This window comes from Klebsiella sp. JB_Kp042 (genome assembly GCF_040065275.1).
Lineage (GTDB): Bacteria > Pseudomonadota > Gammaproteobacteria > Enterobacterales > Enterobacteriaceae > Klebsiella > Klebsiella quasipneumoniae.
In genome coordinates this window covers 1-44154 of sequence record NZ_JBEAJL010000022.1, presented here as the reverse complement: position 1 = coordinate 44154, position 44154 = coordinate 1, and the positions used below count along the sequence as shown (strand labels likewise).

Genomic DNA, 44154 nt, shown 5'->3' with positions numbered 1-44154 from the left:
CAGGTCCCCGCACAAAGTCAAAACCGCGGCCCCGGCAACTCAACGGGTGATGGTTAAAAAATTAAACAGGTGAAGGAGAATAATATGCGTTTAGCATCCCGATTTGGACTTACTCATTCCATTCGTCAGGAACGCCCACTGACTAACGATGAATTAGTCAAGGTTGTACCTTCTGTGTTTTCAGAAGAAAAGCATAATTCACGTAGTGATCGCTATACCTATATTCCAACCATTACACTGCTGGATAAATTACGTGAAGAAGGTTTCCAGCCATTTTTTGCCTGTCAGTCACGAGTAAGGGATGAGGATAAACGGGGGCATACTAAGCATATGGTAAGACTTCGCCGTGAAGGGGCCAATAAAGGAACAGAAGTACCCGAAATCATTCTTCTTAACTCGCATGATGGATCGTCCAGTTATCAAATGATCCCGGGTATGTTCCGTTTTGTATGCACAAATGGCCTTGTGTGCGGTACGTCGTTTGGTGAGATTCGTGTACCTCATAAAGGTGATATTGTTGGAAGGGTTATCGAAGGTGCTTACGAAGTTCTGGGAATTTTCGATAAAATAACTGAAGGCGTTGATGTCATGAAGTCTATTGCCTTAACCAAGGAAGAACAGCGTCTGTTTGGACAAGCTGCATTAACCTACCGATATGAAGATGAAAATAAATCTCCGGTCAGTATTGAACAGATAATTCATCCGCGCCGTTATGAAGATAAAAAAGATGACATCTGGACTACATATCAAAGGGTCCAGGAAAATCTGATTAAAGGCGGTTTGCCTGGCCGAACTGAAAAAGGGAAAAGAACAACAACCCGGCCAGTAAAAGCAATCGATGGTGATGTTAAACTCAATAAGGCATTGTGGTTAATTGCGGAGAAATTCCGCACTCTTAAAGGCTATTTATAAGCGCCGGGCAGCTGTCCGGCGTTTTGATGGTGGGAATACTTATGTTTGAATTTAAAGCTGTCTGTATCAGTATTTCACATATGGAAGAAGGTGATATCAGAGTTCTTCAGGTGCTTTCATCAACAACCAATTATCTAACTTGCGATAGTTACTTAGAGTGGATACATGATACACCTTATGGTTGTGTTATAAGGATGTATGATTTCAAACGCCATCTTCTGGCGCTAAAAAGAGGTGGGGTGTCAAAATTTTTACGCAAAAATCTTATACTAATGCACCGGGAGGGTGGGTATCTGCTTTTTCATTTTGATAGTGATGCCGATTATTATCCAGGTATAGATGCCGTAGATTTTTAAGAAATTCAAGCCTTCTTATATCAGAAGGCTTTTTAGTTCATGGCGATTTTCTGATCTTTAGAAGAAGTTCGTTTGCTTGCTTTGATAGCCGTGTAGTAGTAATGGATCTTCTTCGCATACTCGTAACGTCTTGCTGCCTGGCGCGGGGTCTTTTTGAAGCCTGCATTGTATGCCCCGACTGCATCCCACGAAACGCCCCACTTTTTAAACGCCTGAGCCAGATAATAGGCTCCGGTGTAGATGTTAAGACAAGCATCGCTAAGAAGATGATCCGGTTTTATTCCATATCGCGACAGTTCGTTGAAATGCTGCGAGTCAATTTGCATCAAGCCTGATCCATAACCCGTAACAGGATTACGCCCAATCGCATCAATTTTAAATCGTGATTCTTGCCATGATATAGCACGCAGGAGATCCGGATCAATTTTGTAATCCCTGCCAGCCATATCAAAGCAGTCTGCTGCCATTGATGACAATGGTATTAAAGACAGGATGATACCAAACGCTACTCCCTTCATGAATTCCCCTCCGTGCCAAATCCCGGAATAACCTTAACCCATCCAAGACCGAGACTCAACATATATGCACTCCTCACCACAAAATCACCACACCCCACGCAAAATTAAAATTTTGCAGATTTATTATTTAAACCATAGAGTTATGGTCAACTAAATTACACTATCTTTCATTATGTAATATAAATATGAATCGCAGATGAATCGCTAACGATTCACTTATAAATCGTGGGTGAATCAGTAACGAATCAACCCTTATGAAATCTAGCTTTATTGGCGAATTGACTCTAGATTCAATTCGTGGTGTGATTCGCCTTATGAATCGAGTTTCAAGGCGGTGAATCTAGATTCGAATCGCGAATTGAATCGTTGGTGAATCGTCTGAATTGGTTGGCTGTAAATAGTATCAAGATTTCTTTTTATATTAAGGGATGGATATGGCAAAGATACAGGCATATGTTAGCGATGAAGTTGCTGAAAAAATTAATGCCATTGTGGAGAAACGGAAAGCTGAGGGCGCCAGGGAGAAAGATGTTAGTTTTTCCAGTGTGTCTACGATGCTTGTCGAGTTAGGCTTGAGGGTTTATGAAGCGCAAATGGAAAGGAAAGAAAGCGGCTTTAATCAGATGGCTTTCAATAAGATTTTGCTTGAAACAGTTTTGAAGACACAATTTGCAACCAACAAAATTTTGGGAATTTCTTGTTTGAGTCCACATATCTCAGGTAACCAAAAATTTGAGTGGCGATTTATGATTGATAACATTCTGGAAGACACTAAAGAAGTGGTCGATACATTCTTTCCAGAATCAGAAGATGGTGACGAAGAGTAAACTACACAACATTAAGTTATCTAGATTATTAAACTAAAATATAAAAAATAAAAGCGGAATGATCTGCGTATTTTTAGTGACAGGGAAGTGGGTTACATTTATCATAGTTTGAGAGGCTCAGGTCTCACAAAATTTGAGAATCGCTGATGTGAAGGGTTGGCCCCCTTCACATCAGCTGCCCATAGAATCCTGTTGAGGAGGCTCCTATGTGTTCGATGGATCGTATTGAAAACACCAACTGTAGTCAATTGGATTTCTTTCGTGAAATGCAATTAACTGTCAACCTTTCTAGCCATCCTGCTTGTATAAGGCTCCGTGATGGATCCTTTTCCCATTTCAATCATTCTTTCGCTACAACTTTTCTGCACAATATTAACGTTAACATATGGTTTAACCGTTTGGAAATCTCCTCTTCTTTACGTCTGTCAGCTCTTGACGCAGAAGTTTACTCAGGCGATCGAAAAATGCTCGTTGAGGAAAATTTGCCCATTAATGGGAACCGATGGGATTTTATAATAGAACGGATGTCATTTGATGGAACAGAGTTCACTCTGTGGAAGTTCTGTCATCTTCAACGAGGCGGTTTTTTACTGTCTCCTGTTCGCTCAGGTTTTATAAAAAAACTCAACGAATTTAAAAATGCAGTCGGTTTTTTAACTGATGTTCAGATTGAGACTCTGGCTCTATATTCTTTTGGTGCCTCCCACAATCAGATTTCAGAGGTTTTAAATATAGCAATTGGAACATCGAAAAACAGGGTGAATCGTATTCTTGCTGCTTTACCAATCCGCACGAGAGAAGAGGTATTTTATTTTTTATTCGCCAGTGGAATGGCCTTTTCATTCTGTAAGGTTGTTACAGAATTAATTGGAAGTCGCGTTAATAAATTGTTAAATAAATAGTGACCTTTTGTCTATTGTGTTAAGGGGTTTTATTTGTGAGACTACTCCTATTGAAAAGTAGAGTGGAGGTGCAAGTGAGGCGAATGACTACTCGTCCGGCATTAGGTCCATGCGTTAGTTTCAAACTTGATGAAGATACGCATCTGAAATTGGTAAATGCCAAAGAGAGAAGCGGACGTAGTAAGGCTGGGGAGGTTGTGCTTAGGGTTAAGGATCACCTTTTACGCTATCCAGATTTTTATCCAACTGTAACATATAAGAGTGTGAGTTTTGGTCCTGTTGTTATGGCCCGCTTTGATGAGGATACAAACAAAAAACTGATTGCAGCTAAAAATAAAAGTAACAGAAGCAAGTCGCATGAAGTTTATCTTCGTCTCAAAGCACATCTGTTCGAATTTCCTGATTTTTATAGTTCTGAAGTCGAAGTGATAAGGAGGTCAGTATCTGAAACATAAGTAGTCCCGAAGGTATTACCATTTAAACATTATCTATTTAAAAGGAAATAAATATGAATGCTGTATTAAGTGTTCAGGGCTCTGCTGTCCCTGAAAAAACCAAACCGTCTTTTATGTCCCGCGTTTTCAATAAAAAGAAAGCCCTGAAAGCCGCTAAAGTTGTGCTGCCGGTTGCTGCTGTGGCGGCGTTCTTCCCGGATGCTGCGATGGCCACCACCACGGCAACCGACCTGATGAAGTCCGGGGATGCGACCGTTAAAGGCACGTTTGGTAAGCAATCCAGCGTCGTCAAATGGGTGGTTCTGGCAGAAGTTGTCGCCGGCGGCATCATGTACATGATGACCAAAAACGTGAAGTTCCTGTTTGGCTTCGCGATTATTTCCACCTTTATCACCATCGGTATGTCGGTCGCCGGTTACTGACAGGAAGCACGTGATGACGGGAGACGAATTAAAGCGATACCGTTTCCCGGAAACACTGACTAACCAGTCCCGCTGGTTTGGCTTATATCTCGATGAACTTATCCCGGCCGTGATTTGTCTCGGCTGGGGTTTCTGGACCAGCAAGTTCATTTTTGGTATGGCTGCAGCGGCACTGGTTTTCTGGGGTATCAAGAAACTGAAAAAAGGGCGGGGCAGTTCCTGGCTACGCGACCTGATTTACTGGTATCTGCCAACCTCCCTTCTTAAAGGTTTCTTTCATGATGTTCCGGACTCCTGTTTCCGGCAGTGGATTAAATAAATCAACGGGGAAATAACATATGGAACATGGTGCCAGACAAAATACCACTCGCGTTATCGCTGTGGGATTTATCAGTCTGGGGACACTCCTGACCCTCAGTCTTGCGACCAATATTATCCAGGGCATAAATAATTACCGTCTGCAGACGGAACAGAAAGTGGCGGTGACACCGATGTTATTCCGTGCCCCCTTTGCGGTGTCTCAGAACCAGGCTGACGCTTCTTATATTGAGCAGCTGGGCCTGTCCTTTGTTGCCCTGCGTCTGAATGTCACGCCGGAAACGGTTGATGCCCAGCATCAGCAGCTTCTCCGGTATGTATTACCCGCTGCGCAGAACAGCCTAAAGGTCCAGCTGGCTGAAGATGCGAAACGCATTAAAGACAATAACGTTAATGCCACCTTTTATATGACCTCGATCCGTGCGTGGCCGGCAGAGAACCGCGTGGATATCCGGGGTGAGCTGAAAACGTGGATTGGGGATTCCAAACCCTACAGTGAAATTAAAAGCTATGTCATTCAGTTCAGTCGTGTCGATGGTGTCAGCTGGCTGGCGCGTTTTGGAGAAATAAATAATGAAAAAAATTAACCCGTTATTTATTTCAGGTTGTCTGCTGTTGGTCGCCCCTGCGATGTCAGCGACCCTTAGCGGTACGCTGGCGCCGACAGTGGTTCCCCTGACCAATGGCGGTCAGGCAAATATTGCCGTGAGTAACACCGATCCGAATCTGTTCACAGTACCTGGAGATCGCATCACGGCGATAAACAGCCTGGACGGCGGCCTGACAAACCAGGAGCAGACCGACAGCGGCGGCGCCATTCTGGCGACCGTCAGTAAAAAACCATTCACCTTCATTGTGGAAACCGAACGCGGGCTGAACTTCTCCATTCGTGCCGTGCCCCGTGCGGGCTCAGGCCGGACAATTCAGCTGGTCAGCGAGCTGGCGGGTACCCCCGGTCCGGCAAAAGCCTGGGAAGAGTCGAATCCCTATGAATCGTTACTGGTTTCGCTGAATCGCGCCGTGCGTCAGGGCAGCGTACCCGATGAGTATCAGTCTGTCCCCGTCACTTCTGAAGTGCTGCAGGTGCCGGCTGGTCTGCGCGCCACTGCCGATCGGGTCTGGGTCGGTCATCACCTGAAAGTTGTCCGTTACAGTCTGGACAATGTCTCCCTGTCGGCCCGAATGGTGCGTGAAAGCGATTTCTGGCAGCCCGGAACACGTGCCGTCATGTTCAGTACCCCGGCGGGCCTGCTGACTGCCGGTGGTCGCATGCAGATCTGGGTCACGACGTCAGATGAAGGAGTGAAGCGCTGATGGCCAACTTCAACACGCTGATCAAACGTAAGCAATATATCTGGCTGGGACTCATTCTGGCGGGCGGCGCGGCAGCAGTCGGAGGCGGGCTGTATCTGTCAGATCTGAACATGAGCTCTGATGAGGAAGCCCCGACTCAGGGCGAACCCGCACCGGATATGACCGGGGTGGTCGACAGCAGCTTCAACAGTAAGGTGGAGCAGCACGCGACAACAGAAATGCAGGCGACTGCCGCTGATCTCAACAAGCGTTTTGACTCCCTGCAGGGGGAAGTGGACCTACTGAGTAAGGCGCGAACCGCTGACCAGATACGTATCGACAAACTCAGCAGTGACAATGAAGCCATGCAGAATCAGCTGAAGGCGCTGGGCGTGAAACCGGCTGTCTCTGGTGGCGAGCCCGCGCCGACTCCTCCGTCACCGCCACCCGGTCCGGAAGGGGAGCCGCAGCCAGCCAGTTATCCGCCGCAAACCGGCGCCGCGGTACCGCCTCCGACGGCATTCTATCCCGGGAATGGTATGACACCGCCGCCGCAGGTCAGCTACCAGTCTGTACCGGTACCAAACCAGATACAGCGTAAAACGTTCAGTTACGACAAAGGAAAAAAAACGAAGTCATTGCCGTACATTCCGTCGGGGAGCTTTGCAAAAAGCATGCTTATCGAGGGGGCAGATGCCAACGCGTCTGTTACCGGGAATGAATCAACTGTACCGATGCAGTTGCGTATCACCGGTCGCGTGGAAATGCCAAACAGCAAAACCTACGACCTGACAGGGTGTTTTGTGGGCCTTGAAGCCTGGGGCGATGTCTCCAGCGAACGCGCCATTGTCCGTACCCGCAATATCAGCTGTATCAAAGGTGATAAAACCATCGATCAGCCCATTAACGGCCACGTTTCCTTTATGGGGAAAAACGGGGTTAAGGGAGAGGTGGTGATGCGTAACGGAAAAATCCTCGGCTGGGCATGGGGGGCCGGTTTTGTTGACGGGATTGGTCAGGGCATGGAACGGGCTTCACAGCCGGCTGTTGGCCTGGGGGCAACCGCATCTGTTGGCGCCGGTGACGTTCTGAAAATGGGGGTCGGCGGTGGTGCATCTAAAGCTGCGCAGACGCTGAGCGAGTACTACATCAAAAGGGCCGAGCAGTATCACCCGGTCATTCCGATTGGTGCCGGCAACGAAGTTACCGTCGTGTTCCAGGATGGATTCCAGCTGAAAACGATTGAAGAACTGGAAGCGGAAAAGAACGGGCAACAGCAGGCTCAGAATCAGGAGGCGGAGCCGGCACCGCAGGCTGATGCACATCATCAGTCAGGCGGCGGTATGAACGGATTCAATACTGACGAGATGCTGAAGAAGCTGGGCAAACTTGATCCGCGTGAGTTCTCTCCGGGCGCAGCGCCGCAGGGGGAAAATAATGGCTAAGTCTCTCATTACTACTGTTCTGTCAGCACTGCGCTGGGCTCACTGGCTGGTTAAGTGTGCGGTGGTCTATCCGCTGGCCATGATGATGTTACTGGTTGTTCTGGTGTTCCGGACGGGACCGTACACGTTCGGCCAGACGCTGGTGAAAACCGTAGAGTCTGTGCAGCAGGAGGGATATGTCATTCAGGACTGCACGGGGCCGAAAGAACTTAATGGTGATGCGGTGAACGCTCCACTGCCTCCGGTTTTACAGGAAGACTGCACCACCGTCAGTACGGATGCGGCAGGGTATGCAGCATATATCGACCAGAGCTATACGCATAATATTCTCTGGCTCTGGCTCTGGCTGCTGATGGCGGTGGTGTTTACCGGGATGGCTGTGGTTTTCCGTAGGACTCCTGTCCGCAGGGGATTTCTCGGGTGAAGGATGTCAGGGGGGTACCTGCGTAATGAACAGGAAGCAGGAGAAAAGGAGCCTAACACTGTACCTCAATCTGCAAATTATTTAGACCCCAAACTTTATGAGGAGCTTGTAAGGGCTGCTAATAATCTTGCAGAAGCAGTATTCAGGAAGACTGACTGGAAATCGATTTTTAAAAAATAAACAGATTACGGGTGAATATATGAAGGAATTAATGCTGTTAATTCCTCTGGGCAGCGCTTTGCTCTTAACCGGGTGTGCGGGCACAGAGACCGAATTTCAATGTAATGCCACGACGTCGGATACCTGTATGACGATGGAGCAGGCAAATGAAAAAGCGAAGCTGAAAGAGGAACGCAGTGATGCAAAGCCGGCTGCGGCCGGGTTGCCACAACTGGCTGAGGGTAATTTCAGAACCACATCAGTTAATTCGTACCCATTGCCGCCACAGCCAAATTTAATGCGTCCCGGAGCAACGACAACTGCACCGACTAATACAGTAACGTCAGGATTGCTGACGAATAACAGGAAAGTCAGTATGCCGGTGTATCGGCCCGTGGCTGTAGCGCCAGCTGTTCGACCAGTGAGTGTATCAACTTTTACATCGCCGGTGACGGTTCCTGGTAATTATCCCCGGCCATTAAGAAAAGGGGAGGAGACAACGTCATTGTGGATAGCGCCGTATGTGGATGCAGATGATGTATATCACCAGCCAGCAACGGTTCTTTTTGTCGTGACACCATCGGCGTGGGGACAACCTCGCCTTAATTGATTCACAGCGCCATTACTGGCGCTGCAGGAAGTTCTCATTTCTGAATTAAAACGAGTGCCCTCTGCGTTGAAAGGGATGGGCGGTAGCGTGTGAAATGAACGTCGATAACGAAAAATGAAAGGATTTGAAAAATGACTGACTCAATGAAATATCTATGGCTGCTTTTACGCGAAGATTCGTCATATATTTTTATGTTGATGCTGATTGTTGGTTCTGCCGTAATCGTGTCTGCCTTTTTTCAGAGAGTAATCACATCCTGGTGGGGTAAAACCCTCAGTGTGATACTGTGTATGGTGAGTATGATTACTACAGCAACAGGAGTTCTTGATCCTGAGTCAACATATAAACAAATTATAAACAGGAAAGAAAATATCATCTATACGCTGAAAAACTGCAGAGTCTCCGCATTTGAAGCGCAGCAGGCAGGGTTTCTGGCTAAAGCAAAAGATGCCTGGTCTTGCCCGGATGGCGTAACACGGTATATGGATGTGAGATACAGGGATAAGGCAGAGATTAATAAACTCAGTACGGAAGGTAAGTAACGTTATGGATGAATTATTCAAATGGACGATGATGCTGGTATTTTTATTGGCAGGTTATAGCCTGCTGTTTTCTACTGACAGTAATACAGTGCCCGAAGCTCTTTCTCATCACTGGAAAAATGACTGCCGGTTGCTTGAGACCAATATTGATAAAGGGTTTTTCTCTCCTGCGCAAAATCGACTTCAGTGTGGTGATGTTATTGAAAATGTAAGCAAGTCTGATTATGACAGAGCGATGAGTGGCGATAAGCAAACAACTCTCGCAGAGGCAATGAAAGAAATATTCATTCGTTAATATATAAACAGAGGCAATAAAGTATGCATGCCTTTATTTTTCTGGTGCTGATGACGCCGAGTAGTGGTGGTGGAATTTGGGATATTACTCCTATGCCTAATACAGATGTCTGCATAAAAATGCTACGGGTACTCGAAGCACGTGGAGGCAGAGGTTACGGAAGTAATACAGGAGAGTGCATTGAAATTAAAACACGCGAGCCTTTGAACAGCGTGATGGAAACATTGAGTGAGGGTGGGTAAATGGCTGAGTCTCTGTTAATTTTTGATAGTGATGGTTATGTACGACTGTTTTTTGCAATGGCAATCATTATCTGTGGTTACGGCTATGTAATTATGGGTGTTTTTATAAGAGATGCGCTTGCCTATATTTTAATGTTGTTTGGGCTTACAGGTCTCAGTGCTTTATTTTCTTTCATGGTATTTATGGATAAAAACATGTGGGCCGGTTCTCCTGATTTGACGCTGTCAGTAATAACGGGATTTTTTACAGCCACAGTGATCTTTTATATGTTTTATGTCTTGATTTATTCCTTTGATCGGATGGGGCCGGTGAATAGTAAGACCGATGGTCAGTATTAACAATCTCACGTTATTTGAAAGTATGCAGCATAAGGAATAAGAAAGTGAAAGCGTACTATATACTTGGACATAACGTTGCATGGCTTAACGGTATATGCCTGATTCTTTTTTGTTATTGGTGTGGTCGGTGCGCTGGCAATGGTTGCCATCCCTGAAAAATTCAATCTTCGAGTTAACAGAGGCGATACATTCATATACTGTGCGCTTATAGCGGTGGTTGGGTTTTGCGGGATGTTCGTTATCTCCATTCACTCATTTTCGATGGATGAACTTGAAGCAGGTAGACACTGGAAAAACGACTGCAAGACACTTGAAGTAAACATACCGACAGGCGCTTTTACCAGCCCTGTTAATAAACTGGACTGTGATGGCATCATCATTAATGTGCCAGGTGAGCGGTATTATGCGTATATCCATCAGTGGGAATTATACCAGACGAATAAAAAATGAAAGTAAACGTCGCGAACGCGGTTAAACACATTGTTAACTGGGCCTTTCCACTCTTTTTTTGGGGTGGTCTGCTGTATCTTGTTTACGATGATTACAGAGATAACGGTACAGCGACTGAAGAACAGTTATTAATGATTTCTCATGAAATACCCTGTGCCGGTGAGGATTTTCGAACGGCACTCCGTAATAGCCCGGGACCATTAACCCTTCACGATGCGAAGAAAATTGCCGCTAAATGTAACGAGAAACATAAACAACTTAACGCACTGAACAATGTGAACAAATGATCAGGGGATGGATATGATGCTGTTTTTTAGAAAGTATGGGTTTTTGTTTATCCCTCCAGTCTACTGGCTCATCTATCTGGGAGCCAGGCTGACATACAATGGACTGGCAGGAGAGTTTTCTCCTGATTTCCTTCAGGGTATTCGACATGAAGGCCTCTATATTATCTGTAGTCTGTGTGTCTTTTATTTTTTCTGCCTGGAGGTGGAAATTAGTGATGGGGAGTTCTCAGCGAACCTTCTGTTCCTGATTGTTTTCTTTCATGTGGTTTTGTTATTTATCACTCTGCTTATTTGTTTGTGGCAAGGGGCGATGTTGTTGGATGCGATCTTTATGGGTCAGATTATTGCATCCATGTGTTTATTGTTTTTTATTCCAGTGCTTTCCATTATAAGAAGGAGTTTCTAGTGCGGCTGTGAATATTCTTCTTGCCATTTATTACCCTTGTTATTTTGAAATGCTCTTAAAGGAACGCCCGCATGAGTAATAACATCATCGATACTGTCACCCAGGCTGTGAATTCACTGGTGTCAGCACTGAAGCTGCCCGACGAATCCGCGAAAGCCAATGACACGCTGGGCAGCATGAATTTCCCCCAGTTCAGCCGTATTCTGCCCTATAAGGATTATGATTCCGCGACCGGTCTGTTTATTAATAACAAAACCGTCGGTTTTATGTTTGAGGCGCGTCCTTTACCCGGTGCGGATAAAAGTATCGTCGCCACACTGGAGCATTTACTGCGCAGCAAACTTCCCCGGGGCGTCCCGGTCAGTTTTCATCTGGTCTCCAGCAAACTGGTCGGCAATGATATCGACTATGGTCTGCGTGAATTCCGCTGGAGTGGTAAACAGGCTAAGAAGTTTAACGCCATTACCCAGGCCTACTACCTCCGGGCAGCGGAGACGAAGTTCCCCCTGCCTCCTGATCTGGATTTGCCACTGACGCTGCGTAACTACCGCGTGTACATCTCCTGCTGCGTACCCAGGAAGAAGAACTCCACCACGCAAATTGTCGAGATGGAGAACCAGATAAAAATCCTGCGGGCGTCACTGGGCGGTGCCTATATTCCGACGCGTATCCTTGATGCTGCCGGGCTGGTCGAACTGATGCGTGAGCTGATAAACCCGGACCCGCACGAAATGTACCGCGTACCGTATAAGCTGGACCCCTATCAGGATCTGAACTATCAGTGTGTCGATGACAGCTTTGATATGCAGGTCACCGCCGGTCATCTGAAAATTGGCCGCCTGGGGCGCGACGGGAAAGAGTGCGTGACCCGGGTGACGAGCTACCATCTGGAGAGTGATCCGGAAATGGCCTTCCTCTGGACCGCTGCGGACAACTACGCCAACCTGCTTAACCCGGAGCTCTCCATTTCCTGCCCCTTTGTCATCACGCTGACGCTGATGGTGGAGGACCAGGTGAAGACCCAGAACGAAGCCAACCTGAAGTTCATGGACGTGGAGAAGAAAAGCAAAACCTCCTACGCGAAGTACTTTCCGAACGTGATAAAGGAAATGCAGGAGTGGGGCGATATCCGCCAGCGACTGTCGACCAACCAGACCTCCCTGGTGTCCTATTTCTTTAATATCACCACGTACACCGCAGACAGCACAGAGGCCTCTCTCGCCGCTGAACAGCAGGTGCTCAACAGCTACCGTAAAGGCGGTTTCCAGCTTATCCCGGCCCGCTACCATCACCTGCGTAACTTTCTGGCCATGATGCCGTTCAAGTGTGGTGAGGGTCTGTTTAAAGAGCTGCAGGCGGCAGGCGTGGTTAAGCGGGCGGAGACGTTCCAGGTGGCTAACCTCCTGCCGATCGTCGCTGACAGCCCGCTGGCGCCGGCGGGACTCCTGGCGCCCACCTACCGAAACCAGCTGGCGTTCATCGACCTGTTCTACGAGGGAATGAACAATACCAATTTCAACATGGCGGTCTGCGGGACGTCCGGGGCGGGTAAAACCGGTCTGATTCAGCCCCTCATTCGCAGTGTGCTCGACTCCGGCGGGTTTGCCTGGGTGTTCGATATGGGCGATGGCTATAAGTCCCTGTGTGAAAACATGGGGGGCGTATATCTCGATGGCGATACCCTCAAGTTTAACCCATTCGCCAACGTGCTGGATGATGCTCACTTCGACATGTCAGCAGAACGTATACGCGATCAGATGTCGGTGATGGCCAGTCCGAACGGCAACCTCGATGAAGTCCATGAAGGCCTGCTTCTGCAGGCAGTTCAGGCGGCCTGGTTAAGCAAACGTAATCAGGCACGCGTTGATGACGTAGTGCAGTTTTTACAGGACGCGAAGGACAGCGATGAATATGCTGATTCCCCGACAATCCGGGGCCGTCTGGACGAGATGATAATCCTGCTCGATCAGTACACGGTGAATGGGATCTACGGGGACTATTTCAACTCAGATAAACCAACACTCCACGATGATGCCCGGATGGTGGTACTGGAACTCGGTGGCCTGGAGTCGAGGCCCTCTCTGCTTATCGCTGTGATGTTTTCATTGATTATTTACATCGAGAACAGGATGTATCAGTCACCGCGTGGCCTGAAAAAACTGAACGTCATCGATGAAGGATGGAAGCTCCTTGATTTCAAGAATGAAAAAGTGGGGCAGTTTATCGAGAAAGGCTACCGTACCGCGCGTCGACATACCGGCGCATACATCACCATCACGCAGAACATCGTCGACTTCGACTCCCCGACCGCCTCCAGCGCCGCACGTGCAGCGTGGGGGAACTCATCGTACAAGGCCATTCTGAAGCAGTCAGCGAAGGAATTTGCCAAGTATAACCAGCTGTACCCGGATCAGTTCAGCAAGCTGGAGAAAGACATGATTAACGGCTTCGGTTCGGCCAAAGAGCAGTGGTTCTCCTCTTTTATGCTGCAGGTGGAAGCGAACTGCTCCTGGCACCGCCTGTTCGTCGACCCGCTCAGCCGGGCGATGTACTCCTCCAAAGGCCCGGATTTTGAGTACATGCAAGCTCGCCGGCAGGAGGGGGTCGATATCCACGATGCGGTATACGGACTGGCGTGCCGCAACTTTAAAGACGAAATGGCTGAGCTTGAATCCCGAATACCGGTGAATGACATGGAGGATAAACAGTGATGAAAAACAACACCGAACAACCGGTCAGTACGACCTCTCATACCTTTCGCCGGATACCCGTCATCGTTGCTCTCGTGCTTTTCGCCCTGGCAACCAGCGCGTTTCTCTCGCGCGTGGTTCTGGAGTACTCCACGCCGCGGGTGGTGGCTTTTGATATGAAGAAGACGCTCGACAGCTTTATGGACCGTGTCAGTCAGAAGCAGCTGACAGAAGCGCAGTCAAAAGCGCTCTCTGACCGGTTTAACGACGCGCTGGAGAAGAGTCTGGCGGAGTATCAGCAGCAGCATCATGTGGTCATTCTGGTTTCACCTGCCGTGGTTCAGGGCGCGCCCGATGTGACCCGCAACATCCAGCACGACATTGCCCGCCGGATGAAAGGAGAACAGTAATGATACGACTGAAAGACTGTCTGCTCTCCGCCTGCCTGGTATCGCCGCTGACTCAGGCGGCTGATCTCGGTACCTGGGGGGATTTATGGCCCGTCCGGGAGCAGGACATGCTGCAGCTCATCACGCAGCGTCTGCAGTCACTGCAATCCTCTGGCCAGTGGGACCAGACGATGGATGCGTTTAAGCAGCGGGTTATCGAGAACAGTCAGCGGCCGGCACCGGTGGAGGGCATTAAGCGTGCGGAGAAATACGAGCAGCGCTGGTTTGATCCCAGCATCCGCCTGACCGAAGACCTGAAGGACAATGAGGGGCGGGTGTTTGCCCGCAAGGGCGATGTGGTGAACCCGCTTAAAACCGTACCGTTTGTCCAGACCCTGTACTTCATCAATGGAGACGATGCCGACCAGCTGGCCTGGATGAAGCGTCAGGTGCCGGAAACCCTGATGAGCAAAATTATCCTGGTGCGTGGCAGTATCCCGGACACCTCCGCAGCGCTGGACAGCCGGATCTATTTCGACCAGAACGGCGTACTGAGCAAGCGATTTGGCCTGACGGCGGTCCCGGCGCGGATCACGCCGGCGCCATCCGGTGAACGCCTGAATATTGAGACCTTCCCTGTAAAATAAGGATGTTTCTGTGAAAACCCTGACGCTTTTCCTGAGTGCCCTGATGTTGTGGGGGTACAGCCTCAGTGCGGCTGCTGATCCCTCCTGTGAGGGCCGGTTTGTTAACCCGATCACCGATGTGTGCTGGCGCTGCATATTTCCTTTATCACTCGGCAGCGTGCAGGTTGGTAAAGGCGATCTGCCTGATACCAGCAATCCGGGTAGTCCCCTGCAGCTGTGTCCGGCGCCGCCACCGATTTTTGTTCGCCCCGGCCTGGCCATCGGGTACTGGGAGCCGATGGCCATGACGGACGTCAGCCGTTCGCCTGGCTGTATGGTCAATCTGGGGGGCTTCAGTATCAATCTCGGCAAGACCGGTATGGGGACCGCGAGAAAGGACGACAAGCAGGTGAACGGCGCTTTTTATCACGTTCACTGGTACAAGTACCCGCTGACCTACTGGCTGAACATCATCACCTCCGCAGGCTGTCTGGAAGGCGGAGACATGGATATAGCCTATCTGTCCGAGATTGACCCGACCTGGGTGGACAGCAGCCTCACCACCATTCTGAATCCGGAAGCCATCCTGTTTGCCAACCCCATCGCACAGGGGGCGTGCGCGGCTGACGCTATGGCCAGCGCGTTTCATATGCCACTCGATATTCTGTTCTGGTGTGCCGGCTCTCAGGGTTCGATGTACCCGTTTAGCGGCTGGGTAAGCAACGAGTCCAGTCCGCTGCAGTCCTCGTTACTTGTCAGCGAGCGCATGGCGTACAAGCTTCACCGGCAGGGACAAATTATGGAGAGCATCGGGAAGGACAAGGCGGTCTGCTATGAGTATCCGTCCCCGATCATCCCCAAAGAGCGCTGGCGCTATCAGATGGTGAACATGTACCCGGACAGCGGCCAATGCCATCCCGTGGGGCGCAGCGTGATGCGCTGGGAGGCCGGTAAAAATCCACCCAACACCCGTAAGAACTATGGCTATCTGATGTGGCGTAAACGCAATTGTGTCTTTCTCTGACAGGAGTCTCTCATGAAATTAATGAATCTGTTTATGGTCATGCTTTTGCTGACCGGACGAGCAGTGTTGGCTGAAACCTCCTCTGTTACAGACAGAGAATGGCTGAAGCAGCAGGAGAACCTCAGCGAACAGCTGCGCCAGCATCCGGATAAACAGCTGCAGCAGGAGCTTGAGGCGCAAATCAACCGTAATCCTCTGCCCAAATCAGACCGCCAGTTTATCGATAATCTGGTCAGCCAGCAGAAAGCGGCGAATCAGGAAAAGCCAGCAGAAGGGGCGCTGTACTTTGTCTCCTTCTCGATACCTGAAGAGGGGCTGAAGCGGATGCTGCACGAAACCCGGCAGTACGGCATTCCGGCGACACTGCGTGGGCTCGTCAATAACGACATGAAGACCACCACTGACGCGGTGCTGCAGCTGGTGAAGGATGGCGTGACCGACGGAGTGCAGATCGACCCGACACTATATACGCAGTACAGCATCCGGAGTGTGCCGTCTCTGGTGGTACGGTGTCAGGCCGGGTATGACGTGGTACGCGGTAACATTCACGTCAAACAGGCGCTGGAGAAAGTGGCACAAACCGGTGACTGCGCACAGGTGGCCCGGCAGATGCTTGATGCGCCCTCGAATGCCGCCGGGAGCCAGCCATGAAAGATAAACCGTACTTCATGGCGTTACCGGAAATGGTGAGGGATGAGGGAGGGTGTAAATGAAGACGGTTATTTCCGTGCTGACCGCGCATTTTTTTGTCCTGAGCGCCTTCATCTGGCTGGCATCCCCCGCCTGCGCTGACAGTGGAAGTGACTATAAAGCCGGTTCGGATTTTGCGAAACAGGTGCAGGGCAATGGTCTGAACTCACTGAAAAATTTCAGTGGTGAGCAAAACCTGCCGGGGTATACCGACAACCCGGATCAGACAAAATACTACGGCGGCGTCACTGCCAGCGGAGACAGCTCTCTGAAAAGCGATTCAGCCCTGGAGTTCAGCCAGGGAGATACCGGCAAAACGATTACGGAGTCGTTCACGAACCGGCCACCGGATCAGATATCTCAGGATGCGCCGTTTATTCAGGCCGCAAAGGATACAGAATCCCGTGCCGACAGCATTGTCGGTGATACCGGACAGTCCTGTACCGCCCAGGTTGTGAACCGCAGCGAGTTCACAAACCATACCTGCGAACGTGATCTGCAGGTGGAAAATTTTTGCACACGGGAAGCGACCCTGAAGGATAACGCCACCACGCAGAAAGTTAACCGAACCTATCAGCAGGTGGTGACGCTGAATTATGCCCGGAGTACCCGGCAATGGAGTGGCAACCTGACGATCCCGACCAACGGTCGTCTGCTGAATGCCTCGGTGGATGGTGAGCCTCTGGTGATCCCCTGGATTGAAGAATGCGATTCCGAAGGGAAGGTGCGGGATAGCTGCAAGAGTGCAGTCAGTGAAAGCCTGACCCTCTTTGAACGAACGTTCCCCATAGATGTGATCAGCTGGCCACGTTCAGAATCGATGTGTTCAGGCGGTCAGAACACGCATTGTACGAAATATACCTATGACGGGAAGGGGAAGATTCATCAGTCGTTTGGTGTGGACAAAGCGGTTACTGCAGGGCAGAACTTTTCAGTAAGCAAAACATCACGGACCGTATCATCGGGTAGCCAGAAACCCGTACAGGTCACGGTCACCCTGGTGATGGAAGAAACCGAAACCGTCTACGCACCTGAAGTCGTCTGGGTTGAAAGCTGTCCGTTCAGTAAGGATGAAGGAAAAAAAACGGGGGAGGAATGTATCAGTCCGGGAGGAACGCGAACCATCACCCTCGGAGGCAGGGATTACTCGTTCACGGAAGCCTGCTGGAAATATAAGGATACCTGGCTCACGCAGCCGGCGGACAGCGGCTCCTGTGAAATCCTGATGAAAAATACGGCCTGTACTCTGTCATCCCGCCAGTGCGCCTTCTCCAGCGAGGAAGGCACGTGCCTGCATGAATATGCAACGTATTCCTGCGAAACCAGGACGAGTGGCAAGCAAATGATCTGCGGCGGTGATGTCTTCTGCCTTGATGGTGAATGTGACAAAGCCACGTCCGGGAAGAGCAATGACTTTGGGCAGGCGGTATCTGAGCTGGCGGCACTGGCAGCCGCGGGGAAGGACGTCGCGGCACTGAACGGGGTGGATGTCCGGGCCTTCACCGGAAAAGCGAAGTTCTGTAAGAAATTTGCTGCCGGCTTCAGTAACTGCTGCAAAGACAGCGGCTGGGGCCAGGATGTGGGGCTGGCACGCTGCAGCAGCGAGGAAAAGGCGCTGGCCAAAGCGAAAAAAGACAAGCTGACGGTCAGTATCGGGGAATTCTGCTCTAAAAAAGTTCTGGGTATTTGCCTGGAGAAAAAAAGGAGCTATTGCCAGTTCGACTCAAAACTGGCGCAGATCGTTCAGCAGCAGGGAAGAAACGGTCAGCTGCATATCGGTTTTGGCGGCGCCAGCAGTCCTGACTGTCGGGGCATTACCACCGCGGAACTCCAGGGGATTGATTTTAACAAGCTTGATTTCACCAACTTTATGGACGACCTGATGAAAAATCAAAAAATACCGGAAAACGATGTTCTCACCAATAAGACCAAGGAACGAATTAAGGAAATCATGAGTCAGCAATCCGCGCAATAAACCATGCTGACTAATAAAGAGACCGATAATCATGAAAATTAATTTTCACAAACAGCCTGCCATTGATTTTGTCCTGAGATTAACGCTGACAATAATCATTATTTCTCCGGTGATTTATTTCTCCTGGGATGCCGTCAAAGGGACGTCGGGGAATGATTATGTCGAGAGTGTGGTTTTTATTGTTGCGGTTGGTTTTTTCTGGTTCGTGAGCTATCTCTTTTTTAGTTCGCTTGCCGCGTTGTTACGGAAAAAGACGGAGGAAGAATGAAGACGGTGCGCAGGTTTAATAAGTTTAAAGATTGGTTCAGGTTAGCAGGGGTAATCCTTATTCCTGTTCTGTTGATAATTAACATGGCAACGTTATTAACGAGCGATGCTGGGTTCGTAATTGTTAGATCTTTATTGTTTATTTTTGTTCTCACGATTATAGCAAGACGATTACAGCCATAAAGACGGGCGTCACCGCTTTAATCAGCAAAACAGACAGGAGTGTTCATGGAAGAGAAAAAAGCCTACGGGCTGGTCATGGTTTTTGTCGGGGTGTTTGTCTTTTTCCTGGTCAACATTATGTCGTACAGCCTGTGGCGGGACAGACAGGTTAACGCATTTATGACCACCAACCGGGCCTGGGGGATCCAGTGCGACACTGTTTCTCAGGCCGCGTGGGTGGTCAGGGACGGGGAGCGGGTGGACCTTCAGATAAATCATCTGCCTCTGTACTGCAGCGGTTACCGCTTTGAAGCCCGTGATGATGCAGGAAAGATACAGCGCCAGCTCGATAAATACAGTGTCTATCAGCATCTGTCACGCCAGTCGCAATAATTCATAAAAGGGTATTTGCCATGCGAACAATACATGCCGCCATGCTGGCGGGATGCCTTTGCTGCGCCCTGATGCCGGCTTTCGCCAAAGACGCGGGCTGGCAGTGGTACAACGAGAAACTTAAGCCCCATGATGAGGAAAGGAAAGCCGCACCAGCGGCACCACCGCCGCAAATGGATATTCTGGAGAAACTCGCCACACTCCAGGCGGCCACCAAACGGTCGTTGTACGAAGCCATTCTGTATCCATCGTCTGAAAACTTCGTTAAGTATTTCCGGCTGCAGAACTACTGGACGCAGCAGGCAGGTTTGTTCTCGATGAGTGCGAAGAAAGCGATGCTGGAAAACCCCGAACTCGATTACAACCTGCAGCACAGCTACTACAACGGCACGGTAAAAAACCAGCTCGCTGCCGACTATGCCGAACAGCGACAGGCTATCTCCACCCTCGCACAGCACTACGGCGTGATGTTCTTCTACCGGGGCCGGGAAGCGATCGATGGCCAGCTGGTCCAGGTGATTAAAAATTTTCGCGAAACCTATGGCCTGAGCGTGATACCGGTGTCGGTTGACGGAGTGATTAACCCCATGCTGCCCGATAGCCGGACGGACCAGGGCCAGGCAGAGCAGCTTGGCGTGAAGTTCTTCCCCGCGATGATGCTGGTTAACCCGAAAAGTGGCCAGGTGAAGCCTCTCAGTTACGGCTTTATCAGTCAGGACGACCTGGCGAAACAGTTCCTCTATGTCTCCAGCGACTTTAAACCGAATTTCTAAGGAGTGTGTCATGCGAAATATTCGTTTTCCGGATTTAGATATCACCGGGATGTGGGTGCTGGCCGTGGGCGTGTTTTTCCACCTGATAGCCAGGCTTGTCAGAAAACAGCCTGAGCTGGCCGTCCAGGCCGGGGAAATCTTCGGGCTGGGTATGGTGGTGTTCGGGGGATACCGCATTCTAAACGCCCTGATTGCTGAAGCCGAAAAAGAGGAGAAAGCCTGTGAAAAACAGCCTGATGAACCTCGCTAAGACGCCGCTGGCGGCACTGGCGCTTTCCCTTGCACTGGCCGGGATGGCACATGCGGGAACGCTCGATGAGGTGAAGTCGCTCTGGGATCCGCGGGGTATCTCCGGTACTGAAACGGCCTCCCCGCAGAGCGACACTCCCCAGGCGGTGAGCGGGGCATCTCAGCCACGCTGGTTACGACTCAGCAACGGAAAGCAGGTGGACCTGCGCGACTGGAAAGTGGTGCTGTTCATGCAGGGACACTGTCCCTACTGTCATAAATTTGACCCGGTGCTGAAGCAGCTGGCCGGACAGTATGGCTTCTCCGTGTTCTCTTACACCATTGACGGACAGGGTGATGACGCGTTTCCGGAAGCGCTGCCGGCGCCTCCTGACGTGATGCAGACCTTTTTCCCCAATATCCCGGTGGCGACCCCGACTACGTTTCTGGTGAACGTAAACACGCTGGCAGCGTACCCGATCCTGCAGGGCGCCACGGATGCACAGGGCTTTATGGCCAGAGTGGATACGGTATTTCAGATGATGCATTAGCCTCTGTTATATCCGGTCTTAGCAAGTGATTAAGGAAAATAGCCATGAACAAATATATACGTTCGACGGGACTGTACGCGTTTTTATTTCCAGCAAGTTTAAAGGACTCCGGGCAGACAGCAGCCGAAAAAATTGAACAACTGAAGCCGGAATTTATCCACCGGGAAAGGCGTCTGGAAATCTATCTGGAATTATTCATTGTGTTTCTCACTGCAGGTGCTCTGCTGTTATGGATAATGAGATTTTTATTTAATATCTGCGTGGATGACTGGATAGCCAGCGGCGACCTGCGAGTAAAAGACCTGTGGAATATTATGATGTACGCCATCCCTTATGCGCTGATTGCTGTTGGGGGGGGGTTCTTTGTTGCCGGAGTGACATTAGCGATCCGCAATTTTTTCAGTTATCACCTGAAGACCCTTTTTATTCTGAGAAATGACAGAGTTAAAAAGAATGCTGTGCGTAATGGAGGACTGGATGCGAATTAAACTTCTGTCACTCTTCTGCGGTGCCGTGCTTGGCCTGTCATTTAGCGCCGCCGCCGACGTGAATGGCGATATGAACAACTTCTTCAATAAGCTGGGCTTTGCGTCCAATACCAGCCAGCCGCAGGTCTGGCAGGGACAGGCTGCGGGTTACGCCTCCGGCGGTTCGCTGTATGCCAGAACGCAGGTGAAAACGATCCAGCTGGTCAGCATGACGCTCCCTGATATTAATGCCGGCTGCGGAGGGATTGATGCCTATCTAGGGTCATTCAGCTATATCAACAGCGAGCAGCTGCAGAGGTTCGCAAAACAAATCATGAGCAACGCCGCGGGGTACTTTTTTGATCTCGCTTTGCAAACCACGGTACCGGAGATTAAAACCGCAAAGGACTTCCTTCAAAAGATGGCCACTGACATGAACAGCATGAACCTCAGTTCCTGCCAGGCTGCTCAAGGAATTGTGGGTGGCCTGTTTCCTCGTACCCAGGTCGCTCAACAAAAGGTCTGCCAGGACATTGCCGGTGAAAGCAATATCTTTTCGGACTGGGCCGCCTCGCGCCAGGGTTGTACGGTGGGCGGCAAGATGGACAGCGTCCAGGATAAGGCCAGCGATAAAGACAAAGAACGTGTGATGAAAAACATCAACATCATGTGGAATGCCTTATCGAAGAACCGGCTCTTCGACGGCAATAAGGAGCTGAAGGAATTCATCATGACGCTCACCGGTACGCTGATTTTCGGGGAGAACAGTGAAATCACGCCGCTGCCGGCACGCACCACTGACCAGGATCTGATTAGAGCCATGATGGAGGGCGGCACGGCTAAAATCTACCACTGCAATGATTCGGATAAGTGTCTTAAGGTCGTTGCTGATGCGACCGTGAGCATCACTTCCAATAAAGCGCTAAAAAGCCAGATTTCCGCTTTGTTAAGCAGTATCCAGAATAAAGCAGTGGCTGATGAAAAACTGACGGATCAGGAGAAAGGGTTTATCTCCAGCACCACCATTCCGGTATTCAAATACCTGGTCGATCCGCAGATGCTCGGGGTGTCTAACTCACTTATTTACCAGCTGACGGACTATATCGGCTACGACATCCTGCTGCAGTACATTCAGGAACTTATCCAGCAGGCCCGGGCGATGATTTCAACCGGTAATTATCCCCAGTCGACAATGGATATGATCATGGAAAACCTCAATCAGGCGAGTGTCCAGATTGCCGCTTTTCAGTCCCGTGTTCAGGTTCAGCAGGACGCCTTGCTTGTGGTTGACAGACAAATGAGTTACATGCGCCAGCAGGTCTCTGCCCGCATGATGACCCGCTACCAGAATAACTATCATTTTGGGGGGAATCTGTAATGCTTGAGATATATGCCATTGCTGGCGGCGACTGGTTACGGGGCAACCTGAACGCGATTGCGGCGTTTATGGGGACCAGCACATGGTCGACTATAGAAAAGATGTGTATCGCCATCTCGGTACTCATTGTGGCGGGGAACTGGGTAAAAAAACACAACGTAATGGACCTTATTGGCTGGGTCTTTTCCCTCACCCTGGTCTCTATGCTGGTTGTCATTCGTACCCCTGTGCAGATCATCGATTACAGTAACGTTGCGCAGGTCTATGAAGTCGATAATGTGCCTATTGGTCTGGCGATTCCGGCGTCGCTGACAACACGGGTAGGAAACGCGCTTATCCAGAGTTATGAGATGGTCTTCGCTCTGCCGGACAGTGTCACGTACAGTAAAACGGGGATGTTATTTGGCAGTAATCTGGTCGCGAAAAGTACGGATTTTTTGTCACAAAATCCTCAGATTACGACGCTGTTTTCCGATTACGTACAAAACTGTGTGATGGGCGATATTTTCCTCAATCATAAGTACTCTTTTGAGGAATTACTGAATTCACCTGATCCGTATACCCTGATTTTTGCAAACCCGAGTCCACTGCGTGGCGTGTTTGACAAAAACAACCAGTTCCAGACATGCGAGGAGGCCTCACGGGATCTGAAATCGGCTCTCGCGCTGGATACTCAGACAGGCGGTAAAACCTGGAACTACTATGTTCGTCAGTTGTTTGGCGGCAAACCTAATCCCGATCTGCTTTTCAGCCAGATGATTGGCGACAGCTACAATTACTTCTACAGCTCGGGACAGAGCGCCGGGCAGATTATCCGCCAGAACGTCACGATGAACGCCCTGCGCAGTGGGATCCAGAGTTATGCGGCCCGCAGCGGGGACACCGCCAGTCTGGTCAATATGGCTAACACATCATCCCTTGAAAAGCAGCGGCTGGCACAGGCCACAATGGGGCACCAGGCGCTTCGCACACTTCCGCTGATGCAGACCGTTATCATGGGGATAATGATTGGGATGTTCCCGATCATGGTGATGGCCGCCATGTTTAATATGATGACGCTGCAGGTGCTAAAGGGGTATGTGTTTGCGCTTATCTGGCTGCAGACGTGGCCATTACTGTTCGCCATCCTGAACAGCGCAATGGCCTACTATGCGAAGCAAAATGGCGTCCCAGTCGTTCTCTCTGAGTTGTCGCAGGTTCAGCTCAAAAACTCGGATATTGCGACCACCGCGGGCTATATTGCCGTGATGATACCGCCTTTGTCGTGGGGGATCGTGAAGAGCATGGGAGCAGCCTTCTCCAGTGCCTACAGCCATTTTTCTTCATCGGGTCTCAGTGCAACATCGCAGGCTGCCTCCGGCGTGGTGGACGGCAATTACTCGTTTGCCAACATGCAGATGGAGAACGTCAGCGGCTACAGCTGGGGTACCAACAGCACAACCAGTTTCGGACAGATGTCGCGGCAGCTGGCGAATGGAGGCATGAGCACGCAGACGCGGGATGGCTCGATGGTCTGGGACAGTGGTGGTGCAATGTCAAAACTGCCGGTGGATATCAACGTCGGTCGTCAGATAGCCAGTGCGCAGCAACAGATGGCCCGTGAGTCTGATGTCCAGGCCGAAAGTGCGCTGCATGGCTATAACAGCAGCGTGACAAGTGCCTGGAATAGTCTGCAGCAATTTGGCACCAATAAAGGGAACAGTGCATCAACAACGACCGGGGCCGATACTACCGAGTCTTCGCAGGATTCGATGGCCAGAAGCAAGATGATGAATGCTGTAGATTCGTATGCTAAAGCTAACCATATTAGCCGTGATGAAGCATTCGGCCAGCTTATGGACAAGTCAGTGAGAGGTGATGTTTCTGGCGAGGCTTATGTAGGAGCCAGAGGTGGTGTTGGATTCGAGCTCTTTGGTAATGGCGGTAAAGCTGAATTCGGTGGGAGGATGTCGGCGAGAGGGACAGCAAGTTCTGGATCTCAAGACAATACTACTGAGTCAGGACGCCAATCTAATGCTGACAATCATGATACCAGCAGTCAGGCAGTTAAAGACTTCAGAGAGTCTTCTGATTACTTCATCAACCAGAAATCAAGCCAGTCTGGAAACATCACTGATAACAATGCATCTTCTCGGGTTGATCAATTTTCCGCCTCTTTGGCCAGTGCGAAAAATAGCTATGACCAGTACACGACGAGCAAAACACGTAGCCATGAGTATAGTGAGATGGCCTCACGAACAGAAAGCATGAGCGGCCAGATGAACGAAAACCTGACTCAACAATTTGCTAATTTCGTACAGAAAAATGCCCCACAAAATGCTGAAGCTATTCTTACTGACACGTCTTCACCTGAAATCGCTGCCCAAAGGGAGCAACTGGCTCGTGAATTTGTGAAACAACAGGTTGAACCTAAAGTTGATGAGGCGTACCAGGAGGGCAGAAGAAACATTGGCGCAAATATGCCATCAGTTTCTGAAGGTAAAGGAAGCGGTACAGTATATGCGGACTACAACTCTCACGGTGATAGTATCGATGAGATGACCAAAAATGCAGGTATCAAAAATGATGTTCACCAATCGGTTGAACACATGGTTAGCGAAAACCAGCAAGCTCATAAGGATAGGCAAGATAGCATACATAAGCAGGAGGATGATGTTCAGAATGAACACACTCGTCTGGAAAACCACCATAATTTGGAAGGAAATAAATTTGAGAAAGAATACAATGACAAAAAGGCTGAACAGAGAGCACTTCCTGGAGCGGATACAAGAGACGAACTCCTAGCTAAGGCCCAGGAATTTGAGCGGAAGCATAAGCCCTAACTAAGGGGGGAGGAAAGTAAAATATGAAAATGATTGCTTTGCTACTTATTCAGGGTATATCGTGCCTATTAGCAGGATGGCGAGTATCAGAGACTATTTTTATAGTTGTAGCATCCGCGATGTGGTTGTTGGTGTTCAAATATGTTTTCATTAAAGTTGGTGCGAAAACAAAACGCCCAGTGCCTGATGTTAATAATCTTTATCTTGTTCTGACCGGAGTCTGTTGTATTGTTAATCCCATTGCCTGTTTGATAAGTATTGTTTTATACCCACTTTGGATTATGAATAAAGCACTAAAGTTTGCATCTGTGAAATTTAGTAATGATAATGAAAGTGCATTCGAAAATGGGATCGGCAGGAATTATGTCGGGAGAACACAATCATTGACAACCTTACCATACAAGGAAATGCTCTCCGAGCGGGAGTTTATGAGTTATCAGCTTGAGCATTGTTCTGACGGTTCAGTCAACCTCGACCAACCTAATAGTACATGTAGCAGTGCTATGGGGCCATATGGAAATGAGATATCTATAAATACCCATGATATTAATCCTGCGAGTGGGCTTCCTATGATTGAAAATGTAGACGTTGCAGGAAACGTGTATGGTATAGATCGGAATCATTAACAAATGATTAAGTCAATTTGACCACTAAAACTCAGCAGCGAGAGTGGCTGGTTTTAAAAAATGCCCCCCTCAAATTTGGCCTATCAATTATGGTGGTTAGTTGGTAGGCTAAAAATACATATACGAAATTATTAGTGCATTAATTTTAATAAATTTCCACTCAAATAAAAAGTTGGATATAGTAACTGCGCATTCTGGATGCAGAAATGGAATGTGTATGTCTCATAATGATTATGGCACAAGAAATTTGTATGCAATTAAATAAATTGATGACTGTTATGGTTGTCAGCTCTGCGCTGGCGTTGTCTGGATGTAGTGCAATGGGAACCGCTATTAAAAAGAGAAATCTGGAAGTAAAAACCCAGATGAGCGAAACAATCTGGCTGGAACCTTCAAATAATAAGACGGTTTATCTGCAAATCAAAAATACCTCTGATAAGGATATGAGTGGCCTGCAGGCAAAAATTGCCAGCGCCGTCACTTCAAAGGGATATCAGGTCGTCAGTAACCCGGATACGGCGGGCTACTGGATCCAGGCGAACGTGCTCAAGGCCGATAAAATGGACCTTCGTGAGTCTCAGGGCTGGTTAAGCCGGGGTTATGAAGGCGCAGTGACTGGCGCCGCGCTTGGGGCAGGGATTACCGCTTACAACTCCAGTTCTGCAGGGGCGACTCTGGGTGTAGGACTTGCAGCCGGTCTGGTTGGTATGGCTGCTGACGCGATGGTGGAAGATGTGAACTACACCATGATCACCGATGTTCAGATCGCGGAAAGAACCAAAACTCAGGTTCAGACTGATAACGTGGCCGTATTACGTCAGGGAACATCCGGCGCAAAAGTGCAGACAAGTACTGAAACGGGTAATCAGCACAAATACCAGACTCGCGTCGTCTCTAACGCTAATAAAGTTAACCTCAAGTTCCCTGAAGCCCAGCCTGTTCTTGAAGACCAGCTGGCAAAATCGATCGCTAATATTCTGTAAGCTTTCTATTCCACGGCCCGGTCCCCGGGCCATACTGGGATCCCCTTTCTGGTGTGTCATAATTAATTCGTCAAATAATCTATGAATTCCAGATCTGAACGGTGAACAGTTGCGCAATTTATTTGTGCATCTGTGAGGCGTTGCCGCCTTCGGCGGAATCTTTTCGTCTTTATTTGAATAGAGGTTATTTATGGCAATATCTGAACCTGTCAGGTCTCTTGAAACACATAAACTGATGCCTGGCGATATTTATCCACACCCTGCTATGGGGGAGGCTTATTCCCTGCAACCCCGTGAGGTCTGTTTTCGCTGATTAATTTGTCCTTCCGACCCTAATAATTTACTGACGGATTAGTGCCATGAGTTTCAATGCCAAAGATATGACGCAGGGCGGTCAGATCGCCAATATGCGCTTTCGCATGTTTGGTCAGATTGCCAATATTATTTTCTACGTGCTGTTTATTTTATTCTGGGTACTGTGCGGGCTGATGCTGATGTATAGGCTTAGCTGGCAAACCTTTGTGAACGGCTGCGTATACTGGTGGTGTACGACGCTGGGTCCGATGCGCGATATTATTCGTTCCCAGCCGGTATACACCATTCAGTATTACGGTCAGTCGCTGGAATATACCTCAGAACAAATCCTGGCCGATAAATATACTATCTGGTGCGGAGAGCAGCTGTGGACCAGTTTCGTCTTTGCTGCCGTGGTTTCTCTTGTTATCTGTATCGTGACGTTCTTCATCGCCAGCTGGGTGCTGGGCCGCCAGGGGAAACAGCAGAGTGAGGATGAGAATACCGGCGGGCGCCAGCTTTCCGATAAGCCCAAAGAAGTGGCCCGCCAGATGAAGCGTGATGGTATGGCCTCTGATATTAAAATTGGCGATCTGCCTATTCTTAAAAACTCCGAAATTCAGAACTTCTGCCTCCACGGTACCGTGGGTTCCGGTAAATCCGAAGTTATACGCCGGCTACTGAACTACGTGCGTGCCCGGGGCGATATGGCCATCATTTACGATCGCTCCTGTGAGTTCGTCAAAAGCTATTACGACCCGTCACTGGATAAAATCCTCAACCCGCTGGACTCGCGCTGTGCAGCCTGGGATTTGTGGAAAGAGTGCCTGACGCTGCCGGACTTCGACAACATCTCCAACACCCTTATCCCGATGGGTACCAAAGAAGATCCGTTCTGGCAGGGCTCCGGTCGCACTATCTTTGCCGAAGGCGCGTATCTGATGCGCGAAGACGACGATCGGAGCTACGAGAAGCTGGTCGATACCATGCTGTCCATTAAGATCGACAAGCTGCGCGCCTATCTGCAGAACACGCCGGCAGCGAACCTGGTTGAAGAGAAAATTGAGAAAACCGCCATCTCCATTCGAGCTGTGCTGACCAACTACGTCAAGGCTATTCGCTACCTGCAGGGCATTGAGAAGAACGGAGAGCCGTTCACTATCCGGGACTGGATGCGCGGCGTCCGTGAGGGCCGACCCAATGGCTGGCTGTTTATCTCCTCCAATGCTGACACCCATGCCTCCCTGAAGCCGGTTATCTCGATGTGGCTGTCGATTGCCATCCGCGGCCTCCTGGCGATGGGCGAGAACCGTAACCGGCGTGTGTGGATCTTCGCTGACGAACTTCCCACGCTGCACAAGCTGCCGGACCTGGTCGAAATCCTCCCGGAGGCGCGTAAATTTGGTGGTTGTTATGTGTTCGGTATTCAGTCTTATGCCCAGCTGGAAGACATCTATGGCGTTAAGCCTGCCGCCACGCTCTTTGACGTGATGAACACCCGGGCCTTCTTCCGCTCCCCGAGTAAAGAGATTGCGGAGTTTGCTGCCGGTGAAATTGGTGAGAAGGAAATCCTCAAGGCCAGCGAGCAGTACTCCTACGGTGCTGACCCGGTGCGTGATGGGGTATCGACCGGGAAAGAAAAAGAGCGGGAAACGCTGGTCAGTTACTCCGATATTCAGACGCTGCCGGACCTGTCCTGCTATGTCACGCTGCCCGGGCCGTATCCGGCCGTGAAGCTGGCCCTCAAATACAAGCCGCGTCCGAAAATTGCCGAGGGATTTATTCCGCGCACTCTCGATGCGCGGGTGGATGCACGGCTCAGTGCGCTGCTTGAAGCGCGGGAAGCTGAAGGCAGTCTTGCCAGGGCGCTTTTCACGCCGGATGCCCCGGCATCCGGGCCAGATGATGCCGGCAGTCACGCCGGTGAGCGACCAGAGCTGGCCAGTCAGCCAGCGCCAGCAGAAGTGACAGTATCTCCGGCACCAGTAAAAGCGCCGGCGACAACGACGATGCCGGCAGCGGAACCCTCCGCCAGGACAGCTGAGCCTCCCGTCCTGCGGGTCACGACCGTACCGTTGATTAAACCAAAAGCAGCCGCAGCGGCCGCTGCTGCCGCAACAGCATCCTCTGCCGGTACCCCTGCTGCAGCTGCAGGCGGGACAGAACAGGAACTGGCGCAGCAGTCCGCAGAACAGGGGCAGGACATGCTGCCGGCCGGTATGAACGAGGACGGTGTGATTGAAGACATGCAGGCGTATGACGCCTGGGCTGATGAGCAAACGCAGCGGGATATGCAGCGGCGTGAAGAGGTCAATATCAACCACAGCCACCGCCACGATGAGCAGGATGATGTCGAGATTGGGGGGAACTTCTGATGATGTCGATTGGCTCCGTTAAATCGGCCGATAAAGCCGCGGATTACTATACCAACAAAGATAATTACTACGTCATCGGGAGCATGGACGAACGCTGGCAGGGTAAGGGGGCTGAGGCGCTGGGGATCGACGGGAAAGCCGTGGATAAGGCGCTGTTTACGGAACTGCTGAAAGGGAAGCTGCCGGATGGCAGCGACCTGACCCGGATACAGGATGGCGCCAACAAGCACCGGCCCGGTTATGACCTGACCTTCTCGGCCCCCAAAAGCGTGTCGGTCATGGCGATGCTGGGCGGCGATAAGCGCCTTATCGATGCCCACAACCAGGCGGTAACCGAAGCGGTGCGGCAACTGGAGACGCTGGCCGCGACCCGGGTCATGACGGACGGTAAAAGCGAAACGGTGCTGACCGGAAATCTGATTGTGGCGAAATTCAACCACGACACGAACCGTAACCAGGAACCTCAGATACACACCCATGCCGTCGTCATTAACGCCACGCAGAACGGGGACAAATGGCAGTCTCTCGGCACAGATAAGATTGGAAAAACAGGCTTTATCGAGAACGTGTACGCGAACCAGATAGCGTTCGGGAAACTTTACCGGGAGGCGTTCAAACCCCTGGTTGAGAAGCTTGGCTATGAGACGGAAGTCGTGGGAAAACACGGGATGTGGGAGATGAAAGGGGTCCCTGTGGAACCCTTTTCCACCCGGACTCAGGAGGTCAGGGAGGCCGCCGGACCCGATGCCTCCCTGAAGTCCCGGGATGTGGCCGCGCTCGATACCCGAAAGTCGAAAGAAGCCATCGATCCGGCAGAGAAGATGGTGGAGTGGATGAACACGCTGAAGGAGACCGGGTTTGACATCCGGGGGTATCGTGAGGCCGCCGATTCGCGAGCCGCAGAGCTGGCCCGTGCACCTGCCGCGCCGGTGAACACTGACGGTCCGGATATCACGGATGTGGTGACGAAAGCGATTGCCGGTCTCAGCGACCGCAAGGTGCAGTTCACGTATGCCGACCTGCTGGCACGCACGGTCGGCCAGCTGGAGGCGAAGGACGGTGTGTTTGAGCTGGCGAGAAAGGGCATCGATGCCGCCATTGAACGGGAGCAGCTTATCCCTCTCGATCGCGAGAAAGGCCTGTTCACCTCAAACATCCACGTTCTCGATGAACTCGCCGTCAAAGCCCTGAGTCAGGAGGTGCAGCGCCAGAATCATGTCTCCGTCACGCCCGATGCGTCTGTGGTGCGCCAGGTCCCTTTCAGCGATGCCGTCAGCGTGCTGGCGCAGGATCGCCCGGTCATGGGTATCGTTTCCGGTCAGGGCGGTGCAGCCGGCCAGCGGGAGCGGGTGGCCGAGTTAACCCTGATGGCCCGGGAGCAGGGGCGTGACGTCCATATCCTGGCGGCCGATAACCGCTCACGTGATTTTCTCGCCGGGGATGTGCGTCTGGCCGGGGAAACGGTGACCGGTAAATCCGCTCTGCAGGACGGGACGGCGTTTATTCCGGGCGGAACACTCATCGTGGATCAGGCGGAGAAGCTGAGCCTGAAGGAAACGATTTCCCTGCTCGATGGCGCGATGCGCCATAACGTGCAGGTCCTGCTCTCCGACAGCGGGAAGCGCAGCGGGACCGGCAGCGCGCTGACCGTACTGAAGGACAGCGGCGTGAATACGTATCGCTGGCAGGGTGGCCATCAGACCACAGCCGACATCATCAGTGAACCGGATAAAGGCGCACGCTACAGCCGGCTGGCACAGGAGTTTGCCGTCAGCGTGCGTGAAGGGCTGGAAAGCGTGGCGCAAATCAGCGGGACGCGTGAACAGAGCGTACTCAACGGCCTTATCCGTGACTCCCTCAGAAATGAGGGAGTGCTGGGTGAGAAAGACACGACCATTACAGCCCTGACGCCGGTATGGCTGGACAGCAAAAGCCGGGGCGTGCGGGATTATTACCGGGAGGGGATGGTGATGGAAAGCTGGGATCCGGAGACCCGGACGCACGATCGCTTTGTCATTGACCGGGTGACCGCGAGCAGCAATATGCTGACCCTGAAAGACCGGGAAGGGGGCCGTCTGGATCTGAAGGTTTCCGCGGTCGACAGCCAGTGGACGCTGTTCCGGGCAGATACACTGCCGGTGGCCGAGGGGGAACGTCTGGCGGTGCTCGGGAAGATACCGGACACACGCCTGAAGGGCGGGGAAAGCATCACGGTGATGAAAGTGGAGGACGGGCAACTGACGGTACAGCGTCCGGGGCAGAAAACCACGCAGACCCTGGCCGTGGGCGCGGGCGTGTTTGACGGTATTAAAATCGGCCACGGCTGGGTGGAAAGTCCCGGCAGGTCGGTTAGCGAGACGGCAACGGTCTTTGCGTCGGTGACGCAGCGTGAGCTGGATAACGCCACCCTCAACCAGCTGGCGCAGAGCGGAAGTCATCTCCGTCTGTACTCAGCGCAGGATGCGGCTCGCACGACGGAGAAGCTGTCGCGGCATACCGCCTTCAGCGTGGTCTCAGAGCAGCTGAAGACCCGATCCGGCGAGACGGACCTGGATGCGGCCATTGCGCAGCAGAAGGCCGGACTGCGTACCCCGGCAGAACAGGCCATTCACCTAGCCATCCCGCTGCTTGAAAGTGAGAAACTGACCTTCTCCCGGCCCCAGCTGCTGGCGACGGCGCTGGAAACCGGGGGCGGGAAGGTTCCGATGGCGGACATCGACACGACCATTCAGGCACAAATCAGGTCGGGGCAGTTGCTGAATGTACCGGTGGCGCACGGCTACGGCAATGACCTGCTGATTTCCCGTCAGACCTGGGACGCAGAAAAAAGCATCCTGACCCACGTGCTGGAAGGTAAAGACGCGGTGGCCCCCCTGATGGACCGTGTGCCGGCCAGTCTGATGACGGACCTGACCGCCGGACAGCGGGCGGCGACCCGGATGATTCTGGAAAGCACGGATCGGTTCACGGTGGTTCAGGGGTATGCCGGGGTGGGGAAAACCACCCAGTTCCGGGCCGTCATGAGTGCCATCAGTCTGCTGCCGGAAGAGACCCGTCCGCGCGTCATCGGTCTGGCGCCGACGCATCGCGCGGTCGGGGAAATGCAGAGTGCCGGCGTGGATGCGCGCACGACGGCGTCGTTCCTCCACGACACGCAGTTGCTGCAGCGCAATGGCCAGACACCCGATTTCAGCAACACCCTGTTCCTGCTCGACGAGAGCTCAATGGTGGGGCTGGCCGATATGGCAAAAGCCCACTCCCTCATCGTCGCTGGCGGTGGACGGGCGGTGTCCAGTGGGGATAACGACCAGCTGCAGCCCATCGCGCCGGGCCAGCCGTTCAGGCTGATGCAGCAGCGCAGCGCCGCCGACATTGCCATCATGAAAGAGATTGTGCGCCAGGTGCCTGAGCTGCGACCGGCGGTCTACAGCCTGATTGAGCGGGATGTGCACCGCGCCCTGACCACCATTGAGCAGGTCACGCCGGAGCAGGTGCCGAGAAAAGAAGGCGCCTGGGCGCCGGGCAGTTCTGTGGTGGAATTCACGCCGGCGCAGGAAAAGGCGATACAAAAGGCGCTGAGCGAGGGGAAAACCCTGCCGGCAGGTCAGCCCGCGACGCTCTACGAGGCGCTGGTGAAGGACTATACCGGACGGACCCCGGAGGCACAGTCGCAGACGCTGGTGATCACCCACCTGAACAAGGACAGGCGGGCGCTGAACAGTCTGATCCATGGCGCACGGCGGGAGAACGGGGAAACCGGCAAAGAGGAAATCACCCTGCCGGTGCTGGTCACGAGTAACATCCGTGACGGTGAACTGCGCAAATTGTCGACCTGGACGGCTCACAAGGAGGCGGTGGCGCTGGTTGATAACGTATACCACCGTATCAGCAAGGTGGATAAGGATAATCAGATGATCACCCTGACAGACAGTGAAGGAAAGGAGCGATATATCTCACCCCGGGAGGCATCGGCAGAAGGCGTCACGCTCTATCGTCAGGAAAAGATCACCGTGTCTCAGGGGGACCGAATGCGCTTCAGCAAAAGTGACCTGGAGCGCGGCTATGTGGCCAACAGTATCTGGGAGGTGCAGTCTGTTGCGGGTGACAGTGTCACGCTGTCTGATGGCAAAACCACCCGCACGCTGACCCCGAAGGCGGATCAGGCGCAGCAGCATATCGACCTCGCCTACGCCATCACGGCTCACGGCGCCCAGGGGGCCAGCGAACCGTATGCCATCGCGCTGGAAGGGGTGGCCGGTGGTCGGGAACAGATGGCCAGCTTTGAGTCTGCCTATGTGGCTTTATCCCGCATGAAACAGCATGTGCAGGTTTACACCGACAGCCGTGAGGGCTGGATAAAGGCCATCAAGCATTCACCTGAGAAAGCGACGGCGCACGATATTCTTGAACCCCGTAACGACCGGGCGGTGAAAAGCGCCGATCTGCTGTTCGGGCGGGCAAGACTACTGGATGAAACCGCCGCTGGCCGGGCAGCCCTGCAGCAGTCCGGTCTGGCACAGGGAAATTCACCGGGAAAATTCATTTCTCCGGGGAAAAAGTACCCTCAGCCGCATGTGGCGCTGCCGGCATTCGATAAGAACGGGAAAGCCGCCGGTATCTGGCTCAGCCCGCTGACCGATCGGGACGGACGGCTGGAGGCCATCGGCGGAGAGGGACGAATTATGGGCAATGACGCCGCCCGGTTCGTGGCGCTGCAGAACAGCCGCAATGGTGAAAGCCTGCTGGCCGGGAATATGGGGGAGGGCGTCAGAATGGCCCGCGACAATCCCGATACCGGGGTGGTGGTGCGGCTGGCCGGTGATGACCGCCCCTGGAACCCCGGGGCCATGACCGGCGGGCGGGTATGGGCTGAACCGGCGCCGGTGGCTCCGGTACCGCAGGCCGGGGCTGACATTATCCTCCCGCCAGAGGTTCTGGCGCAGCGGGCGGCAGAAGAACAGCAGCGCCGCGAAATGGAAAAACAGGCGGAACAGACTGCCCGGGAAGTGGCCGGGGAGGCGCGTAAAGCCGGCGAGCCGGTGGACCGGGTGAAAGAGGTTATCGGGGACGTCATCCGTGGACTCGAGCGTGACCGGCCGGGCCCGGAGAAAACGACGCTACCGGATGATCCTCAGTTCCGGCGCCAGGAGGCGGCGATTCAGCAGGTGGCCTCAGAAAGTCTGCAGCGTGAGCGTCTGCAGGCTGTGGAGCGGGACATGGTTCGTGACCTGAACCGCGAGAAAACCCTCGGGGGCGACTGACGCGCCTGCGGCTTGTCTGCTCCGGCAGCCTCCCCGATTAAAATCGGGCAGTCTGCCGGAGCGCTAAAAGGAAAAAAACATGAGAGCACAACACACATTTCCAGGTGCGACAGACCGCTGGCTTCATCGCCTGCTAACCTGGACACCGGGACAAACGGATATGATTAAAACGGTCGCACTGGTACTGATGGTGACTGACCACACCGGCTTACTGCTGGCCGGAAACAATGAAGTGATGCGCCTGCTGGGACGGGGCTGTTTTCCACTGTTCGGTCTGGCATGGGGAATGAATCTGGCCCGGCACGCGGAAATACGCCAGTCGCAGCTGAACAGCCTGTGGGGCTGGGCGCTGGTTGCCCAGGTGTCGTTTATGCTCATCGGGTACCCGTGGTATACCGGGAATATTCTGTTTGCCTTTGCCGTCACCGGCCAGGTCCTGCGGTGGGTCAGCCAGCCGTCCTGGTCTTACACCCTCCCGGCGGCTGGACTGCTGGTCGCCTGGATACCCCTGTCGACCGCCAGCTACGGCATGGCCGGAGTGGGTATGCTCACCGCCAGCTGGCTGCTTTGCCGCGCACAGCATGCACCGGAACGGCTGGGATACGGGGTGCTGTGGGCCCTCATGGTGTTGCTGATGAATATGCATAACGTGAGTGAATCGGCGGCCGGGCTGGCGATTGCGCTGCTGACGCTGATCGTGTGTTCATCTGCCGGAGAACATGTGAAACGCTTCTGGCCGCGGCATTTCTTTGTGATGTTCTATGCAGTGCACCTGGCGGTACTGGGTATTGTCATCTCGATGTAAAAAAAAACCGGACACAGGTCCGGGGGGCGGGCACATTGCCCGTAAACGTGACAAGGGGATATCATCGTTGTGTCCACTGCATTGTGAGGTGAAACGATGATACCGTTAGCGTATCGTATACCTCAGACCTGTAGCTTTTATTGATATGGCCCCTTATGAGTGAAGAAAAACGCCCTGTACTGAGCCTGAAACGAAAACCGGCGGAGAACAGTACGGCACCCGCGGAGGCGACACCTGTCCCTGGTGTGGTGCGCCGTAAGAAGGTCGTGGTGGTTTCGTCCCCGCCGGCCTGGAAGGCAAAGAAAGAGAAACTTGAGAAGGTTAAACAAGCGGCCGAAGCCGCCGCGCGTAACGCGGCGCCGGCGCCGGTTAAAGCAGTAAAGACGCCACCTCCGGTGCGTTATCTTCGCCTGCTGCCGCCGGAACAGGCCATTATGACCCTGAAGGCGTTCTGGCCACAGCTGTTCGACGGAAACGCGCCACGTCTGCTGGCGACGGGCATGCGCGAACAGCTGTTTGCGGATATCGTGAACCGTGACCTGCCGCTGTCGCATAAACAGGTGATTAAGTGCCTGAAGAGTCTGACCCGGTCTGCGGGCTATCTGTCCCGGATGAAGGTGGGGGCCTCCCGCTATGATCTGCAGGGGAATGCCGTCGCGACCGTCACTGCAGAGGAAGCGCAGTACGCCAGCGAGCGCATGATGAAAGAACTCCTGCGAACTGAGCGTATGCGGAGCCAGTCAGCTGGCTGAATACAATCGAGGAGAGGAAATGGATTTTGAAGCGCGGAAACAAAAAGCGCTGGCGATAATGTCCAGCCGTAAGATGTGGAAAAGCAATTATGCACCGCTTCTGATACGACTGTTGTGGCGGCTGGGGATAAACATTCCCCCGCTGCCGTTTGCTCCGTTCTGGCAGGTTTTTGTCGTAATGACAGGCTATTTCTCCCTTGGATACGGGCTGTGGATGTACTGGACGGTGTGGCGGGCCCAGGGGATGCCTCTCCTGTTCGCCTGCGAAATCAGTCTTATCGCGGGCGTGTTATTTGGCCTGACGATGGCACTTTTTCATCTGTGGCGGCGAAAGGTGAATAAATTACCTGACTGGAAAGATCTGTAATGAAATAAATATATGCTGTCAGGTTGTGAATATTCCTGGCCTGACAGCCCCCTCGTTTTCTTAAAACATTTACCCTGTATGGTGTGGTTATTATACGTGACTACGTCCGTTCTGGTATTACTCCAGTCCGGAAGGGGCTGTTGTGTTTCTTATTGTCGTATATAGCCAGAACAAATATATTCAAACGAAAGAGAGGTAAAGGGGGAAAGGCATTGTGGCTGAGGCATGTGTGTTGCCCGGGTATGGGCAGACGCGAAGAATGACAAGCCATTCGGTGCCGTGAATGGCTGCTTCGGGACTGCCACGTCCCGGGGCGATGTGACGCTTATAAGTGCTCAATTTTCAATTTAAGTCATCCACTATCAGTATTTAACTGATTTCAATATTTTTATTACATCACGACGTGCGATTTATGAAATTCACAGACTTTCATTTCGTGCGTAAATCATCAAATAAAAAGGAATAATACTATGTTTAAATATTTTATTCTGCGCAAACAGCAGCAGTTGTTCTGTTATTTCTGCGGTATCGTGCTAGCGATGGTTCTTATGCTCCTGTTCCCTTCCGTTTTTCGGGGGAGTGGGTTTTATCTGCTTTTATCGTCTGTTGCGCTGTTCTGGGCAGGCCTTGCCCTATATACGCGTCACATCGACCGGATGAGAAAGCCAGAGGTCTCACCGCTGGTCAGTATTCGCGACGGTAATCAGGTGGTGGCCGAGGTGCCGCGACATGAAAAGGCCCGGCTGGAATGGGAAATCTTCCGGGACGATGAGGTGTTTCGCCAGCAAAGGTGGGAGCTTACAGGCCTGACCGGACGGGTTATCAGCCGGGGGCTGTTGTATACGCCGGCGGTGATGCTGGTCGGTATCGGTATTCTCGCCTGGGGTTCCCCACAGGATGCCATCCGCCTGATTAATGCTCTTCGTAATATGCCTGCTGCGGAACTGGTGCATCAGATTGGTTTTGTCCTGTGCCTCGTCCTGCAGATTGGCGTCATATCAGTTCTGATCGCTGATGTTGTAGCCGGGAGAGGACTGCCGAATGTATTTCGCCGCGCGTTGCTCGACAGGCTGCCGGCAGAGTTCTGCCTTATCAGAAGAGGGACAGAAAGATGAGGACGACGACAGGAAAACGCATCGGGAAAGAAAGGAACATCAGGGAATAAAATACATGGCAAAGATATTAATGATGGCGGGCAGTACCGTTGTTGTGCTGAGTTTGCTGGGGTTTCTGGTGCTGCTTCTGAAAGGACGCGCAGTAACGAAGACTTCCCCGGTTCTGATGTCACTCAAAGCCCTGGGTATTCGCCCCTCAGAGGCTGAGCAACGGTTGTGTCGCCAGCGGGTCTGGGTGGGTAATGAGACACTGATGACGCCACGGGAACAACATTTTTTCCGGGCATTACTCAGGCATACCAGCCGAAATCGCTGGCTGTTGTGTCCTCAGGTCCGGGTGGCAGATATTGCCACACTCTCTTCCCATATCCGGCCACGATCCCGGACCTGGTGGCAACTCTTCCGGATGGCATCACAGTGGCACTGCGATGTGGTCATCGTTGACATCCATACCTTCGCTATCGTCGGCGCAGTTGAACTGGATGATGCCTCACACCTGAAAAAACACCGTATCCGGCGCGATATTCTGCTGGAAGAGGTTCTGAGGCAGGCCGGTATTCCACTATTACGCGATCGGGATTCAGAGAGGCTGGTAAGAAGGGTCAGAGAGTTTCTGAAATACCGCGGAGCCGATGCTGCCGAAAAATCCATAACCGGTATGAATTCAACGACAGAGCATACTGAACGCAAGGAGAAAGAAAAATGATTATCGCCGCCGAAGTGAAACGTGATGAACAGGGGTACTGGACACATCCTGTGCTGGCACGCAGTGGTTGTGAAACTTCCGCAGAATTAAGCTACTGGCTCAGAACTCATAAACTTCAGTGCTTTGTGATGACAATGCGCGATGAAGCGCCTGAAGCTTTTGCTCCCGGATTTACGGATGAAGCCCCGGATGCCCGTGGCTGGATACCGGAACCACCGGATGATGATGATGGCTGGTTCCTGGGCTCTGTCCACGATACCGGCGACGGACCCGTCTGCTACTGGTTTCGGCATACCACAAAATCCTGACGCCTCCGCATGGCGTCGTTGTCCAACCCCGGGAACGGGGAAAAACCAGTTTCCCCCGCTCCCGGCGTTTCTTAAAACACCCGTTAAGGAAATACTGTGAAAAAAATTAACCGTACACTCCGCAAATGTTGTCTGTCGGGGCTGATCAGCCTGACTTTGTGTGCACCTGTTCCGGCCGTGTATGCCGCCAGCATCGAGGCGGGTTTTTCTCCAGAAGGTTCGGCGCTGCAGCTGGTACTGAATACGATCGTGACTGCGCAGCAAAGTATTCGCTTGATGGGCTACAGCTTCACTTCACCGGAAGTAACGCGAGCACTGATCCAGGCGAAACAGCGGGGTATCGATGTCAGAGTGTTACTTGACTGGAAAGCCAACAGCGCGAAAGGGAGTGCAGGTGTGGCGGCAATGAATCTGCTGGCCAATGCCGGTATTCCTGTACGAACCGTCAGCCAGTTTAAAATCATGCACGACAAGGTGATTATCACCGACGGCCGAAACGTGGAAACGGGGTCGTTCAACTATTCCCGCGCTGCGGCGAACAGCAACTCCGAAAATGCCCTGGTCATCCGGGATTACCCTGCGCTGGCTGATACCTATCTGAAGCACTGGCAGTCCCGGTGGGAGATGGGGAGGGACTGGTCGGTCTCCTATTAAGTTTTTCTTCTAAATCAACATTTCAATCTCCTGAAAGATACCGCTGCGCCAACAACGATATCTTTCATTTTGTAATTTAGTCTTCGCCGACCTACGGTTCCTGTAGTATCTTTGTTCAAGTATTCAGTCAGATGCTTGAGGAGGCAGAGATGTCACAGGTCGTAAACGTAATTACTTCCTCACAAAAACCTAAACGTCCATATCGGAAAGGAAACCCGGTATCAGCGAACGAACGCCAGAAGGCTTCTCTGGCGAGGCGTAGTAATACCCATAAATCCATACATGCGCTCATTCAGATTCCGTTAAAAGAGAAACTGGCTCAGTTTGCTGAGGAGGAAGGAATTACGCAGGCTCAAATGATTGAAAAACTGATTAAACTTGAAGCAGAGCGCCGTGGAAATGATGTGTAAAAATTCACATTCTTGATCCGGTTGGCTATGAGTGCTAGATTACTGATCGTTTAGACATTGCTGGTTGGCCACGCCTTAAAGTGGCAGGGAACTGGTTCTGCTGAGGTATAACCCCGGAATCAGAAAGCAAAAACCCCGATAATCCTCACTAAGTTTGGCGACTGGAGAAGATTACCGGGGCTCACTTAAAACTGCATAGAGATTGTTGCTCTATGCAGGGAGTATAGATTTATGCTCAGAAAAGTTCAAGACCTTCTGTGCTCACTCCTTCCGCGCAACATAAGCGCAGGAAGCGGTGACTGATCATAACCAACAAAGCTCACGCAAGTATGTTCAGGTAAACAATCCTGAACCTGTTTTCACGGTTCCCCAGGACTACACTCCCTGGCCTTTCTCGCTGAAACTTATGGTAAAAGCCAATGGTTTCACTGAAAGCTTCAGTTTCGATATCGCATCAGCGATGTCGCGTAGGGACGGAATACGAAAACGTAAACCCCCATTTTTGCGCCGCAGAGCGATGAATGCGTTGCTCATGGCAATGTGTTTTTATTACGATCCCCTGTCAAATAAAGTTCTGCGCTCACTCAGAGAGATTGCCCTGGAGTGCGGACTTGCAACTAAATCTCTTTCTGGCGAAGTGTCCATTACACGAGCAATCAGGGCACTGGAATCGCTGGAGAAAGATTTTGAATTTGTTGCCTGCTCATCGGATCGCTATTTAACTGCTGAGATTTTTTTCACCCCTAAGCTGTTCGAATTTCTTGGCGTATTTCCACTCTCTCTGAGCGAAGCCAGACTGAAGTGTCTGGCCGCCAAAAACAGCTGCAGGGAGAGTGCAGATGAGTAATGCGCACAATCCGCAACACTGGAGTCAGCTGGATACGGAAGAACAGATCCGTTTCTGGCAGGGGGTAGAGGACGGCCATGTGGCATCTTTTCTGGTTTCCCCGGAGAAGAAATCTACCCGTCGCCGGCGCGGCGAGCACTCCACAAAACCCAAATGTGAAAACCCGACCTGGTTTCGACCGGAGCATTACAAAAAACTGGGTGGCCAGCTGGGACACGCCTATAACCGTCTTGTTCAAAAAGATCGCACCACTGGTGAGGTGCGACTGCGTATGCACGTATCGCTTCATCCGCTGTACGTCAGGGAACGCCGTCGCGCTGGCCGCCGGTATGGCTTCCGGCCGGAAAAGCAACGTCTGCTGGATGCTATCTGGCCAGTGCTGATCAGCTTCTGTGATGCCGGCAAGCTGACGGTCGGTATGTGTATTTCTCGTCTGGCAAAAGAACTCAGCCAGAAAGACAGTCATGGAAAAGTTATTCCGGAAACAGAGGTAACAGTATCACGTCTGTCCCGGTTGATTGACGAACAGGTTCGTTTTGGTGTCCTGGCTGTATCTGAAGAAAATAGCTGGGACAGGGAATCCCGTACCTGGCTGCCTAAATACGTCTATATCACCGCGTTAGGGTTTCAGATGCTGGGAGTGGATCTGGAAAAACTTGATGCGGAACAACAAAAAAAGCTCCGGCAAAGCGAAGAGCGTCGTCGTCTTATCCAGGAGGGGATTCTGCGTGAAGATGAGGAGATCTCCCCCCGTGCAGCACGTGAGCGCTGGTACCGTCAAAAAACTCTCGATGCACTGAGGTTCCGTCGGCAGCGTGGAGCCGAACGTAAACGAGCTAACCGCCTGGCCAGATATTCTCGTGAGCGCCAGATTCACGAAATGTCGCTTCATATCCTGAAGACAATGCCGGCAGACGAGGCTTACTGGTGTACAACGGAGCGGCTGCAGCAGCTGGCCATTCAGAACCTGTATCAGCTGGAGCTGGCCCTGGCTCCGCCGTCCTGACGGATATCATTTAGCTATTTTTTCTATGCCCCTGCCCGGGGCTTTTGGCGTTTGTCCGGATTCATGAAATTGCCTGGTTTTTATCCATCTGACGTTCCGGCCGTCGGACCATCGCTGGTTTGAGCACGTATACCCTGTGACGTTCGCACCAGGTTTTCACTTATCCACAAAAAACCGCAAATGAATAAACAGGGAATTTAGCAAAAGGGAAACAGCAAACCTGCAAAACAGTCTTACCCCCCCTTTTTTAATCCCCTGCATTGCAAGCAGCAGGGAGATCTTTTGTCTTTGCCTGTTCTGTGAATAACTCAGTGAGGCCTTCGCTTACAGCGGCCGCAAGCGTCCGCGTCGCTCAGATAAAAGTAGCGCCCATCGCTTCGCGACGGGCCCCGACCGGATAACCACATTAGTTACAGCATTCAAAAGGAAATCCATCATAAAACCGGCGCCGGTTTGCCGGCCAGGTGCCCCTCCCCACCACTGAAAAGCGCCGCCGCCCCCGGCCGAAGGCCGGGAGTAGTGTCGCTTTTAATGATGGGTGTTGTAACTATTCTTCTTCATCGCTGTCGGTGGAGCTGCGGTCAGTTGTCTGGTACACGCTCGTAAGCGGCCCTGCGGCCCGCTAACGCGGAGATACGCCCCGACTGCGGCTATCGCCTTGTCGGGACCACTCCGACCGCGCACAAAAGCTCCTGAGTTATTTTTAGCGGGTATGGCTTAACAGGGTAAGGGATGGGATAGGCAGAACCTTTCAAAACGGTAACCGGCTTCGCCGGGCGACGGCGCCACTTACCGACGGAGCCTTGTTCAAATTCATCTGGCGCCTCCATGCCGCAAAGCGGCATTCAGAAGACAGGCTGCGCACTGCTCGCGTCGCCTCCGAACGGAAATACCGTGGTTTTCACCGATCTTGCCAGCTACCCCAAGCAAAACGGACTTGCCAAAGCATTGAGGGAAATTGGCCGTATAGAACGAAAGCTGTTTATGCTCGACTGGTTCCGCGATCCGGCACTTCGTCGGCGGGTACAGGCTGGATTGAATAAAGGGGAGGCCCGTAACGCACTGGCGTGTGCGGTATTCCTGCACCGACTGGGGGAAATCAGGGACCGCAAACCGGAAAATCAGAGCTATCGCGCCAGCGGACTGACGGCAGCTATCTCGCTGTGGAACACCGTCTATATGGAAAGAACGATCGATGCCCTGAAGCGTAAAGGAGTGAAGAGCAACGAGCAACTGCTGTCGCATTTGTCGCCGTTAGGCTGGGAGCACATCAATATGACAGGCGATTATATCTGGATAAGCAACCGGCTTCCGGTAAGTTTCGTCGGCTGAGGCCAGCTAAAGTCGAAAGGTCAAAAAATAGCCTTAGCGTACAATAATTTTCGATATCCAAACTGCCCCCAGAGAAACGGAGTGGGTTTCACCAATGAATTCGCAGCCTACGATGATCGTTTTATCCCGAGTCTGAGGAAACTGGCTGATGCGGCAAAAAGCGGGGGGGCGCTGGCAATCCTGCAACTGTTTCACGCCGGTAATAAAGCGGTTCCCGAACTCATCCCAGATGGAGAGCTCGTCAGCGCCAGTGCCCTGGCCGCTCCGGCTGGCCCTTTTAATCGCGGGGAACAAGCCAGCCGGGCGTTGGGTCATGACGAAATTTCTGGTGTGATCCATGACTTCGGCGAAGCCACTCGCCGCGCAATTGAGGCCGGTTTTGATGGTGTTGAATTGCACGGCGCGCATGGTTTTCTTATCCAGAACTTCTTCTCCCCCTGGTTTAACCAGCGTACTGACGAATGGGGTGGTTCATTAGCAAACCGGATGCGTTTTCCGCTGGAGGTCGTTCGGGAAGTCCGGCGGGTTATTGAAACTCATGCCAGGAAACCCTTTTTATTGCGTTACCGGGGCTTTGTTGAATAAATCGAACTTTTGCTGAGTTGAAGGATCAGATCACGTATCTTCCCGACAACGCAGACCGTTCCGTGGCAAAGCAAAAGTTCAAAATCACCAA

Annotated in this window: 48 protein-coding genes and 5 pseudogenes; 52 read left to right on the top strand and 1 reads right to left on the bottom strand. The window is 51.9% G+C overall.

The genetic code is table 11. From position 1 onward, the window contains the following. Positions 1-84 precede the first annotated feature (84 nt). Positions 85-912, top strand: a complete 828-nt coding sequence (locus ABLV54_RS07580; RefSeq protein WP_023307552.1) for a DUF932 domain-containing protein — start codon at positions 85-87, stop codon at positions 910-912. A gap of 26 nt (positions 913-938) precedes the next feature. Next, positions 939-1268 (top strand): DUF5983 family protein, encoded by a 330-nt coding sequence (locus ABLV54_RS07575; RefSeq protein WP_011977736.1) that lies wholly within the window; start codon positions 939-941, stop codon positions 1266-1268. Positions 1269-1300: 32 nt separating this feature from the next. On the opposite strand, the gene ABLV54_RS07570 is transcribed toward ABLV54_RS07575, so the two are convergent. After that, on the bottom strand, positions 1301-1786 hold the full coding sequence (locus ABLV54_RS07570) for a transglycosylase SLT domain-containing protein (RefSeq protein ID WP_001568108.1): 486 nt from the start codon (positions 1784-1786) through the stop codon (positions 1301-1303). 434 nt (positions 1787-2220) lie between these two features. Here ABLV54_RS07570 and traM point away from each other — a divergent pair, with 434 nt between their 5' ends. The 50 genes and pseudogenes from traM to ABLV54_RS07320 all read left to right on the top strand — a co-directional run. Further along, entirely contained in the window at positions 2221-2613 is a 393-nt protein-coding gene (gene traM / locus ABLV54_RS07565) for a conjugal transfer relaxosome DNA-binding protein TraM (protein WP_032436755.1), read from the top strand. Between the two features lie 206 nt (positions 2614-2819). Beyond that, positions 2820-3515: a transcriptional regulator TraJ family protein gene (locus ABLV54_RS07560; RefSeq protein ID WP_023307551.1), complete on the top strand. Its 696-nt coding sequence runs from the start codon at positions 2820-2822 to the stop codon at positions 3513-3515. 83 nt (positions 3516-3598) lie between these two features. Further along, positions 3599-3970, top strand: a complete 372-nt coding sequence (locus ABLV54_RS07555) for a TraY domain-containing protein (RefSeq protein ID WP_004208838.1) — start codon at positions 3599-3601, stop codon at positions 3968-3970. Positions 3971-4023: 53 nt separating this feature from the next. Then, positions 4024-4392 (top strand): type IV conjugative transfer system pilin TraA, encoded by a 369-nt coding sequence (gene traA / locus ABLV54_RS07550; RefSeq protein WP_023307550.1) that lies wholly within the window; start codon positions 4024-4026, stop codon positions 4390-4392. 13 nt (positions 4393-4405) lie between these two features. Beyond that, entirely contained in the window at positions 4406-4711 is a 306-nt protein-coding gene (gene traL / locus ABLV54_RS07545) for a type IV conjugative transfer system protein TraL (RefSeq protein WP_004178059.1), read from the top strand. A gap of 19 nt (positions 4712-4730) precedes the next feature. Continuing rightward, a complete protein-coding gene (traE, locus tag ABLV54_RS07540; protein ID WP_004152602.1) occupies positions 4731-5297 on the top strand; it encodes a type IV conjugative transfer system protein TraE in 567 nt (188 codons plus the stop codon). Next, a complete protein-coding gene (gene traK / locus ABLV54_RS07535; protein WP_004152497.1) occupies positions 5284-6024 on the top strand; it encodes a type-F conjugative transfer system secretin TraK in 741 nt (246 codons plus the stop codon). The genes traE and traK overlap by 14 nt, the downstream gene beginning before the upstream one ends. Next, a complete protein-coding gene (gene traB / locus ABLV54_RS07530) occupies positions 6024-7448 on the top strand; it encodes an F-type conjugal transfer pilus assembly protein TraB (protein WP_023307549.1) in 1425 nt (474 codons plus the stop codon). The genes traK and traB overlap by 1 nt, the downstream gene beginning before the upstream one ends. Further along, positions 7441-7860, top strand: a pseudogene (gene traP, locus ABLV54_RS07525) (conjugal transfer pilus-stabilizing protein TraP); the annotation flags it as partial. The gene traB and the pseudogene traP, both read left to right, overlap by 8 nt. Before the next feature lie 211 nt (positions 7861-8071). Then, positions 8072-8641 (top strand): type IV conjugative transfer system lipoprotein TraV, encoded by a 570-nt coding sequence (gene traV / locus ABLV54_RS07520; RefSeq protein ID WP_023307547.1) that lies wholly within the window; start codon positions 8072-8074, stop codon positions 8639-8641. A gap of 131 nt (positions 8642-8772) precedes the next feature. Then, entirely contained in the window at positions 8773-9183 is a 411-nt protein-coding gene (locus tag ABLV54_RS07515) for a hypothetical protein (RefSeq protein ID WP_023307546.1), read from the top strand. 4 nt (positions 9184-9187) lie between these two features. After that, positions 9188-9478, top strand: coding sequence for a hypothetical protein (locus ABLV54_RS07510; RefSeq protein WP_032423381.1), 291 nt, complete (start codon positions 9188-9190; stop codon positions 9476-9478). A gap of 23 nt (positions 9479-9501) precedes the next feature. Further along, positions 9502-9720 (top strand): hypothetical protein, encoded by a 219-nt coding sequence (locus ABLV54_RS07505; RefSeq protein WP_004171484.1) that lies wholly within the window; start codon positions 9502-9504, stop codon positions 9718-9720. Continuing rightward, on the top strand, positions 9721-10059 hold the full coding sequence (locus tag ABLV54_RS07500; RefSeq protein ID WP_032436750.1) for a hypothetical protein: 339 nt from the start codon (positions 9721-9723) through the stop codon (positions 10057-10059). A gap of 44 nt (positions 10060-10103) precedes the next feature. Continuing rightward, positions 10104-10509, top strand: a pseudogene (locus ABLV54_RS07495) (hypothetical protein). Then, entirely contained in the window at positions 10506-10796 is a 291-nt protein-coding gene (locus tag ABLV54_RS07490; RefSeq protein ID WP_023307542.1) for a hypothetical protein, read from the top strand. Before ABLV54_RS07495 ends, ABLV54_RS07490 begins: the two are co-directional and overlap by 4 nt. A 7-nt stretch (positions 10797-10803) precedes the next feature. Then, the gene (locus ABLV54_RS07485) at positions 10804-11202 is read left to right on the top strand and encodes a hypothetical protein (RefSeq protein ID WP_072158599.1); all 399 of its coding nucleotides are present in this window, start codon (positions 10804-10806) and stop codon (positions 11200-11202) included. A gap of 71 nt (positions 11203-11273) precedes the next feature. Beyond that, entirely contained in the window at positions 11274-13913 is a 2640-nt protein-coding gene (traC, locus tag ABLV54_RS07480) for a type IV secretion system protein TraC (protein ID WP_016528865.1), read from the top strand. After that, a complete protein-coding gene (trbI, locus tag ABLV54_RS07475; RefSeq protein ID WP_065953841.1) occupies positions 13913-14302 on the top strand; it encodes a type-F conjugative transfer system protein TrbI in 390 nt (129 codons plus the stop codon). The genes traC and trbI overlap by 1 nt, the downstream gene beginning before the upstream one ends. Continuing rightward, positions 14302-14928: a type-F conjugative transfer system protein TraW gene (gene traW, locus ABLV54_RS07470; RefSeq protein ID WP_023307538.1), complete on the top strand. Its 627-nt coding sequence runs from the start codon at positions 14302-14304 to the stop codon at positions 14926-14928. The genes trbI and traW overlap by 1 nt, the downstream gene beginning before the upstream one ends. Positions 14929-14971: 43 nt before the next feature. After that, entirely contained in the window at positions 14972-15931 is a 960-nt protein-coding gene (gene traU / locus ABLV54_RS07465; RefSeq protein ID WP_015065634.1) for a conjugal transfer pilus assembly protein TraU, read from the top strand. Positions 15932-15943: 12 nt separating this feature from the next. Next, a complete protein-coding gene (trbC, locus tag ABLV54_RS07460; RefSeq protein WP_015065635.1) occupies positions 15944-16582 on the top strand; it encodes a type-F conjugative transfer system pilin assembly protein TrbC in 639 nt (212 codons plus the stop codon). 58 nt (positions 16583-16640) lie between these two features. Further along, the gene (gene traN / locus ABLV54_RS07455) at positions 16641-18596 is read left to right on the top strand and encodes a type-F conjugative transfer system mating-pair stabilization protein TraN (RefSeq protein ID WP_023307537.1); all 1956 of its coding nucleotides are present in this window, start codon (positions 16641-16643) and stop codon (positions 18594-18596) included. 31 nt (positions 18597-18627) lie between these two features. Beyond that, positions 18628-18864, top strand: a complete 237-nt coding sequence (gene trbE / locus ABLV54_RS07450) for a conjugal transfer protein TrbE (protein ID WP_032436746.1) — start codon at positions 18628-18630, stop codon at positions 18862-18864. After that, positions 18861-19046 carry a hypothetical protein gene (locus tag ABLV54_RS07445; protein WP_032436745.1) on the top strand — a complete coding sequence of 62 codons (186 nt, stop codon included), beginning with the start codon at positions 18861-18863 and terminating at the stop codon, positions 19044-19046. The genes trbE and ABLV54_RS07445 overlap by 4 nt, the downstream gene beginning before the upstream one ends. Before the next feature lie 45 nt (positions 19047-19091). Continuing rightward, on the top strand, positions 19092-19418 hold the full coding sequence (locus ABLV54_RS07440; RefSeq protein ID WP_032436744.1) for a hypothetical protein: 327 nt from the start codon (positions 19092-19094) through the stop codon (positions 19416-19418). 20 nt (positions 19419-19438) lie between these two features. Then, positions 19439-20191 carry a type-F conjugative transfer system pilin assembly protein TraF gene (traF, locus tag ABLV54_RS07435; RefSeq protein WP_015065637.1) on the top strand — a complete coding sequence of 251 codons (753 nt, stop codon included), beginning with the start codon at positions 19439-19441 and terminating at the stop codon, positions 20189-20191. 10 nt (positions 20192-20201) lie between these two features. Beyond that, positions 20202-20441, top strand: coding sequence for a type-F conjugative transfer system pilin chaperone TraQ (traQ, locus tag ABLV54_RS07430; protein ID WP_004144400.1), 240 nt, complete (start codon positions 20202-20204; stop codon positions 20439-20441). Continuing rightward, the gene (trbB, locus tag ABLV54_RS07425; protein ID WP_004152678.1) at positions 20413-20970 is read left to right on the top strand and encodes a type-F conjugative transfer system pilin assembly thiol-disulfide isomerase TrbB; all 558 of its coding nucleotides are present in this window, start codon (positions 20413-20415) and stop codon (positions 20968-20970) included. The genes traQ and trbB overlap by 29 nt, the downstream gene beginning before the upstream one ends. Before the next feature lie 44 nt (positions 20971-21014). Continuing rightward, the gene (gene trbF, locus ABLV54_RS07420; RefSeq protein WP_032436741.1) at positions 21015-21458 is read left to right on the top strand and encodes an F-type conjugal transfer protein TrbF; all 444 of its coding nucleotides are present in this window, start codon (positions 21015-21017) and stop codon (positions 21456-21458) included. After that, the gene (gene traH / locus ABLV54_RS07415) at positions 21436-22815 is read left to right on the top strand and encodes a conjugal transfer pilus assembly protein TraH (protein ID WP_072158600.1); all 1380 of its coding nucleotides are present in this window, start codon (positions 21436-21438) and stop codon (positions 22813-22815) included. The genes trbF and traH overlap by 23 nt, the downstream gene beginning before the upstream one ends. Next, positions 22815-25637, top strand: coding sequence for a conjugal transfer mating-pair stabilization protein TraG (gene traG, locus ABLV54_RS07410; protein ID WP_023320108.1), 2823 nt, complete (start codon positions 22815-22817; stop codon positions 25635-25637). Before traH ends, traG begins: the two co-directional genes overlap by 1 nt. Positions 25638-25660: 23 nt before the next feature. Then, the gene (locus tag ABLV54_RS07405) at positions 25661-26263 is read left to right on the top strand and encodes a hypothetical protein (RefSeq protein WP_023280878.1); all 603 of its coding nucleotides are present in this window, start codon (positions 25661-25663) and stop codon (positions 26261-26263) included. Positions 26264-26514: 251 nt separating this feature from the next. Continuing rightward, positions 26515-27246, top strand: coding sequence for a conjugal transfer complement resistance protein TraT (traT, locus tag ABLV54_RS07400; RefSeq protein WP_032415736.1), 732 nt, complete (start codon positions 26515-26517; stop codon positions 27244-27246). 190 nt (positions 27247-27436) lie between these two features. After that, positions 27437-27550 (top strand): annotated as a pseudogene (locus tag ABLV54_RS07395) (hypothetical protein); the annotation flags it as partial. 55 nt (positions 27551-27605) lie between these two features. Next, a complete protein-coding gene (gene traD, locus ABLV54_RS07390) occupies positions 27606-29915 on the top strand; it encodes a type IV conjugative transfer system coupling protein TraD (RefSeq protein ID WP_032436737.1) in 2310 nt (769 codons plus the stop codon). Further along, the gene (traI, locus tag ABLV54_RS07385; RefSeq protein ID WP_065953842.1) at positions 29915-35176 is read left to right on the top strand and encodes a conjugative transfer relaxase/helicase TraI; all 5262 of its coding nucleotides are present in this window, start codon (positions 29915-29917) and stop codon (positions 35174-35176) included. Before traD ends, traI begins: the two co-directional genes overlap by 1 nt. Before the next feature lie 79 nt (positions 35177-35255). Beyond that, a complete protein-coding gene (gene traX / locus ABLV54_RS07380) occupies positions 35256-35981 on the top strand; it encodes a type-F conjugative transfer system pilin acetylase TraX (RefSeq protein ID WP_020277957.1) in 726 nt (241 codons plus the stop codon). Between the two features lie 155 nt (positions 35982-36136). Then, a complete protein-coding gene (locus ABLV54_RS07375) occupies positions 36137-36733 on the top strand; it encodes a fertility inhibition protein FinO (protein WP_023340923.1) in 597 nt (198 codons plus the stop codon). 19 nt (positions 36734-36752) lie between these two features. Next, complete coding sequence (locus ABLV54_RS07370) at positions 36753-37100, top strand: DUF6404 family protein (protein ID WP_032436733.1); 348 nt, start codon at positions 36753-36755, stop codon at positions 37098-37100. A gap of 470 nt (positions 37101-37570) precedes the next feature. Further along, positions 37571-38215 (top strand): hypothetical protein, encoded by a 645-nt coding sequence (locus ABLV54_RS07365; RefSeq protein WP_348813872.1) that lies wholly within the window; start codon positions 37571-37573, stop codon positions 38213-38215. A 55-nt stretch (positions 38216-38270) separates the two neighbouring features. After that, the gene (locus ABLV54_RS07360) at positions 38271-38921 is read left to right on the top strand and encodes a DUF2726 domain-containing protein (RefSeq protein ID WP_032436731.1); all 651 of its coding nucleotides are present in this window, start codon (positions 38271-38273) and stop codon (positions 38919-38921) included. Beyond that, positions 38918-39229: a hypothetical protein gene (locus ABLV54_RS07355; RefSeq protein WP_023340920.1), complete on the top strand. Its 312-nt coding sequence runs from the start codon at positions 38918-38920 to the stop codon at positions 39227-39229. Before ABLV54_RS07360 ends, ABLV54_RS07355 begins: the two co-directional genes overlap by 4 nt. Positions 39230-39334: 105 nt before the next feature. Next, entirely contained in the window at positions 39335-39883 is a 549-nt protein-coding gene (locus tag ABLV54_RS07350; protein WP_032433957.1) for a phospholipase D family protein, read from the top strand. Positions 39884-40032: 149 nt separating this feature from the next. Then, positions 40033-40293 (top strand): replication regulatory protein RepA, encoded by a 261-nt coding sequence (locus ABLV54_RS07345; RefSeq protein WP_016529614.1) that lies wholly within the window; start codon positions 40033-40035, stop codon positions 40291-40293. A gap of 295 nt (positions 40294-40588) precedes the next feature. Next, complete coding sequence (repA, locus tag ABLV54_RS07340; RefSeq protein WP_023340918.1) at positions 40589-41140, top strand: plasmid replication initiator RepA; 552 nt, start codon at positions 40589-40591, stop codon at positions 41138-41140. Further along, positions 41133-42146 (top strand): plasmid replication initiator RepA, encoded by a 1014-nt coding sequence (gene repA / locus ABLV54_RS07335; RefSeq protein WP_015632528.1) that lies wholly within the window; start codon positions 41133-41135, stop codon positions 42144-42146. The genes repA (ABLV54_RS07340) and repA (ABLV54_RS07335) overlap by 8 nt, the downstream gene beginning before the upstream one ends. A gap of 909 nt (positions 42147-43055) precedes the next feature. Further along, positions 43056-43525: pseudogene (locus tag ABLV54_RS07330) on the top strand (Tn3 family transposase); the annotation flags it as partial. 28 nt (positions 43526-43553) lie between these two features. Then, positions 43554-44048, top strand: a pseudogene (locus ABLV54_RS07325) (NADH:flavin oxidoreductase); the annotation flags it as partial. Positions 44049-44080: 32 nt separating this feature from the next. Next, a partial coding sequence (locus tag ABLV54_RS07320) for a hypothetical protein (protein ID WP_223176993.1) occupies positions 44081-44154 on the top strand: 74 nt, incomplete at its 3' end.

Coding starts and splice junctions, on each gene's coding strand:
- traE (WP_004152602.1), top strand. CDS start 4,731: ATGGAACATGGTGCCAGACAAAATACCACTCGCGTTATCGCTGTGGGA.
- ABLV54_RS07375 (WP_023340923.1), top strand. CDS start 36,137: ATGAGTGAAGAAAAACGCCCTGTACTGAGCCTGAAACGAAAACCGGCG.
- ABLV54_RS07405 (WP_023280878.1), top strand. CDS start 25,661: ATGAAAATGATTGCTTTGCTACTTATTCAGGGTATATCGTGCCTATTA.
- traQ (WP_004144400.1), top strand. CDS start 20,202: ATGCGAAATATTCGTTTTCCGGATTTAGATATCACCGGGATGTGGGTG.
- traD (WP_032436737.1), top strand. CDS start 27,606: ATGAGTTTCAATGCCAAAGATATGACGCAGGGCGGTCAGATCGCCAAT.
- ABLV54_RS07360 (WP_032436731.1), top strand. CDS start 38,271: ATGGCAAAGATATTAATGATGGCGGGCAGTACCGTTGTTGTGCTGAGT.
- ABLV54_RS07575 (WP_011977736.1), top strand. CDS start 939: ATGGTGGGAATACTTATGTTTGAATTTAAAGCTGTCTGTATCAGTATT.
- traK (WP_004152497.1), top strand. CDS start 5,284: ATGAAAAAAATTAACCCGTTATTTATTTCAGGTTGTCTGCTGTTGGTC.
- traW (WP_023307538.1), top strand. CDS start 14,302: ATGATACGACTGAAAGACTGTCTGCTCTCCGCCTGCCTGGTATCGCCG.
- ABLV54_RS07505 (WP_004171484.1), top strand. CDS start 9,502: ATGCATGCCTTTATTTTTCTGGTGCTGATGACGCCGAGTAGTGGTGGT.
- repA (WP_015632528.1), top strand. CDS start 41,133: ATGAGTAATGCGCACAATCCGCAACACTGGAGTCAGCTGGATACGGAA.
- traX (WP_020277957.1), top strand. CDS start 35,256: ATGAGAGCACAACACACATTTCCAGGTGCGACAGACCGCTGGCTTCAT.
- traI (WP_065953842.1), top strand. CDS start 29,915: ATGATGTCGATTGGCTCCGTTAAATCGGCCGATAAAGCCGCGGATTAC.
- traV (WP_023307547.1), top strand. CDS start 8,072: ATGAAGGAATTAATGCTGTTAATTCCTCTGGGCAGCGCTTTGCTCTTA.
- ABLV54_RS07440 (WP_032436744.1), top strand. CDS start 19,092: ATGGAAGAGAAAAAAGCCTACGGGCTGGTCATGGTTTTTGTCGGGGTG.
- trbE (WP_032436746.1), top strand. CDS start 18,628: ATGAAAATTAATTTTCACAAACAGCCTGCCATTGATTTTGTCCTGAGA.
- ABLV54_RS07485 (WP_072158599.1), top strand. CDS start 10,804: ATGGATATGATGCTGTTTTTTAGAAAGTATGGGTTTTTGTTTATCCCT.
- traU (WP_015065634.1), top strand. CDS start 14,972: ATGTTGTGGGGGTACAGCCTCAGTGCGGCTGCTGATCCCTCCTGTGAG.
- traC (WP_016528865.1), top strand. CDS start 11,274: ATGAGTAATAACATCATCGATACTGTCACCCAGGCTGTGAATTCACTG.
- traG (WP_023320108.1), top strand. CDS start 22,815: ATGCTTGAGATATATGCCATTGCTGGCGGCGACTGGTTACGGGGCAAC.
- ABLV54_RS07515 (WP_023307546.1), top strand. CDS start 8,773: ATGACTGACTCAATGAAATATCTATGGCTGCTTTTACGCGAAGATTCG.
- ABLV54_RS07510 (WP_032423381.1), top strand. CDS start 9,188: ATGGATGAATTATTCAAATGGACGATGATGCTGGTATTTTTATTGGCA.
- traF (WP_015065637.1), top strand. CDS start 19,439: ATGCGAACAATACATGCCGCCATGCTGGCGGGATGCCTTTGCTGCGCC.
- ABLV54_RS07365 (WP_348813872.1), top strand. CDS start 37,571: ATGTTTAAATATTTTATTCTGCGCAAACAGCAGCAGTTGTTCTGTTAT.
- trbF (WP_032436741.1), top strand. CDS start 21,015: ATGAACAAATATATACGTTCGACGGGACTGTACGCGTTTTTATTTCCA.
- ABLV54_RS07370 (WP_032436733.1), top strand. CDS start 36,753: ATGGATTTTGAAGCGCGGAAACAAAAAGCGCTGGCGATAATGTCCAGC.
- traT (WP_032415736.1), top strand. CDS start 26,515: ATGCAATTAAATAAATTGATGACTGTTATGGTTGTCAGCTCTGCGCTG.
- traL (WP_004178059.1), top strand. CDS start 4,406: ATGACGGGAGACGAATTAAAGCGATACCGTTTCCCGGAAACACTGACT.
- trbI (WP_065953841.1), top strand. CDS start 13,913: ATGAAAAACAACACCGAACAACCGGTCAGTACGACCTCTCATACCTTT.
- traB (WP_023307549.1), top strand. CDS start 6,024: ATGGCCAACTTCAACACGCTGATCAAACGTAAGCAATATATCTGGCTG.
- ABLV54_RS07570 (WP_001568108.1), bottom strand. CDS start 1,786: ATGAAGGGAGTAGCGTTTGGTATCATCCTGTCTTTAATACCATTGTCA.
- ABLV54_RS07490 (WP_023307542.1), top strand. CDS start 10,506: ATGAAAGTAAACGTCGCGAACGCGGTTAAACACATTGTTAACTGGGCC.
- trbC (WP_015065635.1), top strand. CDS start 15,944: ATGAAATTAATGAATCTGTTTATGGTCATGCTTTTGCTGACCGGACGA.
- traM (WP_032436755.1), top strand. CDS start 2,221: ATGGCAAAGATACAGGCATATGTTAGCGATGAAGTTGCTGAAAAAATT.
- ABLV54_RS07560 (WP_023307551.1), top strand. CDS start 2,820: ATGTGTTCGATGGATCGTATTGAAAACACCAACTGTAGTCAATTGGAT.
- traA (WP_023307550.1), top strand. CDS start 4,024: ATGAATGCTGTATTAAGTGTTCAGGGCTCTGCTGTCCCTGAAAAAACC.
- traH (WP_072158600.1), top strand. CDS start 21,436: ATGGAGGACTGGATGCGAATTAAACTTCTGTCACTCTTCTGCGGTGCC.
- ABLV54_RS07345 (WP_016529614.1), top strand. CDS start 40,033: ATGTCACAGGTCGTAAACGTAATTACTTCCTCACAAAAACCTAAACGT.
- ABLV54_RS07355 (WP_023340920.1), top strand. CDS start 38,918: ATGATTATCGCCGCCGAAGTGAAACGTGATGAACAGGGGTACTGGACA.
- ABLV54_RS07580 (WP_023307552.1), top strand. CDS start 85: ATGCGTTTAGCATCCCGATTTGGACTTACTCATTCCATTCGTCAGGAA.
- ABLV54_RS07500 (WP_032436750.1), top strand. CDS start 9,721: ATGGCTGAGTCTCTGTTAATTTTTGATAGTGATGGTTATGTACGACTG.
- ABLV54_RS07445 (WP_032436745.1), top strand. CDS start 18,861: ATGAAGACGGTGCGCAGGTTTAATAAGTTTAAAGATTGGTTCAGGTTA.
- ABLV54_RS07555 (WP_004208838.1), top strand. CDS start 3,599: ATGACTACTCGTCCGGCATTAGGTCCATGCGTTAGTTTCAAACTTGAT.
- traN (WP_023307537.1), top strand. CDS start 16,641: ATGAAGACGGTTATTTCCGTGCTGACCGCGCATTTTTTTGTCCTGAGC.